This window comes from Streptomyces sp. NPDC047971, from assembly GCF_040653355.1.
Lineage (GTDB): Bacteria > Actinomycetota > Actinomycetes > Streptomycetales > Streptomycetaceae > Streptomyces.
Window position 1 is genome coordinate 172,248 of record NZ_JBEZNW010000005.1, and the last position, 53,211, is coordinate 225,458.

At 73.1% G+C, this 53,211-nt stretch carries 59 protein-coding genes (2 of these 59 running past the window's edge); 29 read left to right on the plus strand and 30 right to left on the minus strand.

The window, feature by feature from the left end; translation table 11 throughout:
- The 4 genes in view from AB0D99_RS07505 to AB0D99_RS07520 are tightly spaced (at most 11 nt apart) and all read left to right on the plus strand, a layout consistent with a single transcriptional unit that may run on beyond the window.
- A protein-coding gene (locus AB0D99_RS07505; RefSeq protein WP_362357988.1) for a nitrate- and nitrite sensing domain-containing protein crosses the window boundary here: on the plus strand, window positions 1-858 show its final stretch. Its footprint begins 2,019 nt before the window's first position; only the last 858 of its 2,877 coding nucleotides appear in the window; its start codon lies beyond the left edge, outside the window; it ends in the stop codon at window positions 856-858.
- Window positions 855-1,289: a roadblock/LC7 domain-containing protein gene (locus AB0D99_RS07510; protein WP_362357990.1), complete on the plus strand. Its 435-nt coding sequence runs from the start codon at window positions 855-857 to the stop codon at window positions 1,287-1,289. The genes AB0D99_RS07505 and AB0D99_RS07510 overlap by 4 nt, the downstream gene beginning before the upstream one ends.
- 11 nt (window positions 1,290-1,300) lie before the next feature.
- Window positions 1,301-1,717: a DUF742 domain-containing protein gene (locus tag AB0D99_RS07515; RefSeq protein WP_362357992.1), complete on the plus strand. Its 417-nt coding sequence runs from the start codon at window positions 1,301-1,303 to the stop codon at window positions 1,715-1,717.
- Window positions 1,698-2,306: an ATP/GTP-binding protein gene (locus AB0D99_RS07520; RefSeq protein WP_362357994.1), complete on the plus strand. Its 609-nt coding sequence runs from the start codon at window positions 1,698-1,700 to the stop codon at window positions 2,304-2,306. Before AB0D99_RS07515 ends, AB0D99_RS07520 begins: the two co-directional genes overlap by 20 nt.
- A gap of 43 nt (window positions 2,307-2,349) precedes the next feature.
- On the opposite strand, the gene AB0D99_RS07525 is transcribed toward AB0D99_RS07520, so the two are convergent.
- Window positions 2,350-2,775 carry a PPOX class F420-dependent oxidoreductase gene (locus AB0D99_RS07525; protein ID WP_362357996.1) on the minus strand — a complete coding sequence of 142 codons (426 nt, stop codon included), beginning with the start codon at window positions 2,773-2,775 and terminating at the stop codon, window positions 2,350-2,352.
- Between the two features lie 136 nt (window positions 2,776-2,911).
- Here AB0D99_RS07525 and AB0D99_RS07530 point away from each other — a divergent pair, with 136 nt between their 5' ends.
- The 3 genes from AB0D99_RS07530 to AB0D99_RS07540 all read left to right on the plus strand — a co-directional run bounded on the left by AB0D99_RS07530 (window position 2,912) and on the right by AB0D99_RS07540 (window position 6,510).
- The gene (locus AB0D99_RS07530; RefSeq protein ID WP_362357998.1) at window positions 2,912-3,325 is read left to right on the plus strand and encodes a roadblock/LC7 domain-containing protein; all 414 of its coding nucleotides are present in this window, start codon (window positions 2,912-2,914) and stop codon (window positions 3,323-3,325) included.
- Window positions 3,326-3,464: 139 nt separating this feature from the next.
- Entirely contained in the window at window positions 3,465-4,523 is a 1,059-nt protein-coding gene (locus tag AB0D99_RS07535) for a DUF6397 family protein (RefSeq protein WP_362358000.1), read from the plus strand.
- Between the two features lie 439 nt (window positions 4,524-4,962).
- Complete coding sequence (locus AB0D99_RS07540; RefSeq protein WP_362358002.1) at window positions 4,963-6,510, plus strand: ATP-dependent DNA ligase; 1,548 nt, start codon at window positions 4,963-4,965, stop codon at window positions 6,508-6,510.
- 9 nt (window positions 6,511-6,519) lie between these two features.
- On the opposite strand, the gene AB0D99_RS07545 is transcribed toward AB0D99_RS07540, so the two are convergent.
- On the minus strand, window positions 6,520-7,047 hold the full coding sequence (locus tag AB0D99_RS07545) for a DUF6328 family protein (RefSeq protein WP_362358163.1): 528 nt from the start codon (window positions 7,045-7,047) through the stop codon (window positions 6,520-6,522).
- Between the two features lie 194 nt (window positions 7,048-7,241).
- Between AB0D99_RS07545 and AB0D99_RS07550 the strand changes: the two genes are divergently transcribed.
- The 4 genes from AB0D99_RS07550 (at window position 7,242) to AB0D99_RS07565 (ending at window position 10,182) form a co-directional block, all read left to right on the plus strand.
- Entirely contained in the window at window positions 7,242-7,619 is a 378-nt protein-coding gene (locus AB0D99_RS07550) for a hypothetical protein (protein WP_362358004.1), read from the plus strand.
- Window positions 7,620-7,915: 296 nt separating this feature from the next.
- Window positions 7,916-8,692: a polysaccharide deacetylase family protein gene (locus tag AB0D99_RS07555; protein ID WP_362358006.1), complete on the plus strand. Its 777-nt coding sequence runs from the start codon at window positions 7,916-7,918 to the stop codon at window positions 8,690-8,692.
- 417 nt (window positions 8,693-9,109) lie between these two features.
- The gene (locus AB0D99_RS07560) at window positions 9,110-9,811 is read left to right on the plus strand and encodes a hypothetical protein (RefSeq protein ID WP_362358008.1); all 702 of its coding nucleotides are present in this window, start codon (window positions 9,110-9,112) and stop codon (window positions 9,809-9,811) included.
- Window positions 9,811-10,182, plus strand: coding sequence for a peptidase inhibitor family I36 protein (locus AB0D99_RS07565; protein WP_362358010.1), 372 nt, complete (start codon window positions 9,811-9,813; stop codon window positions 10,180-10,182). Before AB0D99_RS07560 ends, AB0D99_RS07565 begins: the two co-directional genes overlap by 1 nt.
- 87 nt (window positions 10,183-10,269) lie before the next feature.
- On the opposite strand, the gene AB0D99_RS07570 is transcribed toward AB0D99_RS07565, so the two are convergent.
- From AB0D99_RS07570 to AB0D99_RS07605, 8 genes are all read right to left on the minus strand, one after another.
- Window positions 10,270-11,454, minus strand: coding sequence for a globin domain-containing protein (locus AB0D99_RS07570; RefSeq protein WP_362358012.1), 1,185 nt, complete (start codon window positions 11,452-11,454; stop codon window positions 10,270-10,272).
- Between the two features lie 73 nt (window positions 11,455-11,527).
- Window positions 11,528-11,980 (minus strand): Rrf2 family transcriptional regulator, encoded by a 453-nt coding sequence (locus tag AB0D99_RS07575; RefSeq protein WP_362358014.1) that lies wholly within the window; start codon window positions 11,978-11,980, stop codon window positions 11,528-11,530.
- Between the two features lie 36 nt (window positions 11,981-12,016).
- On the minus strand, window positions 12,017-12,823 hold the full coding sequence (locus tag AB0D99_RS07580) for a hypothetical protein (RefSeq protein ID WP_362358016.1): 807 nt from the start codon (window positions 12,821-12,823) through the stop codon (window positions 12,017-12,019).
- Window positions 12,824-12,960: 137 nt separating this feature from the next.
- Window positions 12,961-13,353 (minus strand): SHOCT domain-containing protein, encoded by a 393-nt coding sequence (locus tag AB0D99_RS07585; RefSeq protein WP_362358018.1) that lies wholly within the window; start codon window positions 13,351-13,353, stop codon window positions 12,961-12,963.
- Between the two features lie 118 nt (window positions 13,354-13,471).
- The gene (locus AB0D99_RS07590; RefSeq protein ID WP_362358020.1) at window positions 13,472-13,927 is read right to left on the minus strand and encodes a peroxiredoxin; all 456 of its coding nucleotides are present in this window, start codon (window positions 13,925-13,927) and stop codon (window positions 13,472-13,474) included.
- 74 nt (window positions 13,928-14,001) lie between these two features.
- The gene (locus AB0D99_RS07595) at window positions 14,002-14,940 is read right to left on the minus strand and encodes a LysR family transcriptional regulator (protein WP_362358164.1); all 939 of its coding nucleotides are present in this window, start codon (window positions 14,938-14,940) and stop codon (window positions 14,002-14,004) included.
- Window positions 14,941-15,047: 107 nt separating this feature from the next.
- The gene (locus AB0D99_RS07600; protein ID WP_362358023.1) at window positions 15,048-15,617 is read right to left on the minus strand and encodes a PadR family transcriptional regulator; all 570 of its coding nucleotides are present in this window, start codon (window positions 15,615-15,617) and stop codon (window positions 15,048-15,050) included.
- A gap of 57 nt (window positions 15,618-15,674) precedes the next feature.
- Window positions 15,675-16,880 carry an FAD-dependent monooxygenase gene (locus AB0D99_RS07605; RefSeq protein ID WP_362358025.1) on the minus strand — a complete coding sequence of 402 codons (1,206 nt, stop codon included), beginning with the start codon at window positions 16,878-16,880 and terminating at the stop codon, window positions 15,675-15,677.
- 90 nt (window positions 16,881-16,970) lie between these two features.
- Between AB0D99_RS07605 and AB0D99_RS07610 the strand changes: the two genes are divergently transcribed.
- Both AB0D99_RS07610 and AB0D99_RS07615 read left to right on the plus strand, forming a co-directional pair.
- Window positions 16,971-17,549: a TetR family transcriptional regulator C-terminal domain-containing protein gene (locus AB0D99_RS07610; RefSeq protein ID WP_362358027.1), complete on the plus strand. Its 579-nt coding sequence runs from the start codon at window positions 16,971-16,973 to the stop codon at window positions 17,547-17,549.
- A gap of 62 nt (window positions 17,550-17,611) precedes the next feature.
- Window positions 17,612-18,406 carry a metalloregulator ArsR/SmtB family transcription factor gene (locus tag AB0D99_RS07615; protein ID WP_362358029.1) on the plus strand — a complete coding sequence of 265 codons (795 nt, stop codon included), beginning with the start codon at window positions 17,612-17,614 and terminating at the stop codon, window positions 18,404-18,406.
- A gap of 127 nt (window positions 18,407-18,533) precedes the next feature.
- On the opposite strand, the gene AB0D99_RS07620 is transcribed toward AB0D99_RS07615, so the two are convergent.
- Both AB0D99_RS07620 and AB0D99_RS07625 read right to left on the minus strand, forming a co-directional pair.
- Window positions 18,534-19,196 carry a response regulator transcription factor gene (locus AB0D99_RS07620; RefSeq protein ID WP_362358031.1) on the minus strand — a complete coding sequence of 221 codons (663 nt, stop codon included), beginning with the start codon at window positions 19,194-19,196 and terminating at the stop codon, window positions 18,534-18,536.
- Window positions 19,193-20,320 (minus strand): sensor histidine kinase, encoded by a 1,128-nt coding sequence (locus AB0D99_RS07625; RefSeq protein ID WP_362358033.1) that lies wholly within the window; start codon window positions 20,318-20,320, stop codon window positions 19,193-19,195. The genes AB0D99_RS07620 and AB0D99_RS07625 overlap by 4 nt, the downstream gene beginning before the upstream one ends.
- Window positions 20,321-20,549: 229 nt before the next feature.
- Here AB0D99_RS07625 and AB0D99_RS07630 point away from each other — a divergent pair, with 229 nt between their 5' ends.
- Both AB0D99_RS07630 and AB0D99_RS07635 read left to right on the plus strand, forming a co-directional pair.
- Window positions 20,550-20,924 (plus strand): DUF6223 family protein, encoded by a 375-nt coding sequence (locus AB0D99_RS07630; RefSeq protein WP_362358035.1) that lies wholly within the window; start codon window positions 20,550-20,552, stop codon window positions 20,922-20,924.
- 174 nt (window positions 20,925-21,098) lie between these two features.
- Window positions 21,099-21,404, plus strand: coding sequence for a CU044_2847 family protein (locus AB0D99_RS07635; protein ID WP_362358037.1), 306 nt, complete (start codon window positions 21,099-21,101; stop codon window positions 21,402-21,404).
- Between the two features lie 11 nt (window positions 21,405-21,415).
- On the opposite strand, the gene AB0D99_RS07640 is transcribed toward AB0D99_RS07635, so the two are convergent.
- The gene (locus tag AB0D99_RS07640; RefSeq protein WP_362358039.1) at window positions 21,416-22,090 is read right to left on the minus strand and encodes a response regulator transcription factor; all 675 of its coding nucleotides are present in this window, start codon (window positions 22,088-22,090) and stop codon (window positions 21,416-21,418) included.
- Window positions 22,091-22,128: 38 nt separating this feature from the next.
- Entirely contained in the window at window positions 22,129-22,974 is an 846-nt protein-coding gene (locus tag AB0D99_RS07645; protein WP_362358041.1) for a histidine kinase, read from the minus strand.
- A gap of 138 nt (window positions 22,975-23,112) precedes the next feature.
- On the opposite strand from AB0D99_RS07645, the gene AB0D99_RS07650 reads away from it, so the two are divergent.
- Window positions 23,113-23,835 (plus strand): ABC transporter ATP-binding protein, encoded by a 723-nt coding sequence (locus tag AB0D99_RS07650; RefSeq protein ID WP_362358043.1) that lies wholly within the window; start codon window positions 23,113-23,115, stop codon window positions 23,833-23,835.
- The gene (locus AB0D99_RS07655) at window positions 23,832-26,183 is read left to right on the plus strand and encodes an FtsX-like permease family protein (RefSeq protein ID WP_362358045.1); all 2,352 of its coding nucleotides are present in this window, start codon (window positions 23,832-23,834) and stop codon (window positions 26,181-26,183) included. The genes AB0D99_RS07650 and AB0D99_RS07655 overlap by 4 nt, the downstream gene beginning before the upstream one ends.
- A gap of 217 nt (window positions 26,184-26,400) precedes the next feature.
- Here AB0D99_RS07655 and AB0D99_RS07660 read toward each other — a convergent pair whose 3' ends face one another.
- Window positions 26,401-28,908, minus strand: coding sequence for an ATP-dependent Clp protease ATP-binding subunit (locus AB0D99_RS07660; protein ID WP_362358047.1), 2,508 nt, complete (start codon window positions 28,906-28,908; stop codon window positions 26,401-26,403).
- Between the two features lie 297 nt (window positions 28,909-29,205).
- Window positions 29,206-30,822 (minus strand): PHB depolymerase family esterase, encoded by a 1,617-nt coding sequence (locus AB0D99_RS07665; protein WP_362358049.1) that lies wholly within the window; start codon window positions 30,820-30,822, stop codon window positions 29,206-29,208.
- Between the two features lie 200 nt (window positions 30,823-31,022).
- Here AB0D99_RS07665 and AB0D99_RS07670 point away from each other — a divergent pair, with 200 nt between their 5' ends.
- Window positions 31,023-31,559: a tetratricopeptide repeat protein gene (locus tag AB0D99_RS07670; protein WP_362358165.1), complete on the plus strand. Its 537-nt coding sequence runs from the start codon at window positions 31,023-31,025 to the stop codon at window positions 31,557-31,559.
- Window positions 31,560-31,627: 68 nt separating this feature from the next.
- Window positions 31,628-32,149 (plus strand): nuclear transport factor 2 family protein, encoded by a 522-nt coding sequence (locus AB0D99_RS07675; protein WP_362358051.1) that lies wholly within the window; start codon window positions 31,628-31,630, stop codon window positions 32,147-32,149.
- Window positions 32,150-32,256: 107 nt separating this feature from the next.
- On the opposite strand, the gene AB0D99_RS07680 is transcribed toward AB0D99_RS07675, so the two are convergent.
- The 3 genes from AB0D99_RS07680 to AB0D99_RS07690 form a co-directional block, all read right to left on the minus strand.
- Complete coding sequence (locus AB0D99_RS07680; protein ID WP_362358053.1) at window positions 32,257-32,541, minus strand: hypothetical protein; 285 nt, start codon at window positions 32,539-32,541, stop codon at window positions 32,257-32,259.
- Between the two features lie 191 nt (window positions 32,542-32,732).
- On the minus strand, window positions 32,733-33,050 hold the full coding sequence (locus AB0D99_RS07685; RefSeq protein ID WP_362358055.1) for a cupin: 318 nt from the start codon (window positions 33,048-33,050) through the stop codon (window positions 32,733-32,735).
- A complete protein-coding gene (locus AB0D99_RS07690; RefSeq protein WP_362358057.1) occupies window positions 33,043-34,335 on the minus strand; it encodes an MFS transporter in 1,293 nt (430 codons plus the stop codon). The genes AB0D99_RS07685 and AB0D99_RS07690 overlap by 8 nt, the downstream gene beginning before the upstream one ends.
- A gap of 89 nt (window positions 34,336-34,424) precedes the next feature.
- On the opposite strand from AB0D99_RS07690, the gene AB0D99_RS07695 reads away from it, so the two are divergent.
- The 4 genes from AB0D99_RS07695 to AB0D99_RS07710 all read left to right on the plus strand — a co-directional run bounded on the left by AB0D99_RS07695 (window position 34,425) and on the right by AB0D99_RS07710 (window position 37,823).
- Window positions 34,425-35,309 (plus strand): LysR family transcriptional regulator, encoded by an 885-nt coding sequence (locus tag AB0D99_RS07695; RefSeq protein ID WP_362358059.1) that lies wholly within the window; start codon window positions 34,425-34,427, stop codon window positions 35,307-35,309.
- A 61-nt stretch (window positions 35,310-35,370) separates the two neighbouring features.
- Window positions 35,371-36,261 (plus strand): EamA family transporter, encoded by an 891-nt coding sequence (locus AB0D99_RS07700; protein WP_362358061.1) that lies wholly within the window; start codon window positions 35,371-35,373, stop codon window positions 36,259-36,261.
- Window positions 36,262-36,488: 227 nt separating this feature from the next.
- The gene (locus tag AB0D99_RS07705) at window positions 36,489-36,830 is read left to right on the plus strand and encodes a DUF5713 family protein (protein ID WP_362358063.1); all 342 of its coding nucleotides are present in this window, start codon (window positions 36,489-36,491) and stop codon (window positions 36,828-36,830) included.
- A 198-nt stretch (window positions 36,831-37,028) separates the two neighbouring features.
- Window positions 37,029-37,823, plus strand: a complete 795-nt coding sequence (locus AB0D99_RS07710) for a uridine kinase (RefSeq protein ID WP_362358065.1) — start codon at window positions 37,029-37,031, stop codon at window positions 37,821-37,823.
- Window positions 37,824-37,995: 172 nt separating this feature from the next.
- Here the strand turns inward: AB0D99_RS07710 and AB0D99_RS07715 are convergent, their stop codons facing one another.
- The gene (locus AB0D99_RS07715; RefSeq protein ID WP_362358067.1) at window positions 37,996-38,580 is read right to left on the minus strand and encodes a TMEM165/GDT1 family protein; all 585 of its coding nucleotides are present in this window, start codon (window positions 38,578-38,580) and stop codon (window positions 37,996-37,998) included.
- Window positions 38,581-38,877: 297 nt separating this feature from the next.
- Between AB0D99_RS07715 and AB0D99_RS07720 the strand changes: the two genes are divergently transcribed.
- From AB0D99_RS07720 to AB0D99_RS07730, 3 genes are all read left to right on the plus strand, one after another.
- A complete protein-coding gene (locus tag AB0D99_RS07720; protein ID WP_362358069.1) occupies window positions 38,878-39,486 on the plus strand; it encodes a TetR/AcrR family transcriptional regulator in 609 nt (202 codons plus the stop codon).
- Complete coding sequence (locus AB0D99_RS07725) at window positions 39,483-40,967, plus strand: MFS transporter (protein WP_362358071.1); 1,485 nt, start codon at window positions 39,483-39,485, stop codon at window positions 40,965-40,967. The genes AB0D99_RS07720 and AB0D99_RS07725 overlap by 4 nt, the downstream gene beginning before the upstream one ends.
- A gap of 203 nt (window positions 40,968-41,170) precedes the next feature.
- Complete coding sequence (locus AB0D99_RS07730) at window positions 41,171-42,274, plus strand: PP2C family protein-serine/threonine phosphatase (protein WP_362358073.1); 1,104 nt, start codon at window positions 41,171-41,173, stop codon at window positions 42,272-42,274.
- Window positions 42,275-42,381: 107 nt separating this feature from the next.
- On the opposite strand, the gene AB0D99_RS07735 is transcribed toward AB0D99_RS07730, so the two are convergent.
- The 5 genes from AB0D99_RS07735 to AB0D99_RS07755 all read right to left on the minus strand — a co-directional run bounded on the left by AB0D99_RS07735 (window position 42,382) and on the right by AB0D99_RS07755 (window position 47,106).
- Window positions 42,382-43,188 carry a hypothetical protein gene (locus AB0D99_RS07735; protein WP_362358075.1) on the minus strand — a complete coding sequence of 269 codons (807 nt, stop codon included), beginning with the start codon at window positions 43,186-43,188 and terminating at the stop codon, window positions 42,382-42,384.
- 389 nt (window positions 43,189-43,577) lie between these two features.
- Window positions 43,578-44,963, minus strand: coding sequence for an NtaA/DmoA family FMN-dependent monooxygenase (locus AB0D99_RS07740; protein ID WP_362358077.1), 1,386 nt, complete (start codon window positions 44,961-44,963; stop codon window positions 43,578-43,580).
- A complete protein-coding gene (locus tag AB0D99_RS07745) occupies window positions 44,960-46,063 on the minus strand; it encodes an LLM class flavin-dependent oxidoreductase (protein WP_362358079.1) in 1,104 nt (367 codons plus the stop codon). Before AB0D99_RS07745 ends, AB0D99_RS07740 begins: the two co-directional genes overlap by 4 nt.
- Window positions 46,064-46,131: 68 nt before the next feature.
- Window positions 46,132-46,263: a putative leader peptide gene (locus AB0D99_RS07750; RefSeq protein WP_362358081.1), complete on the minus strand. Its 132-nt coding sequence runs from the start codon at window positions 46,261-46,263 to the stop codon at window positions 46,132-46,134.
- A gap of 426 nt (window positions 46,264-46,689) precedes the next feature.
- Window positions 46,690-47,106 carry a cupin domain-containing protein gene (locus tag AB0D99_RS07755; RefSeq protein WP_362358166.1) on the minus strand — a complete coding sequence of 139 codons (417 nt, stop codon included), beginning with the start codon at window positions 47,104-47,106 and terminating at the stop codon, window positions 46,690-46,692.
- 70 nt (window positions 47,107-47,176) lie between these two features.
- Here AB0D99_RS07755 and AB0D99_RS07760 point away from each other — a divergent pair, with 70 nt between their 5' ends.
- Window positions 47,177-48,160, plus strand: coding sequence for a helix-turn-helix domain-containing protein (locus tag AB0D99_RS07760; protein WP_362358083.1), 984 nt, complete (start codon window positions 47,177-47,179; stop codon window positions 48,158-48,160).
- A 37-nt stretch (window positions 48,161-48,197) separates the two neighbouring features.
- Here AB0D99_RS07760 and AB0D99_RS07765 read toward each other — a convergent pair whose 3' ends face one another.
- Complete coding sequence (locus AB0D99_RS07765) at window positions 48,198-48,782, minus strand: nucleosidase (RefSeq protein WP_362358085.1); 585 nt, start codon at window positions 48,780-48,782, stop codon at window positions 48,198-48,200.
- 78 nt (window positions 48,783-48,860) lie between these two features.
- Here AB0D99_RS07765 and AB0D99_RS07770 point away from each other — a divergent pair, with 78 nt between their 5' ends.
- Window positions 48,861-49,064 (plus strand): cold-shock protein, encoded by a 204-nt coding sequence (locus AB0D99_RS07770; protein WP_362358088.1) that lies wholly within the window; start codon window positions 48,861-48,863, stop codon window positions 49,062-49,064.
- 300 nt (window positions 49,065-49,364) lie between these two features.
- Here the strand turns inward: AB0D99_RS07770 and AB0D99_RS07775 are convergent, their stop codons facing one another.
- From AB0D99_RS07775 to AB0D99_RS07790, 4 genes are all read right to left on the minus strand, one after another.
- Entirely contained in the window at window positions 49,365-49,733 is a 369-nt protein-coding gene (locus tag AB0D99_RS07775) for a hypothetical protein (protein WP_362358090.1), read from the minus strand.
- 79 nt (window positions 49,734-49,812) lie between these two features.
- Window positions 49,813-50,022, minus strand: coding sequence for a DNA-binding protein (locus tag AB0D99_RS07780; RefSeq protein ID WP_362358092.1), 210 nt, complete (start codon window positions 50,020-50,022; stop codon window positions 49,813-49,815).
- Between the two features lie 24 nt (window positions 50,023-50,046).
- The gene (locus AB0D99_RS07785) at window positions 50,047-51,420 is read right to left on the minus strand and encodes a VWA domain-containing protein (RefSeq protein ID WP_362358094.1); all 1,374 of its coding nucleotides are present in this window, start codon (window positions 51,418-51,420) and stop codon (window positions 50,047-50,049) included.
- Complete coding sequence (locus AB0D99_RS07790; RefSeq protein ID WP_362358096.1) at window positions 51,417-52,286, minus strand: MoxR family ATPase; 870 nt, start codon at window positions 52,284-52,286, stop codon at window positions 51,417-51,419. The genes AB0D99_RS07785 and AB0D99_RS07790 overlap by 4 nt, the downstream gene beginning before the upstream one ends.
- A gap of 372 nt (window positions 52,287-52,658) precedes the next feature.
- On the opposite strand from AB0D99_RS07790, the gene AB0D99_RS07795 reads away from it, so the two are divergent.
- Window positions 52,659-53,211, plus strand: the 5' portion of a protein-coding gene (locus AB0D99_RS07795; protein ID WP_362358098.1) for a PP2C family protein-serine/threonine phosphatase. It continues 641 nt past the right edge of the window; only the first 553 of its 1,194 coding nucleotides appear in the window; the start codon lies at window positions 52,659-52,661; its stop codon lies beyond the right edge, outside the window.

Sequence of the window (53,211 nt, forward strand, 5' to 3'; positions counted from 1 at the left end):
ACCTCGCCCTACGGCGGGACGACAGCCGTCGTCCTGCTCCCCAACGACGTCCTGCAGAGCGCGCTGCCGCCGGGCAGGAGCGCACCGGACCCGCGGGCCGCCGAGGGGTCCCGCACGGACGCGGCGCACGGCTACGCACCGCCCCGCGCACCCGGCGAGCGCGGCCGTGACGAGACCGGTCCCGGCACGCCCTTCCCGCGCCCCCGGCACCAGCAGCCCGTCGCGGTGCCCCCCGCACCCTCCCAGGCGCAGCCCCTGTCCCGTCCGCCGCGCATCCCCGCCCTGGCCGGACAGCCGGAAGGACCGGGAGCGGGCTCCTCCGAGCAGCCGCCCGCCGGAGTCACCACCCTGCGTCAGCGGGGCCGTTCGGCGCCGCCGCAGACACCGCCGGACTCCGGCCCGTCGGAGGCCCCCGAGGACGGTGAGCTTCCCCGGCGCGTACGTCAGGCCAACCTCGTCCCGCAGCTGCGTGAGGCGCCACCGGCCGACGTCCCTCCCACCCCGGCCGTCCAGGGCGCGGACGACCGCACCCCGGAGCAGGTCAGGGACCGCATGACGGCCTACCGCGACGGCTGGGCGCGCGGCGGCGGAGCGGCCCCCGGCACCCGGCGCCCGCTCGGCACGGGCTCCGGAGGCGACTCCGGCGACGAGCCCACCGGCCCGGTCGGCGCCGCACAGGGCCGCGACGCCGCAGGCGAGCCCGGCCGTCACCGCGGAGAGGCCGCGGGCGGTGCCGGTGGCAGTGACCCCGCCCGTCACCACGGCACGGCCCCCGGCTCCGGCCCGGGCGGCGACCTCCACCATGACCACGACCGTGACCGCGGCCGCGACTTCGGCAGTGAAGGAGACCACGCATGATCGACCACGAGAGGATGTCCCACCACCGCTCCGGTGAACTCGACTGGCTCCTCGACGACCTCGTCGTCCGGGTCCGCGAAGTCCGGCACACGGTCGTGTTGTCCAACGACGGGCTGGCCGTCGGCTCCTCCAGCGGACTCAGCAGGGAGGACGCCGAGCACCTCGCCGCCATCGCCTCCGGGTTCAACAGCCTCGCCAAGGGCGCGGGCCGCCAGTTCCACACCGGGGGCGTGCGCCAGACGATGGTGGAGATGGACGACGGCTTCCTGTTCGTCGCCGCCGCGGGAGACGGCTCCTGTCTCGCCGTCCTCAGCTCGGTGAGCGCCGACATCGGGCTCATCGCCTACGAGATGGCCCGCCTGGTGAAGCGCGTCGGCGAGCACCTGCACACCCCGCCGCGGCTCGCCGCGACCCCGCCCGCCGCGGGCTGACCGGAGACACCATGAACGAGGACAGCACCGGAGACGGCCAGGCCGTTCCGGGCAGTCAGTGGTACGACGCGGACGCGGGGCCGCTCGTCCGCCCGTACGCCATGACCGGGGGCCGTACGAAGCCGGGTCCCAGCAACGTACGGTTCGACCTCATCGCACTCGTCGTCGTCGACGACGACCCGCCCGGCCGGGCCGAGGAGTCCTTCCTCGGCCCGGAGCACCGGGCCCTGCTCACCCTGTGCCGGGCCGAGACGCAGTCGGTGGCCGAGCTGGCCGCCGACGCCGATCTGCCCGTCGGGGTCGTCCGTGTGCTCCTCGGCGACCTCCTCGAAGCGGGCTTCGTCAAGGTCAGCCGACCCGTACCGCCCGCACAGCTGCCCGACGAACGGATCCTGAGGGAAGTCATCGATGGCCTACGAGCGCTCTGACAGCAGCACCGGTGAGGACGCCACGGCCCTCGCTCTGAAGATCCTGGTCGCCGGCGGCTTCGGCGTCGGCAAGACCACCCTGGTGGGCGCGGTCAGCGAGATCCGTCCCCTGCGCACCGAGGAACAGCTCAGCCGGGCCGGGGAGACCGTCGACGACACCGGGGGCGTCGCCCAGAAGACGACCACGACCGTCGCGATGGACTTCGGACGCATCACCATCCGCGCCGGTCTCTCGCTCTACCTCTTCGGCACACCGGGGCAGGACCGCTTCTGGTTTCTCTGGGACGAACTGTCCCAGGGCGCGCTCGGAGCGGTCGTCCTGGCCGACACGCGACGACTGGAGGACTGCTTCCCGGCGGTGGACTACTTCGAGCACCGCAAGATCCCCTTCGTCGTCGCGGTCAACTGCTTCGCCGGCGCCCGGAACTACGGTGCGCACGAGGTCTCGCGCGCGCTGGACCTGGACCGCGGCACGCCCGTGGTGCTGTGCGACGCGCGGGACCGGGACTCCGGCAAGGAGGTGCTGATCCGGCTCGTCGAGTACGCGGGCCGCATGCACACGGCCCGGCTCCTGGACTCCGTCGGGTGAGGCGGACGGGGGAGACGAGCCCTGCGGGGCGGCCGGCGAGGGGTCAGTCGGCGACGCCGCCCTGGGCGTTCACCTTCTCGATCCGTACACGGACGAGCAGTTCGCCCGGGACCCCGTTGCGCTCACCGAACTCCTCGGCGCGGTCCTCGCCCATGTAGCGGCCGCCGATGCGAGCGGCCCAGCGACGCAGCTCGGCCGGGTCCTCGCTGATGTCGGCACGGCCCCGGAGCGTGACGAAGGCGAAAGGCGGCCGGTCGTCGTCGACGCAGAGCACCACCCGCCCGTCGCGGGCGAGATTGCGCCCCTTCACGGTGTCCTTGCCGGTGTTGAAGACGAAGTCGTCGCCGTCGAGCACGAACCAGATCGGGGCGAGGTGCGGACTGCCGTCCTCGCGCACGGTCGCCAGCTTGCCGGTGCGGGTTCCCTCGGAGACGAAGTTCCGCCACTCTTCCTCGGTCATCTTTGCCATGCACCCATGGTGAGCCACGCGAGCGCCCGAGGGGTGCTTGCTCTGTCCACGACAGTGCGTAAGGCTTGCCGCGACACGCGGACCGCGGGGACTTCGGGTCGACGGGGACGCCACACACAGGGGGAAGGACCGACACATGGCGCTGGACAAGGGACTGGACTGGCTCCTGGACGACTTGACCCAGCGGGTCGAGTACATACGGCACGCGCTGGTGCTCTCGAACGACGGCCTGGTGACGGGCGCGAGCAGTGGTCTGGAGCGGGAGGACGCCGAGCATCTGGCCGCGGTGTCCTCGGGGCTGCACAGCCTGGCCCGAGGCTCGGGCCGGCACTTCCAGGCAGGGCGGGCGCGGCAGACGATGGTCGAGTTCGACGAGGCTCTGCTCTTCGTGACCGCGGCGGGCGAGGGCAGTTGCCTGTGTGTGCTGAGCGCGGCCGAGGCCGATGTGGGCCAGGTCGCGTACGAGATGACGCTGCTGGTGAACCGGGTCGGTGAGCATCTCGGGGTGGCGGCGCGACAGCCGGGCAGGGCGGGAGTCGCCGAACTCTGACGTCGTCCACAGCCGCAGGGCCGGGCGACCGGTCCGCGCGACCACGGTTGTCCACAGGCCGAGCGGGATCGGGAGGCCCGCGGCTACGGTCGTCACCGAGAGTATTCGTCGCTCACGGGGGAGACCGGTGGAAGAAGGCATGCGTGCGTTGGCACCGACACGGGCAGCGCGGGAACTGGAGCTGAGGCGCGACGAGTTCCGGCTCGCCGTCCAGTTGGGGCTGGTGAGGACGGTGCCAGGGGCCGCTTCCGGTGCGAAGGCACCGGGTGCCGCCCGGGCACCGGGCGGGCCTCACCACGTGGAGCGTGCGGAGATCGACCGGCTCAGGGCCGCACCGGACTTCCCCGGCGGGCTGCGCGATCGCGTCCGCACGGTCGGTACGACGGAGGCGGCCGCGTTGCTCTCCGTGACACCGGACCGCTTCACCAAACTGGCCAGAACAGGTCACTTCAGCCCGGTGCGCTTCTATCTGAACCGCTACCGCGCCGTGGTGTGGCTCTATCTCGCCGGTGAGCTGGGCGAGTTCGCCCTGACCCGGCAGAGCCTGCTGACGGGAAGGCTTCCGCGGGAGATCAGGGAGAGGGTCGACGGGGGCGAGGACCGCCGGCCCCGGAACTGGCGCGCCCGGCGGCTGGGGCTCCTGCTCCGCGCGACCGACGACCCCTGGGCACGGGCAGCGGCGATCGCCTCGCTCCTGGACCCGGCCCAACTGGCCGAGGTCGTCGACGACCCCCGGGAACGCGCACTCCTGGACGACCTGCGTCCGGAGCCGCCGTCCGGGCGCCCGGAGTCGGCGGCCTCCCGCGAGATCGTCGACCGACTGGCGCTGGCGGACGACCCCGACGAGATCCTCTGGCACCGCATGAGCCTGGCGATCGCCCTGCACGAGGCCCGCGCCGACCGCCGGGTCCCGCGCGCGGGCGAGGGGGTCGGGGCGGTCGCCGCCCGGCCGCCGGCGCCGCCCCGCTCGCCGACGCTCCCGCGCCGCGCAGCCACCCACCACATCCGCCGCGGCCTGCTCGACCGCCTCCTCCGCCGGAGGACGGAGACGAGGACGGAGACGAGGACGGAGAAGGCGACGGAGAAGGCGACGGAGAAGGCGACGGCCATGGCGGGGAGGGCGGCGGCAGGGAAGCCGACGGCAGCGAAGGTGTCGGCGACGAACGAAGACGGGAGGCGCGGAGCTCGGGCTGGCTAGGCGGCATCCGCTACCCGGCGGCAGCGGCAGCGGCAGGGGCACGGGCAGGAGGAAGGGGCAGGAGGAAGGGACAAGAGCAGGGACGGAGGAGGCGGGGCGGGGGGTGAGGGGGCGGGGCCGGGGCGGTCGGCGGGCGGGGAGCCAGACGTGCGGACCTGGTTGCCGTCGGGCGGGGCGGCTGCGGTGCGGCGAGATCGCGCCGGGGCGGCGCGGTGCGGGCCCCTTTGCCGTCGGGTGGTGGGGCGGCGCGGTGCGGGCCCAGTCGTCGTCGGGCGGGGCATTGCGGTGCGTGCCCGGTCGTGGTCGGTGGGGCTGCGCGGTGCGGGCCCGGTCGTCGTCGGGCGGGGTGCCCTCCGTACGGCGAGTTCGAGCCGGGGCGGGCGGGATCTGGCGCTGTGCCCGATGGCGGGTTGCCATCGGCGCGGGGGAGGATGGGCCCATGCTTCTGGCCCGTGTCGCGGACGCTTCCCACCAGGTCGCCGCCACCTCCGCCCGCTCGCGGAAGATCGCCGTGCTGGCCGAGCTGTTCGCGGAGGCCGCGCCCGAGGAGAGCCCGCTGGTGATCGCGTACCTCTCCGGGCGGCTGCCCCAGGGGCGCATCGGCGTCGGCTGGAGCGTGCTCAAGAAGGCGGTCCCGCCGGCCGTGCCGCCCGCCGCGCAGCCGACCCTCACGCTCGCGGGCGCCGACGCCGCCATGAGCGAGCTCGCGGGAGTGTCCGGCGCCGGTTCGCAGGCGGAGCGGGCCCGGCTCGTGCACGAGCTGATGGCGGGGGCCACCCGGCCGGAGCAGGAGTTCCTCCTCCGGCTGCTCTCGGGCGAGGTGCGCCAGGGCGCTCTGGACGCCATCGCGCTGGAGGGCGTCGCGCGCGCCGCGACCGTCCCCTCCGCGGAGCTCCGCCGTGCGGTGATGCTCGAAGGGTCCCTGCCCCGTGTGGCCCAGGCCGTCCTCGCCGAAGGGGCCGCAGCGCTGGACACCTTCGCCCTGCGGGTCGGCACCCCCGTGCTGCCCATGCTCGCCCACACCGCGGGCTCGGTCACCGAGGCCGTCGCCGGCCTGGGGCCGTGCGTGGTCGAGGAGAAGCTCGACGGCATCCGGATCCAGGTCCACCGCGACGGCGAACGGATCAGGGTGTTCACCCGGTCCCTGGACGACATCACCGGGCGATTGCCCGAAGTGGTCGCCCGCGCCCGGGAGATGACGGCCGACGCGTTCATCCTCGACGGCGAGGTCATCGCCCTGGACCCGGCCACCCGGCGGCCGGTGGCCTTCCAGGACATCGCCTCGCGGGTCGGGTCACGCGTCGACGTCGAGACGGCCAGCGCCACGCTGCCGCTCTCACCCGTCTACTTCGACGTCCTCGCCGCAGGAGGAGAGCCGCTCATCGATCACCCCGGCCAGGAACGCCACCAGGTCCTGGCCCGGCTGCTCCCCGAAGCCCTGCGGGTGCGGCGGTTCGTCGTCGACGACCCCGGCTCCGCCGCCCAGGTCGAGGCGGCGGAGCGGTTCTTCACCGACACCCTGGCCCGCGGCCACGAAGGCGTCCTCGTCAAGGCGCTGGACGCGCCCTACGTGGCGGGTCGGCGCGGTCGCACCTGGCTCAAGGTCAAACCCGTGCACACCCTCGACCTCGTCGTCCTCGCCGCGGAGTGGGGGCACGGCCGCCGGACCGGGCTGCTCTCCAACCTCCACCTCGGCGCCCGCGCAGCCGACGGGACGTTCGTGATGCTCGGGAAGACGTTCAAGGGCCTCACCGACGAGATGCTGCGCTGGCAGACCGAGAGGCTGGGAGAACTGGCCGTGGACGACGACGGATTCACCGTTCGCGTACGCCCGGAGCTCGTGGTCGAGATCGCCTACGACGGACTGCAGCGCTCCACCCGCTACCCGGCGGGGGTCACGCTGCGCTTCGCCCGGGTCGTACGCCACCGTCCCGACAAGTCAGCCGCCGAGGCCGACACCGTGGAGCGGGTCACCGGTCAGACGTGACCCGGCCGGTCAGTCCCCGTCCCCGTCGTCGACGTTCGTGTACCGGCCCCGGACCCAGAGCGGCAACACGTACCAGCAGACCAGGTACCAGGCGACCAGTCCGCCGACCAGCCAGGGAACGTACGTGGCCTCCGTCGCGACCCGCAGGACCAGCAGCAGGGCCGACGCCAGCGTCGCGAGCAGCAGCACGAGCCCGATGAACGTCAGCCGTGACGCCCAGACCACCGCATGGGGTTTGATGCGCCGCCCGGCCACCAGCCGGTGGAAGGAGACCGGTCCGATCAGGGCCCCCGTCGCCGCCGCGCCCAGTGACACGGTGATGATGTAGATCGTCCGGTCCGTCGCCGACAGTTCGGGGAAGCGCGTGGTGAACACGACCGTGAGCAGGAAGCCGAACAGGATCTGCACGCCTGTCTGGGCGACCCTGATCTCCTGCATCAGCTCGCCCCACCTCCGGTCGGCCCGCTCGTCCTTCGTCTCGTGGCGGCCCCGGGAGAGTTCGTCGCCCTCCGTCCGCTGTTCGCCGCCCGGCTGCATGGTCACGGAACCTCCCCGTGTAGCTCCCTCGAGGCGGGTAACCGCTCAGGGCCGACTCAATCCCGATGTTCCGGGAACGGCGGCACCGGCGCGCGTCGCCGAGGCCCCGGGCACCCCGGTCCGGACCTCGCGGGACGCCCGCCCGAGAGGGATGCTGGAAGCGTGGAATCGACCGGCCGCCTGGCCGCGAGGAGATGAGCGACGTGTACGACACGCACATCGACACCGACGTCACGGTGCAGCTGAGCGACTGCAACCGGGAGGACGCGCAGGCCGTCTTCGACGCCCTCGACCACTACTACGAGCTCGAGGACATGACGGCGCCGGGACCGCGGGCCGCCACGGCCCCCGCGGCCAACGTCTGGACGGCCACCTTCGACACGGCCGCCGGCCGCCGTGAGGAGCCGCGACCCGTTCATCTGGACGGCATGGTCGGCGCGCTGCTGACCGGTGGCTACCACGCGGTCGACGAGATGGAGAAGACGCTCGCCGCCGCCTTCGACATCCAGTCGCTGCAGTCCGTCTCCGGAGACCAGGAGACCGAGGCCCGGCTGCTGCTCGCCTCCCGCTGACGGGCGGCGAGGACCAGAACCCCTGACACCTCCCGCCGGAGGACCGGTCGCGCCGGCACACAGGACGCCCCGGGCGGAGCGGACGGGCGCCGCCCGGGGCACCGCTGTGCCCGAGCCGCCGCCGGGTGCACCGCTGTGCCCGACGACCGCAGCCCGCCGGGGATCACTGCCCCACCCCCCCTATGCATGGCATGTATACACCATGTGTAGAGTGCTCGGCATCGCCACTCGCAGTCGCCCTGACCAGGCGCGAGTGGCCTTTCTGAGTCGTCTACGGGGAAGTGGGTTGCAGCAGCATGTTCCGAAACGAACCGGGGAAGCGCCGGGGATCGGCCGTCGCCCTTCTGGCGGCGGCCTCTCTGATGCTGGGGCTCAGCGGCTGTGGGGTCGACCCGATCACCCCGAGCGACGCCAGGGGCGAGGTCGCCGGCTCGGACGACAAGCCGGGCGCGGGCGTGGCGGTCGACTGTGGCAGGACGAAATGCATCGCGCTGACCTTTGACGCCGGCCCCGGCAAGGACACGCCGCACCTGCTCGACGTCCTCAAGGAGAAGCAGGTCCCTGCCACCTTCTTCCTGCTCGGCAAGAAGCACGTGGACCGCTATCCCGAGGTGGTCAAGCGCATCTCCGACGAGGGCCACGAGGTCGCCAACCACACCTGGACGCATCGCGTCCTGACCGACCTGGAGGCCGACGAGGTCCGCGAGGAGCTCTCCCTCACCCAGGACGCGATCGAGAAGATCACCGGGCGCAAGCCCACGCTGATGCGGCCGCCGCAGGGGCGCACCGACGACACGGTGTCCGAGGTCAGCCGCGAGCTGGGTCTGGCGCAGATCCTGTGGAGCGCCACGGCCAAGGACTACTCCACGACCGATTCCGCGCTGATACGCCAGCGCATACTCGACGCCGCCGACAAGGACGGGATCATCCTGCTGCACGACATCTACGACGGGACCGTTCCCGCCGTCCCCGGCATCATCGACGAGCTGAAGAAGCGCGGCTTCACCTTCGTGACCGTGCCGCAGCTGCTGGCGCCGGGCAGGGCCGAGCCCGGTGAGGTCTACCGTCCGTAGGGCGAGACGAGAGAGCGGCGAAAACGGGGTGAGGTGTCTCACAGCGGTCACCTCGGACATCCAGGAACACCGCATGAAGGTTTATCGTTCATGCATATGTGACGGCGAAGGGGCCCGGTCCCCTGAGTCCCCCCTTTGAGGCGACCGCTCTTCACGTCACGGCGAACGGCCCCGGTTGGAATCCCCCGTCCAACCGGGGCCGTGTCGTTCCCGGAGCCGCCGCGCGCCGGGCCGCCGTTCCCGGATCAGGACACCTCGGCGGGCGCGGGCGGCGCCCGAGCGGCGCACACTCCGGCGCTTTGGACCCCTTCGGGTGACCTCCCGCATGGCCCGCCCGCCCCCGGGCAGTGATCGTTCCGGGCCGGGATGATCACCATGACTCCCCGCTGACCAGGCACATCGCGAGGGGGACCGCCCATGCTCCGCAGGACCGCGCACCTCCGCCGTACCCTCGGGACGGCCGCGGGCGCCGCGCTGATCCTCACGGGCTGCGGCACCGCCGCGACCGGACCGACCGTCCCACCGACGCCCCGCGCACAGGACGAGCTCCTCAGGACGGTCGAGCGCACCCTCGTCGACCGCTGCCTCGACGCGGAGGGGCTCACCCTCGCCACCAAGCCGCGTACACCCGAAGCCGACCGCCGCCTCCAGGCCGCCCTCTTCGGCACCGGCCCGCGCGAACTGTCCCTCACGCTCGCCACCGGCCACACCGTCACCGCCCACACCGACGGCTGCCTCGCCGGTGCCCGGCAGACCCTCTACGGCGACCAGAGGCGCTGGTTCCGTGCCCAGGTGACCGTCGACAACCTGCGCGCTGAGGCGCAGGCGCGGATCAAGGGCGACCCCGCCCACCGGGCCGCGCTGGAGCGCTGGAACCGGTGCGCCGTGCCGCCCGGCACCACACGTCCCGAGCGCTGGGGCCCCGCCGTCGTCGCCCGTTGCGAGCGGGAGAGCGGACTCGCCGACGTACGCGCACGGCTGGAAACCGTCGAGCTGGCGGAGGTGCGCCTCCTGCGCGCCGATCAGCTCACCACCTACCGGCAGTTGCGCGACCGCGCGCTGCGGCGGGCAGCCGAACTGTCCGCGGGCTCCACCACAGGGAAAGGCACCGACACCTGATGAAGCGCATTCTGACCACCGCCGCCGCGGCACTGCTCGCCCTCGCCGGCGGACTCGCCGCGACCGCGCCGGTCCAGGCGGCCGAATGTCCGAGCGGCGAGTTCTGCACCTGGCAGGAGGCCAACTTCGGCGGCCAGCGCGCCAACTGGAGCGGCGACGACGGCTGGTGGGAGAGCTGGATCGCCGACACGGACTCCTCTTGGGCCAACCACGGCATCTCCGGACCCGGAATCAAGGACCACGTGAAGGTGTACGAGAGCGCCCACCAGGGCGGCTCCATGACGATCTGCCTGGCGCCCGGCCAGGAGGTCGGCTACAACGGCGCCGCGAACGACCGCGGGGACTCCCACACCTGGGCGATGGGCTGCTGAACCCGAGCCGGCTCGCCCGGTCGGCCCCCGCACCGCCGACGGCGCGGGGCCGGCCGGGCCGGGGAGGCTCCGGCCCCCGGGGGCGCCCTAGACGCCCCACCACAGGTCCGGGCCGAAGACCTCGTAGTGCACGGCCGCCGCGGCGACTCCGGCGGCCAGCAGGTCTCCGCGCACCTGCCGCATGAACGGCAGCGGGCCGCAGAGGTACGCCGTCACGTCGGCGGAGACGTCGATGGCGCCGACGTCCGCGCGACCCGTGCGGGCGTCGGCGCTGTCGCCCCGCTCCTCGTACCAGAGGTGCAGGGTGCCCTGCGGCAGTGCGTCCACCAGCCCCCGCAGCTCCTCGTGGTGCGCGTGGTCGGCGGGGGAGCGGTCGGCGTGGACGACGATCACCGGGCGGTCCGAGCCCGTCGCGGCGAGGTGGCCGAGCATGGCCAGCATCGGCGTGCCGCCGATCCCGGCGGAGGCGAGGAGCAGCGGCCCGTCCCCGTCGGGCAGGACGAGGTCGCCGAAGGGCGCGGACACCTCGACCGTGTCGCCCACGCGCGCGTCCGCGTGGAGCCGGCTCGACACCTCGCCCGCCGGGTCGCCCGCGACCCGCTTCACCGTGATCCGCCAGTGTGGGAGGCCGGGCGCGGCGGAGAGGCTGTACTGGCGGATCTGCCGGGCGCCGTCGGGCAGTTCGACCCGCACGCTCACGTACTGGCCGGGCCGGAACGGCGCGAGAGGCCGCCCGTCGGCGGGCCGCAGGAGGAACGAGACCGCGTCGGCCGTCTCCTGGCGTCGCTCGACGATCTCCATCGGCCGGCGGACCGCTCCTTCCGCGACACCCGTCTCCTCGTAGAGCCGCGCCTCCAGAGCGATGAGGGCATTCGCCATCAGCCAGTAGACCTCGTCCCACGCGCGTGCGACCTCGGGCGTCACGGCATCGCCGAGCACATCGGCGATCGCCGCGAAGAGGTGCTCGTGGACGACCTTGTACTGCTCGGACGTGACGCCCAGCGAGGCGTGCTTGTGCGCGATCCGGGAGAGCATGACGTCCGGCCGGGTGTCCGGGCTGTCCAGAAGCGCCCCCGCGAACGCGGCGATGGAACCGGCCAGCGCGCGGCGCTGGTCGCCGGTGGCCTGGTTGCCGCGGTTGAACAGATCCCGCAGTAGTTCGGGACGGGCCGCGAACAGTCCCGCGTAGAAGCGGTCGGTGATGTCGCCGAGCGCCGCGCCGACGGCGGGGAGGGTGGCTCGGACGATCGGGACGGCCTGCTCGGACAGCATGGAGACTCCTAAGTGGTAAATGATCTACGTATTTAAAACCGTGACAGGTTGCGGATGGGGTGGTTCGGGGGTGTCAGCCGGCGGGGTGCGCGCCCAGTGAGACGAGCACCGGGCCGGTCGGCGACTCGACGAGGTCCGCGACCGTCAGTGGATCGAGGGTGCGGTAGAACGCCTCCTGTGCCTCGCGCAGGGCCCCTCGCAGGCGGCAGGCCGCGCGCAGGGGGCAGGGGGTGTCGCCCTCGCAGGTGACGACCTCCTCCTCGCCCTCCAGCATCCGCACCAGCCAGCCGACCGAGGCTCCTCGGCCGGTCTCGGTCAGGACCAGGCCGCCGCCGCGGCCGCGCCGGGCCTCCACGACCCCGAGGTGCTGGAGTCGTGTGACCACCTTCGCCATGTGGGCGTAGGGCACCGCCATCACCTCCGCGACCTCGCGGGTGGTGACGGACGGGTCCTGCCCGGGCGCTCCGGGGACCGCCAGGCGCATCACGGCGCGCAGCGCCAGGTCGGTGAATTTCGTCAGCCGCACGTCATGAAGCTATCAAACAAACATCTCAGATACTTATTAAGGGTCCTCGTGTGTGGTCGAGGAGCGACGCCGCCACAGCCAGAGGCCGCCCACCACCACCGGGCAGACGATCAGGAGCAGCGCGATCAGAGGCCACCGCGCGCCCCCGAGCTTCAGGTCCGTCACGAGGACCAGGGCCACACCCACCACGGGAACCAGGACCGACGCCAGCGCGCGCAGGCCGGCGGCCACCATCTCCGGCCGGAGGCGGCCGGAGCGGGGCGCACGGGTGTCGCGGCTGCCGACGTAGAAGAGCACCACCCGGTCCATCATCCGGGTGGTGCCCCGGTAGTACGAGATCCCCATGTACGGCATCCACACCAGGGGCGCGACGAGACCGACCAGGAAGACCACGCCGAGGAGCACCCACTGGCCGACGCGGACGAGGCGGCTGCGGCCGTCGTCGTCATCGGGCACCAGGATGCCGAGGAGGCGCGCCATGCGGACGACCAGGTACCGCAGCGCGGCGATCCGGCCCGGGCGAGGCCGCTCGCGGTCGGCGGGTGCCCGGGGCGCCCGCAGACCGGCGAGCGCCGCGTCGGTGTCCTCGTACACCCCCTGCAGGACCAGCAGTTCGGCGGCGCGCTCGGGATCGGTGGTGTTCCGGCCTTCGAGGCCCGCCAGTTCGAGCACCGTCCGCGCCTGGAGCAGGAGCGCGCCGCAGAAGGCGAAGGGCACGAGCAGGATGAACGGCCCGCCCACGAACGAGCCCTGGGCCGTGACCGCGCGCCGCCCCCGCTCCGCCGTCATGGCCCGGAGCTCGGCGGGGGTGGCCCGCGGATGCTGCCGGCGCAGTCGCTCCACGCGCCGACCGGCCCGCGGGCCCATGTGTCGCAGGGCGTACCCCGCCAGCAGCTCCGGGAGGCGTCCGGGATCGGCGAGCGCCTCCCGCAGCAGCGAGCGGGAGAGCGCGTCGGTGGAGGACCCCTTGGCGTCGCCCGTCAGGACAGGACCTTGGCCTTCGCCTTCTCGAACTCCTCGTTCGTGATGGCGCCCTTCTCCTTCAGTTCGGCGAGCCGCGCCAGTTCGTCGGCGTGGCCGCCGGAGCCCGTGCCGGCCGTCTTGCGGATGTACGACTGGAACGCGGCTTCGCTCTCCTTGGCCTGCTTGACGTCCCGTTGGGTCATGCTCTTGCCGCGGGCGATCACGTAGATCAGCACGCCGAGGTAGGGGAGCAGGATGCACAGGATCAGCCAGCCCGCCTTGGCCCAGCCGTTCAGGTCGTGGTCCCGGAAGATGTCGGTGATGACCTTGAACAGCAGGAACAGCCACATGATCCAGATGAAGAACCAGAACATGGTCCAGAAGAGGTTGAGGAGGGGGTAGTCGTCCATGGCTGCACTCCGTTCCCGCACCGGCCGTTTTCGACCCGCGTACGAGTGAGTGTTCTCCAACCCCCGCCGGTCCGCATGTCGGCGGCGAAGCCCGGACAGCCGTGCCGGACCCCTCCTGTCAGGCCGTGCGGGTCTTCAGTGCCGCCAGCGCGCGATCGGCGTGGACGCTCATCCGCAGCTCGCTGCGGACCACCTCCAGGATCCGGCGGTCCTCGTCTATCACGAACGTGACCCGCTTCGTCGGCGCCAGCGAGAAGCCGCGCGCCACCCCGAACCGGCCACGGATCGTGCCCTCCGGGTCGGAAAGCAGCGGATAGCCGAGCGAGTGCCGCTCGGCGAACTCCTGCTGTCGCTCCACGACGTCGGAGCTGATGCCGACCGGGCGCGCGCCCGCCGCCCGGAACTCTCCGGCCAGGTCGCGGAAGTGGCAGGCCTCGGCGGTGCACCCGGCGGTGAGGGCCGCCGGGTAGAAGAACAGCACCACCGGACCGTCCGCGAGGAGTTCGACCAGCGAGCGCGGCGTGCCCGTCTCGTCCGGGAGAGTGAAGTCCTCGACGATGTCACCGACGTTCATCCGGTCCGCCCCTTGTCCGCGACCGGCGTCTCCGGTCGACAACCGGTGACGTTACCCCAGGGTAAGGAGGGGCGTCACCAGTCCCGGGCGGCGGTCAGCAGGCGGTCGCGCACGAGCGCCACATGCGGGTTCTCGGGGGTGGGCCGCTGAACCACATAGGAGGTGTTGATCGGCGGGTCCTCCGGTTCCAGCAGTGCCACGAGCCGCCCCGCGTCGAGCTCCGCACGGCACAGGTAGTGCGGCAGCACGCTGAAACCGGCCCCCGCCGCGACGGCGGCCACGACGCCTCGGAGATCCGGCACGGTGACGGCGGCCTCGCCGGTCAGGCGCCGGCCGAAGACATGCCGCCAGTAGCGGCGGGCGATCGGCAGATCCTCCGCGTACATCACCATCGGCACGCCGTGCAGCGCGGCGGGCCCCTCCTCGGCCACGGCGTCCGGGCCGATCCGCCGTGCCCACGCGGGGGACGCGACCAGCACGAACTCCTCGTCGTTCAGGGGTACGGAGGTCAGGGTCCGCCCGCGCGGGCGGACCGTCGAGATCACCAGATCGTGGTGCCCCGCCCGCAGCCCGTCGAGGAGTTCGTCCGTGAGGCCGGGCGTCACCCTGAGCCGCACCCCCTCCCCGACCAGCGGTGCGAGGGCGGGCAGAGCGGTCTCGCAGAGGAATTCCGCGGGCCCGGCCAGATGAACCGGCTGGGGCGTCGGCGCGCCCCCTCGCCCGTGGTCCGCCACGGCGGCCAAGGCGTCGATCGGCCCCGCCACCTGCGCGGCCAGCTCGTCGGCGTACGGCGTCGGCGCCACCCCACGCGGCTGCCGCTCGAACAGCTCCCGGTCGATACGGCGTTCGAGCGAGCGGATCTGCGTGGTGACGGTCGGCTGGGACAGGCCCAGCAGCCGGGCGGCCGCCGTGAAGGAGCCGGTGCGGTGGACGGCGAGGAAGGTGCGCAGGAGCGACAGGTCGAGCGGCCCGCGCGGCGCCGTCCCCGCCCCGCGTGGCGCCGCCTCCGCCAGGCTCGGACCTGCACCCTGCCCCGCGGGGCCGCCGCCATCGATCCCTCTATCCGTCACGCCGTCAAGCATAGGCATGTCGATGGGTACGGATGGGGGCCGTCCTGGCCTCAGACCTGCTCGCGAACGGCTCGGCGCCGGTCGAGGATCGTGAGCACCTGCTCGCCCCAGCGCAGGTTCTCCTCCTCCAGGGAACGCCCGCGCATCAGTGTGAGGTAGGGGCCGATCCGCTCCGCCTCACGGAGGTACGTGGCCTCGTCCCGGCCGTTGAGCATCCACTCCCGCAGCCTCTCCCACCGCGCGAGCTTGCCCCGGGCCCACTCCATCCGTTCCTCGACGAAACCGCGTACGGCGTCGGTGTCCCCCTCGTCGCAGGCCTGGACCTGGACCATCAGCTCGTCACGGATGGCGGTCGGCCGCGGCGGCTGAGCCGTGAACGCCATCAGGTCCTGGCGGCCCGCGTCGGTGAGCGAGAACATCCGCTTGTTCGGTCGCCGTTCCTGCTGGACGACACGGGCGGCGATCAGGCCCGCGTCGGAGAGCCGGTCCAGCTCCCGGTACAGCTGCTGCGGCGTGGCCGCCCAGAAGTTGGCCACGGACACGTCGAAGATCTTGGCCAGGTCGTATCCGGATGCCTCGCCCTCCAGGAGGGCTGCCAGGACCGCGTGCTTGAGAGACATCCGGACAAAGTAGCAGCCTCGTTGAGTAGTTTTGTCCGCACCTGATTTCGTCCGCACCTATTCAACGAGGGAGGTGACCGACCCCGGCGAGGGCAGTCGGGGCGGGGTCCAGTCGGCATGCCGAAGGATCATGCGCACGGCCAGGCCCGACGGCGCGAGCCGCAGGGCCGCGTTGCGCAGGGCGACCGCGGGGCCGGACAGCTGCTGCCCTATGCGACCGGCCTTGCGGGCGGCCGTGGCGACCGACTGGGCCCGTGGGCGACGCTCGGCGTCGTACGCGGCCAGCGCCGTGTCGGTGTCGGCGCCGCGCGCCAGGGCCGCGGCGAGGACGACAGCGTCCTCCACGGCCTGGCAGGCGCCCTGTCCGAGGTTCGGGGTCATCGCGTGGGCCGCGTCGCCGAGCAGGGCGACGCGGCCCGACACGAAGGAGGGGAGCGGGGTGGCGAGTTCGTGGATGTCGTGGTGGAGGACGGCCTCGGGCCGGGTCGCGTCGAGGAGCCGTCCGATGGGCTGGTGCCATCCGGCGAAACGCCCGCGGAGCGCGCCGAGCGGATCGGCGTGACGGACGCCGGCCGGGCCGTTGAGGACGGCATGCCACTCCGCGCGCCCGTCCGGGAGCGCGATGTGCCCGAACTCGGCGCCGTGCCCCCAGGTGATCTCGAAGTCCGTGTCGAGGTCCAGCGGTTCCGTGAGCGCCCGGAGCACGGTCGAGCCGCTGTACGCCGGACCGGGATGCCCGGGGAAGAGGGCGGCGCGGGTGCGGCTGTTGACGCCGTCGGCCGCGACGACGAGGTCGGCGTCGAGCTCGTCGCCGGGGACGGCGGAGGAGGCGGACGGCCGGGTCCGTACGCGGACGCGGCCCGGGTCCGAGTGATCGACCCCGGTCACCTCCACCCCGGTGTGCAGGCTCCCCGGCGGCAGCGCGTCCCGCAGTAGTCGGTGCAGTGTGGCGCGTGGGATGCCGACGATCGGTGCGCCCAGGGCGCGTTCGAGCGCGGCGCCGTCCATCCGGGCGAGCCAGGAACCGCCGGGAGTGCGGGTGCCGCCGGTGTACTGACCGCGCGCCGCCTTGCGTACGGAGGCGCCGACGCCGAGCTCGTCCAGGGCGCGGATGCCGTTGGCGGCCAGCGAGATCCCGGCGCCCGCGTCGTCGAGGACGGGTGCGCGTTCCACGACCCGCACCTTCCAGCCGGCCCGTCGGAGCCCGATCCCGGCGGCGAGCCCTCCGATGCCCGCGCCGACGACGACAGCGATGTTCCCCATGACGACCAGCCCCCTGTCCGATCCGACCCACCCGGTTTCTACATCTGTAGAAAGTCTATCGCCCTGTCTCTACAGGTGTAGAAAGTGGGGGTGACCTCCGATCGACGTACCCTCCTCGCCGACGCCGCGCTCGGCGTCCTCGCCGGCTCCGGGATGCGCGGGTTGACCCATCGCGCGGTCGATGCCGCCGCGCGCCTGCCGGCCGGCACCACCTCGGCGTACTACCGCACCCGCTCGGCGCTCCTGACCGGCCTCGTCCGCCGCCTGGTCGAACTCGACCAGGCCGAACTGCGGGCCGCCGCGCTGAAGGGCCCCGCACCGCGCTCCGCGGCCGAACTCGCCGATGGCATCGGCCTGCTCGTCGCGGCGCGCCTCGCCGGGGAGGGGCGCCGTCGCTCCCTGGCCCGCTATGCCTGCGTGGTCGAGAGCGTGCGCGACCCCGAACTCCGCGAAATCCTGGTCCCGCGCGAGAACCCGGGGCGCGACTCGGTCCGCGACTTCCTCGCCGCCGAGGGGGTCGAGGACCCCGAGGGTCGGACGCTGACGCTGCTCGCCTGCGTGGACGGTCTGGTGCTGGACCGGGTCGTCGCAGGGGGGAGTGTCGCCATGGAGGAGATCGAGGGGCTCGTGGCGGCGGCTCTTCGGCCGGCCGGGACGGAGGTTCGTTGACATGCAGTCGAGTGGCTGCCTATCGTAGAGGCAGCTAAAAGGCTGCATGTTGAGGTGGGGCGATGGACGAGGTGTTCAAGGCACTGGCCGATGCCAGTCGGCGACGGCTGCTCGACAGCCTGAACGCCCGCAACGGCCAGACCCTGCGCGAACTCTGCGCGGGTCTGGACATGGCACGGCAGTCCGTCAGCAAGCATCTGGCGCTTCTCGAGGCGGCGGGGCTGGTGGTCACGGTGCGGCGAGGACGCGAGAAGCTGCACTACCTGAACGCCGCTCCGATCCACGCCATCGCGGACCGCTGGATCAGCCAGTACGCCCGCGAGCGCGTCCGCGCGCTCGCCGACCTGAAGTCAGCATTGGAGCAGAGCCCGATGGACAGCAACGCGTTCGTCTACACCACCTACATCCGCACCACCCCCGAAGAGCTGTGGCAGGCCCTCACCGACCCGGCCTTCACCCGGCGCTACTGGGGCGTGGCCTTCGAGACCACGTGGACCGCCGGATCGCCGATGGTCTGGGACGAGGGCGGCCGCAGGACCAGCGACCCCGAGCAGGTGGTCCTCGCGGCCGAGCCCGGCCGACGGCTCTCGTACACCTGGCACACCTTCACACCGGAGTGGGCCGAGGCGGTCGGCATCGGGGACGACGTGTACGCGAAGCTCGCCAAGGAGCGCCGCTCGAAGGTGACCTTCGAGATCGAGCCGGCCGGGGACACGGTCAAACTCACCGTCGTGCACGACGACCTGGAGCCGGACGGCACGATGCGCGGCATGATCGGCGAGGGCTGGCCGTCGCTGCTGTCCAGCCTCAAGTCCCTCCTGGAGACGGGCGAGGAGCTGCCCGAGCCGCCCCGCTGACCTCGAAAGGAGAGCCGCCGACGAGCCGGGGGTGAGACCGTCCGCCGGGAGCGAGCCGCGTCCTGGGCGACGCGGCGCCGAGGGTCCACCGCCGACCGCTCCGCGTCCTGCTCGTCCGCGGCCCGGGTCAGCCGCCGCGTGGGGCGACCAGGCCGGATTCGTAGGCGAGGACCACGAGTTGGGCACGGTCGCGCGCGTGGACCTTGGCCATGGCCCGGTTGACATGGGTCTTGGCGGTCGACGGGCTGATCACCAGGCGCTGGGCGATCTCCTCGTTGGACATGCCCTGGGCCACCAGGGTGACCGCTTCGCGTTCGCGGCCGGTCAGCTCCGGCAGCCCGGTGCCGGCGCGCGTGAGCGGGGACCGGGCGACGTACCGGTCGATGAGCCTACGGGTGAGGGCGGGCGCGAGCAGCGCGTCGCCGCGGGCGGCGACGCGTACGGCATGAAGGAAGTCCTCCGGCACGACGTCCTTGACGAGGAAGCCGGCCGCGCCGGCGCGCAGCGCCTCGAAGACGTACTCGTCCATGCCGTAGTTGGTCAGCATGACCACATGGACATCGGCCAGGGCGGGGTCGGCGGCGATGTGACGGGTCGCTTCGATGCCGTCCATGACGGGCATCTGGATGTCGACGAGTGCGACGTCGGGCCGCTGCTCCCGGGCGAGTGCCAGCCCCTCTCGGCCGTCGGCGGCCTCGGCGACCACCTCGATGTCGTCCTCGAGGTCGAGCAGCGCGCGGAACCCACTGCGGATGAGGGGCTGGTCGTCGACCAACAGGACGCGGATCACTGCGCTCCGTTCGTGGGGAGTTCGGCCCGGACGGTGAAGCCTCCGTCGGCGCGGGGCTGCGTGTGCAGTCGGCCGCCCAGTGCCGTGACCCGTTCGCGCATGCCGAGCAGCCCGAGGCCGGGGGTCGGGGCGGAATCCGAAGGGGCCCTTCCGTCGTCGTCGACGCGGACGGTGAGGCCCTCCCGCCCGTAGACGATGCGCACGGAGGCGGTCGTCGCGGCGGCATGCCGGACGACATTGGTGAGCGACTCCTGGACGATCCGGAAGGCGGTACGGCCCACCGCCGCCGGCACCGGGTGAGGATGCCCTTCGATCGCCACTGTCGTCCGAAGTCCGGGTGCGTGGAAGCGTTCCACGAAGGCGGGGATGTGCTCGACGCCGCGCGGCGGGCTGGTGTCGTCGTCGCGGAGTGCCTCCAGCGTCGCACGCAGCTCCCGGCCGGCCTCCCGGCCCGCTTCCTGGATCGCCAGCAGCGCCTCGGGCACCTGCTCGCCCCGGCGCCGGGCCACGTGGACCGCGACCTCGGACTGCACCGTGATGACCGAGATCTGGTGGGTGAGAGAGTCGTGCAACTCCCGTGCGATGCGCAGCCGCTCCTCGTCCGCCCGGCGCAGCGCGGTCTCCTCGCGGGTCCGCTCCGCCTCGTCCGCCCGCCGTTCGGCCTGCCGTACCGCTTCACCGGTGGCGAAGGCGGCGATCAGCCAGGCGATCTCGAGAGTGCCGCGGGCCTGCGCCACGACCTCACGCACGGACCCGTCATGGAACACCAGGGCCGTCAGGTGGAGTACGGCCGGCAGCCCCACGGAGGCGGCCAGAGCGGCGACCCTGTACCCGGCGCGTACCGCGGTGTGGACGGCGACCAGGTACGCGACCGCGAGCACCTCGAACCCCGCCGCGAGCTGGCCCACCGCGCACAGCCCGGTGACGGCCAGCACCACGAGGGGCGCTCGGCGGCGCGCGGCCAGCGCCAGCCCGCCGGCCGTCAGCAGCGCGGCACCGAGCAGCTCACGGCCCCCCGAGGGGTGGTCCTCGGACAGCCCGGTGGCCAGCAGCAGCGCCGCCACGCCCACAGCGATCGTCCCGTCGGTGACCGCGACCGGGACAGCGAACCGTCCTTTGCCCATGGGGGAACCGTAGCCGGACGGAGGCACCGGACGAGTCCGGCCCAGGGCCGAGAACCGGCTACCGCGGACGCGGTATCCGCCATCCGTCTACCGCGTCCGCGGTAGACGGATGGCGCGGCGGCGGCAGCGCAAAGTGCCCGCGTCCGCTGGACGACCGGGAGGAGGTCCGGACCGCATGCTCACGACACGTCGAACGTCGAAGTCGACGACGGAGAACGAGGAGAGCGACATGAGTGCTTCAGCGGCCGTGATGGCAGCCGTCGAGGGCGGGATCATCGGCGACGGGCGCACGGGGGCCAACCTGGCTCTGGGGGTGGGGCTGATCGGCGTGGCCGTCGGCCTGGCGGCCCTGGGCCGGGCCCGCGGCCGGATCGGTTTCGGCGACGCGCGCAGCGGTGCGATGTGGGCCGTCGTGGCGGGGATCGCGGGCACGGTCCTCGGAGTGCTGCACGCCGCCACCACGAGCGGCGGCCCCGGCACCGGCAACGGGCTCGTCGGCGCGATCGCGGCCGTCCCGCTGGGCATCGGCGCCGTGCTCCTGGGCCGCCGGACGCTGGCGCGCAGCCGTCGCGCCGACCCGACTACCGCCCGGCCCCAGGTCTGACCGTGGGCGTCTCCCCGGGGCGGACACCGCGTCGCCGCCACGCCTTGGGAGGCCGCTTGCCCGGGGGCGGACACCGCGTCGCCGCCACGCCTCGGGAGGCCGCTTGCCCGGGCTCCGGGGACCCCTCGGTGATACTGGCGCTCTGCTCGCCACCCACCCCCGGAGGGATCCGTGATGCGGGACGTCACCAAGGTCGAGGTCGAAGGCGCCGTGCTGTACGTGGAGGCGGAGCGACTCGGTCCCGACTCGGAGCTGGAGGGCCTGGGCGACCGCGTCCCGGACCTCTCCGGCGTCACCCGCGCCCTGTCCTCCTTCGCCGGACAGCTCAGCCACGCACTCCACCAGGCGGCGCCCGACCGGGCGACGGTGGAGTTCGGCTGCGAACTCGGCCTGGACGCGGGCGGCCTGACCGCCCTCATCGTCAAGGGCAGCAGCAGCGCGAACCTCCGCGTGACCCTCGAATGGACCAAGTCCTCCTGACCCCGGGCCCGTCAGCCGTCCACCGCACCGCCCGGGGTGACCAGGCCCGTCTCGTACGCCAGGACCACCGCCTGCGCCCGGTCGCGCAGCTCCAGCTTCGCGAAGATCCGTGCCACGTGGGTCTTCACGGTCGCCTCGCTCAACGTCAGGTTCCCGGCCAGCTCCGCATTGGACAACCCGCGCCCCATCAGCGTGAGCACCTCCCGCTCCCGGGGCGTCAGCGCCACCAGGTCACGGTGGACCGCCGGCGCGTCGCCGCCCGCACCCGGCGCACGGTCGCCGCTCGCGAAGCGCTCCACCAGACGGCGGGTGATCGACGGCGCCAGCAGCGCGTCGCCGGTGTCCACCAGCCGCACGGACGCGGCCAGATGCTCCGGTGTCACGTCCTTCAGCAGGAACCCGCTCGCACCCAGGGCCAGCGCCGCGTACACGTACCGGTCCAGGTCGAACGTCGTCAGCATCAGCACCTTGCAGCGCGGCGACCCGGCCAGAATCCTCCGCGTGGCCTCCAGCCCGTCCATCCCCGGCATCCGGATGTCCATCAGCACCACGTCCGGTCGCAGCCGCCGGGCCTCCGCCACCGCCTCGGCCCCGTCGGCCGCCTCCCCGACGACCTCGATGCCGCGCGTCGTGAGGATCAGCCGGAAGCCGGTCCGGATCAGAGCCTGGTCGTCGGCGATGAGCACCCGGGGCGCCTGGGGAGCAGGCGCCCCGCCCGCGCCCGTCACGCGCCGTCCAGCGGGATCCGGGCCCTGACCCGGTAACCACCGCCGAGGCGCCGACGGGCGTCCAGCTCCCCGCCGTACACCGCGACCCTCTCCCGCAGCCCGATCAACCCCCGGCCCGCGCCCGCGTGGTCACGGAGCGACAGCTTGGGCGTGGCGTCGCCGGACAGCACGCTCGGCCCGCTGTTGAGCACCTCCACCCGCAGGTACCGTTCCCCGTACCGCACCGACACCTCCGCCTTCACGCCGTCGCCGTGCCTGAGCGCGTTCGTCAGTGCCTCCTGCACGATCCGGTACGCCGTCACGTCCACCCCGGTCGGCAGCGACCGCGGCTCGCCCGAGATCCGTACCTCCACCGGCAGCCCGGCGAAGGCGATCCGGTCGACCAGCGGACCGAGCCGGGCCAGACCCGGCTGCGGAGCGAGCGGGGACAGCTCCGCCGCGTACGGCTCGTCCTCACCGCTCGGCGAGGGTGCGAGCAGTCCCAACAGGTGACGCAGCTCGGTCATGGTGTCCCGGCCCGCCGACTCGACGGCCTCCATGGCCGTGGCCGCCTCCTCCGGCAGCGAGGCCAGCACCTCGCGGGCCGCACTCGCCTGCACCACCATCAGCGCCACGTTGTGGCTGACGATGTCGTGCAACTCGCGGGCGATCCGGGCGCGTTCCTCCTCCACCGCGATCCGCGCCGCGCTCTCCCGCTCCCGTTCCAGCAGCCGCCGCCGGTCCTCCAGCGTTCTCTGCCGCAGCCGCCGTGCCCGCGCCAGCGACCACGCCAGCCAGCCCACCACGGCCCCGAGTACGGCGAACGCCCCGCCCGGCCACCACCCCACCCATGATCCACCCACGGGGTTCACCCTCGCAGAACGACAGGTCATCCGCATCAACACGGGGATGCAGCCGCCTACATCCCCAGGATGACCCGCCTCCGCGGATACCTCGGGGGAGTGATGCACCGCCCGGGACCCGGACCGTAGCTTCCTGGCATGACTACGGACATGGAGACCGGCACCGGCCGGAGCGACCGGATCGTCGTACGACTCGACGGCGTGCGCAAGGAGTTCGGTGAGACCACCGCCCTGGGGGGAGTCTCCCTGGAGATCCGCAGTGGCGAGGCCGTCGCCGTCATGGGGCCGTCGGGCTGCGGCAAGTCCACCCTGCTGAACATGGTCGCCGGCCTCGACCGGCCCACCTCCGGGAGCGTGCTCGTCCACGGCGACGAACTCACCGGGATGAGCGAGAAGCAGCTGGCCCTCTACCGACGGCGCCGCATCGGCATGGTCTTCCAGTTCTTCAACCTGCTCGACGACCTGCCGGCCCTCGACAACGTGGCGCTCGCCGCGCAGCTCACCGGCACGCCGGCCACGCAGGCCCGCCGCCGGGCCCTGGAACTCCTCGACGAACTCGGCATCGCCGACCGCCGGGGCGCCTACCCGGCCGTCCTCAGCGGCGGCGAACGCCAGCGTGTCGCCGTCGCCCGCGCCCTGATGAACCGGCCCGCTCTGCTCCTCGCGGACGAGCCCACCGGCGCCGTCGACACCCGGGCAGGCGAACAGATCATGGACCTGCTCCTCGACCTCAACCAGATCGGGCAGACCCTGCTCATGGTCACCCACGACGCGCGGATGGCGGCGCGGTGCGCCGGCCGGATCGTCGACATGGTCGACGGCCGGGTGGCCGGCGAGCGCAGCGTGGAGCGCACGGCATGAGCGCGGTGTGGCGCGCCTCGCGCGCGGCCGTGCGGCGCCGCCGGCTCCAGACCTTCGTCATCGGCCTCGTCGTCCTCTTCTCCACCGCCACCATCGTGGTGGCCCTCGGCCTCCTGGAGGCGGCCTCGGGCCCCTTCGACAAGGGCTTCGCCCAGCAGCGCGGGGCACACGCCGTCGCCGCGTACGACGCGGCCAAGGTCTCGCACGCCCGGCTGACCGAGGCGTCCGGGGCGGACGGCGTCGAGGCGGTCGCGGGCCCGTACCCGATGGCCGTGCTCCAGGTGCCCGCGGGAAACCCGCCCCGCTACGTCGGCCCCTTCCACGTCGTGGGACGCTCCGGTCCCGGCGGGGACGTGGACCGCGTCGACCTGTGGCAGGGCCGTTGGGCGACCGCCCCCGGAGAGATCGTCGTCAACGACGCGCGGCCCGCGCCGGCGCTGCTGCCCTTCCAGGCGGAGCACGCGGGCTTCCCGCTCGGCGACACGATCAAGGTGCCCGGCCTGCCGGACCTCACCGTCGTCGGCTACGCGCACAGCCTGAGCGACACCGCCGACGGCTGGGTCTCACCCGACCACATCGCCGCGCTCGGCCCGACCATGACCGAGATGCTCTACCGCTTCACCGACCACACGACGGACGCCGACGTGGCGGCCGGGCTCGCCGCCGTCGACTCCACCCTCCCCGCGGACTCCCCGCTCGCCTCCCACTCGTACCTCACCATCCAGCGCGACGTCGCGTCCGGACCCGGCTCGTACGTGCCCTTCCTCGTGGTCTTCGGACTCCTCGGCCTCGCGGTCGCCGTGCTGATCGTGGCGAACGTCGTCAGCGGCGCCGTGGTCTCCGGCTTCCGGCACATCGGTGTGCTCAAGGCGCTGGGCTTCACACCCGGTCAGGTCACGGCCGTCTACCTCCTGATGGTCTCCGTGCCGGCCGTCATCGGCTGCGTGCTGGGCACCGCCATCGGTGACCTCGCCGCCCGCCCGCTGCTGTCCGGCGCCTTCCAGGGAACCGGACTGCGCATCGAGGGCGTCAGTCCGCGGGTGGACGTCGCCGTGCTGATCGGAATGCCGCTCGTGGTGCTCCTCGCCGCGCTCGTCCCGGCGCTGAGGGCCCGTCGGCTCTCCGCGACCGAGGCGATCAGCGCCGGCAGCGCACCGCCCCGGACCGGTCGTGGCCACCGGATCCAGCGCCGGCTGAGCGGGACGAGGCTGCCACGAGCGGTCAGCCTGGGCCTTGGCCTCCCGCTGGCCCGGCCCGGCCGAACGGCGTTGACGCTCTCCGCGATCGTGCTCGGCGTCCTGACCGTGACCTTCGCGAGCGGTCTCGCCGACACCGTCGTGAAGGTGACCGAGGCATCGCGGCAGGACGTCGATCTCACCATGCGCCCGGCGAACCCGTTCTTCGGCGAAACCACGGCGAAGGACAGGAGCGACCGCGAGATGGAGGAGCTGCTGCGCTCCGTGCCCGGCGCGGCCGAGGTGACGCCCGATCTGATCGTCCCGCTGGCCCTGGCGGGCCGAGCGGACGCCGTCGACGGATTCTTCCTGCGCGGAGACCACGCGGCGCTCGGATACGAGAAGCAGCTCGTGGACGGGCGGTGGCTGAAGGGCGCCGGGGAGGCGGTCGTCGCCTCCGAGTTCCTGAACCAGACCGGCGGGAAGGTGGGGGACCGGCTCGACCTGGTCCTGCGAGGGAAGAGGACCGAGGTGACCGTCGTCGGCTCGCTGATGAACCACGAGCCGGACCGCCTGCTGCTCGACCGGGGGACGCTGACCCGGCTCGACGCCGACCACCAGCCGGAGACCCACCAGTACCGCTACCACGTCAAGCTCGACCCCGGTACCACGCCGCAGGAGTACGCGGCCGCTGTGGACCGGGCGGCGGGCCCCGGTCTCCACCCCATCTTCGACGAACCCGCTTCCTTCACGGTCGCCGTCATCGGCCTCTCCACGGCTCTGTCCCTCATGCTCGGCACGGTCGCGGCGCTCGGCGTCTTCAACACCGTCGTCCTCAACACCAGGGAACGCCGCAGGGACATGGGGATGCTCAAATCGATCGGGATGACCCCGCGGCAGGTGATCGCCATGGTGGTGACGTCGATGGCGGCGCTCGGGGCGATCGGCGGCCTGATCGGCGTACCGCTCGGGATGGCCGCCCACCGAGTGGTCGTACCGCTGATGGCCGAGGCGGCGCTGGTGACGCTCCCGAACTCGGTCCTCGACGTCTGGGCAGCCCCGGCCCTCGTCCTGCTCGGCCTGGCCGGAGTCACGCTCGCCGTCCTCGGCGCCCTGATCCCGGCCCGCCGCGCCGCCCGCCTGACGATCTCGGAGGCGCTGCGCGGCGAGTGAGACATGGCGACGACGGCGTGGGGCGCGCGGCGCGCACCGGACGACGACGGTCGGCGCCGCTGGCCCCGAAGGGCCGCTCGACGAACTCTGCGGCAACGTCGTCGACGAACTGGCGGGGGGTGGACATGGGGCACGGCGGCGCCGGAAGGCGACCGGCATGGGGCCGCGGGGCCGGAAGGGGAGTCGTCACTTCCGTGCCCCGCGGGCTCAGGGGGTGTTACGCCGCCGCGGCCGAGGCGGCCTCCTGCTTGCGCACCCGGCACACCAGCGCGTCGTTCACGACGTCCGCCACGATCGTGTCGCCCGGGTCGGCCTCGCCGCCCAGGAGCAGGTCCGCGATCCTGTTGTCCAGCTCGGCCTGGATCGTGCGGCGCAGCGGCCGGGCGCCGAACTCCGGCTGGTGCCCGTGGGAGACGAGCAGCTTCTTCGCCGCCTCCGTCACCTCCAGCTCCAGGCCCTGCGCCCGGACCCGGCGTTCGCTCTGCCGCAACAGCATGTCGAGGATCCGGGTGAGATCGTCACCGGCGAGACCGTGGAAGATGATCGTCTCGTCGATGCGGTTGAGGAACTCGGGCGCGAAGTAGGCCCGCAGATCCTTCTTCAGGTCGTCCCGGATCTCGGACACGTCGCCGTGATGGGCCAGGATCCGCTGCGCGCCGATGTTCGACGTCATGATGACGACGCAGTGGCGGAAGTCGACGGTCCGTCCCTGGGAGTCCGTGAGCCGCCCGTCGTCGAGCACCTGGAGCAGGGTGTGGAAGACCTCGGGGTGCGCCTTCTCCACCTCGTCGAAGAGCAGGACGCTGTACGGCTGCCGACGCACCTTTTCGGTGAGCTGACCGGCCTCCTCGTGGCCGACGTATCCGGGCGGAGCGCCGACCAGCCGGGACACCGTGTGCTTCTCCTGGAACTCGCTCATGTCGAAGCGGACCATGCGGCCCTCGTCGCCGAACAGCAACTCCGCCAGGGCCTTGGCCAGTTCGGTCTTGCCGACACCGGTCGGGCCGAGGAAGAGGAAGGAGCCCACCGGACGGTTCGGGTCGCCCATGCCCGCCCGGTTGCGCCGTACGGCCTGGGCGATCGCGGTCACCGCCTCGTCCTGGCCCACCACCCGGCTGTGCAGGGCGTCCTCCAGCTTGAGGAGCTTCTCCTTCTCGCTCTGCGTCATCTGCGCCACCGGGATGCCGGTGCGCCGTGACAGCACCTCCGCGATGTCGTCGGCGGTCACCTCCATGACCCCTTCGCGGCGCTCCGCCACCCCCGCCAGCTCCCCCTCCAGGCGGGCGATCTCCTGCTTGAGCTCGTTCGCCTTCTCGAAGTCCTCGGCCCCGACGGCCTCGTCCTTCTCCCGGCGCAGCTTCGCCAGCCGGTCCTCCCGGCCCACGACCTCGGTCGACTTGCCCAGCGAACGCAGCCGCACCCGGGCGCCCGTCTGGTCCAGCAGGTCGATGGCCTTGTCCGGCAGGAACCGGTCGGAGACGTAGCGGTCGGACAGCTCGGCGGCCGCCGTGAGCGCGGCGTCGCTGTAGCGGATCTGGTGGTGGGCCTCGTAGGAGTCCCGCAGCCCTTCCAGGATGAGGATCGTCTCCTCCACCGAGGGCTCCGGGATCATCACGGGCTGGAAGCGCCGCTCCAGCGCGGCGTCCTTCTCGACGTACCGCCGGTACTCGTCGATCGTCGTCGCGCCCACCACATGCAGCTCGCCGCGGGCCAGCGCCGGCTTGAGCATGTTGCCCGCGTCCATCGAACCCTCGCCGGTCGCGCCGGCGCCCACCACCGTGTGCAGCTCGTCGATGAAGAGCACCGTCGAGTCCGCGTCCGCCTTCACCTCGTCGATGACGTTCTTCAACCGCTCCTCGAACTGGCCGCGGTACTGAGCGCCCGCGACGAGTCCGGACAGGTCCAGGGCGATGACCCGCTTGTCCTCCAGGGTCTTCGGCACCTCGCCCGCCACGATCCGCTGGGCGAGCCCCTCCACGATCGCGGTCTTGCCGACGCCGGGCTCCCCGATGAGGACCGGGTTGTTCTTCGAACGCCGGGAGAGGATCTCGACGGTCTGCTCGATCTCCTCGGCCCGCCCCACCACCGGGTCGAGCTTCCCCGCCCGCGCCTCCTCGGTCAGGTCCCGGCCGTACTCGTCGAGCGTGGGCGTCCTGCTCTCCGGTTTGGCCGCCGGTGCGCCCTCCGGCCGCACCGTCCGGTCGGCCGTGGTGCGCAGACCGTCGACATCCGTCCCGTACCCGCTCAGCACCCTCGCGGCCGCTCCGTTCGGGTCGTCGAGGAGCGCGCCGAGGATGTGCTCGGGCCCGATGTACGAGACTCCCGAAGCCTGCGAGCGCTCGTACGCCCGCAACAGGACCCGCTTGGCGGCCGGGGTGAGGCCCGGCTCGGCGGACGGGACGGCGCTCTCGCCCGGCAGGACCTCCGCGATCGCGTCGCCCAACGCGTCCGGGTCGGCGCCCGCCTGGGCGAGCAGACCACGGGCGGGGTCGATCTGGGTGCAGGCCCAGAGCAGGTGCTCGGTGTCCAGGTCGGCGCTGCCGTCCTCGGCGGCGCGCGTGGTGGCGCGGTCGAGGAGCTGGCGCGCGGAGTCCGTGAGCAGCCTGCCGATCGGAACCCGCTGCACGGCAGGGGGAGATGCCGAGGGCGACATGCCGAAGAAGCGGTTCAGGAGCTCGTTGAACGGGTCCGGTCCACCGAAGGAACCGAGGGGAGACATCGTCATCGGGTGCCGTCCAGGTACGTCGACGTCCGGGCAGTTCTCCCTTCACTGGAACAGCAACCGGCGCTCCCCACCCGGCGCCGTCGGTGACGGACCGTGGCGGGGAAGGACGCCGCCCGCGTGGACCTGCGGCGTCGGGCCGTCCGCCGGGCGGGCGAGTGCGCGCCGGTCCGTCCGCCGGACGGGTGATGCCCCGCGTGGGGGCGCCCGTCCGGCGGGCGGGTGCTGCCAGCGCCGGGGCGCCCGTCCGGCGGGTCGGGGTGCTGCCCGCGGAGGAGCGCTCGTCCGGCGGGTCGGGGATCAGCGGTACTCGACCGTCAGCGTCACCGGAGCCGCCTGGTTGACGAAGAGGTACGCCGTCGTGGCCTGGGCCGATGCGAAGCGGAGCCGGACCTGTGTCGTACCGGTGCGGTCGAGGGCCGAGAGCGCCGCCGGGGACAGGTCCGTGGAGGAGGCCGTGCCCGAGGAGAACGGGGCGATCTGCGCCCCGCCCGCCACCGTGGCAGCGGCCGACCAGTCCGACGCCTCGACCGCGCAGGCGCCGAAGCAGCCCCTGGTGACGTCCACGAGCAGGTTGTTGCCCGCGGGGGAGGCCCAGGGATCGCCGGAGCCGCTGCTGCGGGTCACGGTCAGATAGGCGCGGGTGATCTCCTTGCCCGCGGGGATCCGGGAGGTGTCGAAGGAGAGCAGCGCACGGTTCAGCTTGCCGTCGGTGCCCCGGCCGAGTGCCAGCCCGGAGGAGTCCTCCAGCGTGCCCACCGCCGGCGCCGATCCGTCGGCGGCCGCCTTCACATAGCCGTCCTGCGCGTCCACGCTCGACAGCGTCACCCGGTCCGCCGCGGGCGGGGGAGTGGTGCCGCGCAGCGCACGCACCATGCCCATGATCGCCTCGATCTGCTTGCCGCCGTGCCGTGCGTACGACGAGTCGCCGAGGTAACCCCACCAGTTCCAGCACCCGTTGGGATTGTCCAGGGTTCCCGTCGGAACGGCCTGCGGATAGAGCACGATCATGTCGTTGGTGTCGGCGTACTCGTTGAGGTACGCGTTGTCGATGAAGCGGGTGCCGAAGCCCTGGTACCCGTACCCCTGCTTGCAGCCGTGCAGCGCGACCATCAGGGAGCAGGTCGCGCCCCCGGCGCAGGACGTCGGGACGTAGACGAAGCCCTTGTCGTCCAGGGACAGCGGCGCCGCCGCGCCGCCGGGGGCGTAGGCGTTCTGGTCGAACTGGATCAGGCTCCCGCCGGGGGAGGAGCTGGGCGCGGCGACGGTGCCGAGGAGATGGCCGAGCAGCTCCCGCTCGGCGTCGACGCCGCAGTCGTTGATCCACGGATTCTGCGTGACCGTGCAGGAGTTGGGGCCGAGCGGGCTGATCCAGGCGTGTCCTGCCGCCGTGCTCCGGTTGTACTGCACGCGGGCGCCGAACCGCCCGTAGTAGTCGGCCAGCGCGTCCGCCACCGGCCGCTTGACCGTGGTGTCGTTCGAGCCGCTGAAGACGTAGACCGGGTCGCCCGCCAGGTTCGCCACCGGGTCGACCAGCCCCTGCGCCGACCAGTCCCGGGTGGTCTGCTCCAGCTTCGCGAGCTGAAGGTCCTGCATGGTGTCCATGCAGGCGTAGAGGGCGAGGTTCAGCGTGTTCTGCGCGCAGTCGTACGGACCCGAGGCGAAGGCCGCCGACCCGGTGAACGTACCCGAGTACGCCACATGGAGCTGGGTGGCCATGTAGCCGCCCGAGGACACCCCGGTGCTGTGGACGGCGTCGATCGTGTACGGCTGGAGTGCCCCGGGCACGGGGACGGGCGCCGCGGCGGGGGTGGCGGCCGCCGGAGTGGCGACGGGGAGGAGCGCCGCGGCGGCGAACAGCAGGAGCGCTGTCAGCCGGCGCGGCCCGCGGGCGCGGAGCGGGCGGAATGGACGCATGGGGTCTCCCGGGCGGCTCGTTCGGGTCGGGTCGATGGCCGGGAGGTTAGGGGCGGGCCGTGCGGCCCTCCTATGGGCCCGGCCGCCACAACCGCGGGGGTCGGGTATGGCGCGCCGTCATCTGGCAGCCCCCGTACGGCGGTTGCGAGCGGCCTGCGAGGATTGTCTCCATGAACGATGCCTCGATGAACGATGCCTCGATGAACGACGCCTCGACGAACGGCGCCTCGACGAACGACGACGAGCGGGACGGCCGGCTGGCCGAGGCCGTCGGGCTGCGCGAGCAGGGCCGGCAGGAGGAGGCGCGGGAACGGCTGGTGGAGCTCGCCGCTCGGTACCCCGACGACGCCGAGGTCGCGTACCAGACCGCCTGGGCCCACGATGTCCTCGGTCTGGAGGCCGAGGCCGTCCCCTTCTACGAGCGCGCGCTGAAGTCTCCCGGCGGCGGGCTCTCGCCTGGCGACCGCAGGGGCGCGCTCCTCGGTCTCGGCAGCACCTTCCGCGTCCTCGGCCGCTACGAGGAGTCCGTCGCGACCCTGCGCGGCGGGGTCGAGGAGTTCCCCGAGGACGGCGCGCTGCGCACCTTCCTCGCGATGGCACTGTTCAACACGGGCGAACACCACGAGTCCGCACAGCTGCTGCTGAATCTCCTCGCGACCACGAGCGACGATCCGGGCGTCCGCAGGTACCGGCGGGCGATCGAGTACTACGCGCGGGACCTGCACGAGACGGTGTGAGCCACCGAGGCGGAACCGGCCTGGGCGCCCCTTGACCTCAAGCGCGCTTGAGGTCGAATGATCGTGTCATGAACGAAGCGACCAGCACGACGAATCACCGCGACCACTTCGAGATCAGTGCCCTCGTCAGCGGCTTCTTCCGCGCCATGGACGAGCGGCGGTTCGACGAGGGTTGGGCCGACGCCTACTTCACCGACGACCTGCGGACGACGACGCCGATCGGTGCGGCGGAGGGCGCCGAGGCCATCCGGCAGGTGGAGGAGGCCGTCGGGCGCTTCGCCGCCACCCAGCACACCTCCTCCGACCTGCTCGTCTCGGTCGAACCGGACGGACGGACGGCCCGCGTCCGCTGGAACGCCCACATGACCCACGTCCATCTGGGCTCCACCCTGCACGCCCGAGGCGAGGGAGCCGATCCCCTCTTCACGGTCGGCGGTGTCTACGAGGGGGAGTGCCGGCGCACGGACGAGGGTTGGCGCGTCAGCCGGATGTCCGTGCGGGCCGTCTGGACCACGGGCGAACCGCCCGTACTACCCGTGGACATCGCCACCCGAGTCGCGGAGCGGACCGGCGCTCGGACGGCCGGCTGAGCCCAGTGCGCCCTTGGCCGTCCTCGCGAGGGCCCGGCGCCGCGTGTCCCCGGCGCTGCCCGGCCGGGGGCTCGCCCTGCCGGGCCGGGGGCTCGCCCCGAGCCCGGCTACGCGCCTTCGAGCAGCGACAGGAAGAGGGCCAGCGGCACGGTGGCGACGGCGAGCGCGAGGCCCGCCGCGGCAAGCCCGCCGCGGATCTCGCGCTTGCCACGAATCCCCAGGTAGGCGGCGATCACCGGGAGGATGCAGCAGAGAAGCAGACTGAAGCGCCAGCCTTCCTCGCTGAGGAAGAAGATCATCACGGCCACACAGGCCGGGACCGAAGCGACGGTGAACGCCCGGCTGCGGGAAAGGAAGAGTTCGAGGTCCTCGACTCCGTTGAAGAAACTCACGCCCGGTCCCTGCCCCGTCCTCGCCGCCGCCCGCCGTCGCATGATCGTAGCGGCCGGTCGCGGTACCCGACGCTCCGGCCACCCGGCACCGGCGGGCCCTTGGGCGCAGACGCGTACGCGGACCATGGCGCGATCGACGCGCCTACGGCGTGTATCGAAACTCCCACCTGCCCCGCGACGCCCGGCACGGCCTAGTCGTTGACGGCGGTCAGCAGGACGACCGCGTCCTCCAGAGCGGTGAGTCCGTGGCGCTCCTTCGGGATCATCTGGAGCTCCCCCGCCGACAACTCCTCGGACCACTCCGCAGCCGTCAGCCTCACCCGCCCCCGCAGCACCTGCAGACTCGCCGCCGGCGGCGCGTTGTGCTCGTCCAGCGCGGTGCCGGACAGCAGCGCGATCACGCTCTGCCGGAGCACCCCGTCGTGCACCACCACGTGGGCGCTCCGGCCGTGCGCGGCGGTGCGCGCGTTGGCCAGGTGTTCGTCGGCGAGGGCCGCGAGATCATGCATCGTCTCTCCCTGCGAGGGTGCGCGGGTCGTGAGTCCCAGCCTCGCGTGTGTCGCGCGGTGCGCAACTCGGGGCGGCGCCGCGTGTCACGGCGACCGAGAGGGCGGCCAGTGCCGTGAACCCGGCCGCCGCGGTGATCGTCACCGCCCAGCCGTACGCCCCGTACAGCCACACCGCCGTGAGCGAACCGAGCGCACCGCCGGCGAAGGTGCACAGCATGAAGACCGTGTTCACCCGGGCCGCGATCCGGCTGCCGAGGCCGAAGATCCTCGCCTGGTTGGCCACCTGGCAGGCGCTGGTCCCCAGGACCAGCAGATTCGCCCCGACGACCAGAGCCGCGAGCGAGAGTCCCCCGAGCCCGACGAGGCCGAAGGCGACCGCCACGCAGAGCAGCGACCAGCCGTTCACCGTCCTCGCTCCGTACCGGTCGGTGAGCCGCCCCGCGTACGCCGAGAGGAGCGCCCCGGGCAGGCTCAGGAGCCCGAACAGCCCCGCCGCCCCCGGGCCGAGACCCAGCGGCGGGGCGGCCAGGTGGAAGGCCAGCGTCGCCCAGAAGACGCTGAACGCGGCGAAGACCGCGGCGCCGGTCAGCGCCGACGCCCGTACCTCCGGGTGCTCGACGAAGAGCCGGGGGAGGCTCGCGAGGAGGCGCGGGTACGGCAGTCGGTCCGTCGCGGGCCGGCCGCGTACGGGGAGGGAGCGCGGCACGAAGAACAGCAGCGCGGCCGTCGCCGCGGCGGCCAGCAGATAGGCCGTGCGCCAGCTTCCGCCGGCGTCCGCGGCCGCGCCCGCGACGGTACGGGAGAGGGCCGAGCCGAGCGTGAGCCCCAGGCCGATCAGGCCCACCACCCGACCACGGTCGCCCGGCGCGCTGAGCGAGGCCGCGACCGGGGTGAGGACCTGCGGCAGGACGGTCGTGGTGGACACGGCGAGCGTGGCGACCGTCAGGGTCAGGACGTTGGGCGCCGCGGCGGCCACGAGCAGCCCACCGCTCGTCAGCCCGAGCAGCACGCCGGTGAGACGGCGGAGCCGGGCGGTGTCGGCGAGCGGCACGATGAGCAGCAGGCCGAGCGCGTAGCCGAGCTGGGCGGCGGAGGAGACGAGCCCCGCGGTGTGCGGGGAGACGCCCAGGCCCCGGGCGATGGCGTCGAGCAGCGGCTGCGGGAAGTAGATGTTGGCGACGGTGACCGCCCCGGCCACGGCCATCACCAGGACGTCCGGCCGGGTGACGGGTCGGACGTCGGGGCGGGCTGCGGCCCGGGGAGCCGCGTCGGTCGGGAGTTTCATGCCACCAGGCTGCTGGCGGCCGACCGGGCCGATCAAGGTGGAACAATGCAAGCGGCGTTTAGCGGAACTCAACGATGAGGGGCGGTGCGATGCTGGAACGGCACGAACTGGAGGCGTTCCTCACCCTCGCCGAGGAACTGCACTTCGGCCGCACGGCCGAGCGCCTCGGCGTCTCCACCGGTCGGATCAGCCAGACCGTCAAGAAGCTCGAACGCCGCATCGGAACCCCGCTCTTCGAGCGCACCAGCCGCAGCGTCCGCCTCACCCCGGTCGGCCGCCGCCTCGACGACGACCTGCGCCCCGCCCACGGCCGGATCCTCGCCGCCCTGGAGCGGGCCACCGCCGCCGGCAGAGGCGTTCACGGCACGCTCCGGGCCGGTTTCGGCGCCCCCTGGAACGGCGAACTGCTCGCCACGGCCGCCGGTTCCTTCCTCGCGCGCCACCCCGGTTGCGAGATCCACATCAGGGAAGTGCCGCTCGACGGCGGGACCCGGCCGCTCCTGGACGCCGAACTCGACCTCCTCCTCACCTCCTTCCCGGTCCGCGAACCCGGCCTCACGACCGGTCCCGTCCTCGGCTCCGACCCCCGGGTCCTCCTCGTCCCGGCCGCCCACCCGCTGGCCCGCCGGGAGTCCGTCACGCTCGACGACCTCGCCGACGTCCCGATGATCACCGCGGCGGGCACCAACTCCCGCTCCTGGCAGGACGTCCACTACCCCGCCCGAACCCCTTCCGGCGCGGCGATTCCCCGTGGGCCGGTGGCCGCCACCTGGCAGGAGGTGCTCTCCCATGTGAGCGCCGGCCGCGGAGTCTCCCCGGGCTCCGCCCGTGGCGCCCGCTACCATCCCCGCCCGGGCATCAGCTACGTGCCCCTGCGTGACGCGCCGCCCGTCGAGTACGGCCTCGTCTGGCCGACGGCCTCCGAGAACGCGCTGATCAGAGCGTTTGCCGAGGAGGTCGGCGCTCAGCCCTGAGGGAACCCGGGCCCGGTGTGTCCCGCACGGGGCGGCGGCGCGCCACGGCTACGGTGGCCCGGTGCAGCGTGCCCCAGACCGCGTGACGCTCGCCGTGTTCCTGACCGTGGCGGTCCTCGCGGGCGGAAACGCGGTCGGCGTCCGGTTCAGCAACCGTGAACTGGATCCGCTGTGGGGCGCGGCCGTGCGGTTCGGCGCCGCGTCGCTGCTCCTGCTGGCCGTGATGGCCGTCCGGCGACTGGAGTTCCCGCGCGGCCGCGCGCTCGCCGGGGCGATCCTCTTCGGCGTCCTCAACTTCGGTGTGACCTTCGCGCTGGCGTACTACGCGCTGGTCCACATCCATGCCGGACTCGGCCAGACCATCCTGTCCCTCGTCCCGCTCGCGACCCTGCTGCTCGCGGTGGCGCAGGGGCTCGAACGCTTCCGTCTCATGGCGGCGGTCGGCACCGTCTTCGCCACCGCCGGCGTCGCGGTCATCTCGCACGCGCCCCTGGAGGGCGGTGTGCCCGTGCTTTCCCTCCTCGCGATCCTGGGCAGCGTGCTGGCGTTCGCGGAGGCCACCGTGCTCGTACGCCTCCTGCCGAAGGTCCACGCCGTCACGATGAACGCGGTGGGCATGACCGCCGCTTCCGTCCTGCTGTTCGGCGGCTCGCTCGTCGCCGGCGACACCTGGCGCCTCCCGGACCGCGCCGCGACCTGGTGGGCGCTGGCCTATCTGGTGGTGGCCGGCTCCGTGCTGACCTTCGTCCTCTTCCTGTTCGTGGTTCACCGCTGGGACGCGTCACGGGCGGCGTACGTCTTCGTCGTCATCCCCGTCGTCACCATCCTGGTCTCGGCCTGGCTGGACGACGAACCCCTCACCGCCTCACTGCTCATCGGCACGCCGCTCATCCTGACCGGGGTGTACCTGGGAGCCCTGCGCAAGCCGCCCGCGCGGGAGCGCGCCGCATAGAGCGCGCGCGACGCGCAGTCGTGTGCCGTTCGTGCCGCGCTCGTCGGGACTTGGGTCGTCAACCACCCCACCGAGTGGTGGCACTGGGCGTCCGGCGACTGCCACAGGGGCCTCTCGATCGGCGCTCCCGCGGCTCCCCGGGGACAGGAGAACCCCGAGCGGAGGCCGTTGTCAGTGGTGTGGGGAACGATGGACACGATCGGTGATCGAGAGGTGAAGGGGACCGCATGTCCATCACGAACCAGCAGGTGACGGAGTACGCCTTTCTGCGCGCGCTGTACGAGGACGGGTACTACCCGGACAGCGTCGTCGACAAGGGGAAGGCGATCCTGCAGCGGCTCTGCGAGCGCATCGAGGCCGAGCAGCCGGCCGATCTGACGGCGCTGTACGCGCTCACGGAGGCGGCCACCGAGGAGTTCAACGCCCTGGAGGCGGACTTCCTGGAGGCGGGGAGCGAGATCGAGACCGTCGCCCGGGAGGAGATCGCCGAGAACTTCTGGTTCGTCGCCCACGCCTATGGATTCGCGGACGCCGACATGGAGGAGCTGGTGGCCGCCAGGGAGTGGTGACGGCCCGGCGTGGTGCCGTCCGCCGGCGCGGTCGGTCTCGTGGGCCGGGGTGACGCCCTCGCGGGCCGGGTGACGCCCCGGCCCGTCGGTGACCTCGCGGTCGGCGCGTGACCGTGAGGCCGTGCTCCACCGAGGAGTTGGGGCGGTGGGACCCCACCCGGCTGTCCGCCATGTGGACGGCCTGGGTAGGTTCGGCCCATGACTGCGCAGCGAGCTGACATACACCTTTCACCCTCGACCTGGCAGCAACCGGTCCCGGCGCCGGCGTCCGCCGAACGGGCCGCTCTGGTCGAGGAGACGGCACGGGCGATCCTGGCCCGCGGGTCCGGCCGCCTGCTCGTCGGGATCGACGGACTCACCGCGGCCGGCAAGACCAGCTTCGGCCACGAGCTGGCCGAATGGATGGCGGATGCGGGACGGCCGGTCCTGCGGGCGACGCTCGACGACTTCAAGAACCCCTGGAAGGACAGGCACCTCTACGACCGGGAAACCGGTGAGGGCTACTACCGCAACGCGTACGACTACGCGCGGCTGAGGAGTCTGCTGCTGGATCCCTTCCGGTCGCCCGAGGCGAACTCCTGCGCCCTGTGCGGAATCGATCCGCTCACCCAGGTCGACCACTCCGAGGAGCGTGCCCCGCTCGCGCCGGACGCCGTGCTCGTCGTCGACGGGATCTTCGCCTTCCGGCCCGAGATCGACGACTACTGGGACTACCGCGTCTGGCTCGACGTGGACCCGGAACTCTCCGTGCGCCGAGGCACGGAGCGGGACCAGAACTGGGCGGGATCGGAGGCGGAGGCGATTCACCGGGACCGCTATCTGGTGGCCGAGCGCATCTACCTCGCCGAGGTCGACCCGCTGCCGAGGATGGATGTCCTCATCGACAACACGGACTTCGCCCGCCCTCGTGTGCTCGCCCCTCGGCGCCCCACCGCGGAGTTCGCCGCCGAGGCGCGGCGTGACCGGGACGGGGGCGTCTCGCACGTCGAGTAGGTACGGGACGCCCGGCCGGTGGGAGTGCACCGACCGGGCACCTCGTTCGGTTGGCCGACGGAGAATCTCGGTCGGCCGACGGGATCTCGGTCTGCCGATGGCGAATCTCGGTCGGCCGACGGGGATCCCGTCCGGCGACGGGGATTCCCGGCCGGCCGACGGAAATCCTCGGTCAGCCGACGAAGATCTCGGTGAGGGACCAGATCGCCAGCGCCGCCATGCAGAGGCCGCCGATGCGCTGGACCGTCTTCAGCGGGACGCGCTTGGCGATGAAACGGCCCGCCACCAGCGCCAGGGCGGAGACGCTCATCAGGGCCGCGGCCGAGCCGATCGCCGTCGACCAGGTGCCGTTGGTGGCGGCGAGGTTCGCCGTGGTGATCTGGGTCAGGTCGCCCCACTCACTGATGAAGACGGCCATGAAGGCCGTCGAGTAGACGGGCCAGAACCCGGTCACCGTCCTGCCGCCCGTGTCGTCCTCCTCGTCGTCGCCCCCGCTGCGCAGCAGCATGAACGCGCCGAAGGCGAACAGCAGGGCCGAGATGAGTTTGACGATCCAGTCGGGCAACAGGCCGATAAGGCTGCCCGCGCCCACGGCGATGGCGACATGCGCGACGAACGCGGTCGAGGTGCCGAACCAGACGTACAGCGGACGCATCCGCGTGCCCATCGCGAGGGACGCGAACATCGTCTTGTCGGGAAGCTCGGCGAGGAAGATCAGCCCGAAGGCGGTGAGGATCGCCAAGGGGTCGAGGTGCATACCGTGGGCTCTCTGCTCGGTCCGGGCCCGGGATCCGCACGGCACCACGGTGGGCGACGGGAAGAACCACTCGGCCCGGCATGACGGACCACACCCACGGAACGCGGGCATGGCGAATGCCTGGCCGAAGGTCTCGCCCGTCCGCGCTTCCGCAAGGACCCGGTCACCGGGAACCCGAGGGCTCCAGTGTGTCGACGACCGGTTCGCAGGGCTACTCCCCTTCGCTGTCGAACAGTGTAGCGGAGTCCTCCGTCGATCTTGGTAGACACTGTCTACGCAGCCTGGTAGACAGTGTCTATGAGTGAAGAGACCGAGGCCGGCGTGCGCGGCCGACTGATCGACGCCGGCGTCGAGCTGGTGCACACCCAAGGGGCTCAGGCGCTGTCCCTCCGGGAGATCGCCCGGCGCGCCGGGGTCTCCCACGGGGCGCCCCGCCGCTACTTCCCGACCCACCTCGACCTGCTGTCGGCCATCGCCCACGAGGGCTTCGTCGAGCTCACGGACCGCGTCACCGCCGCGCTCGCGGCGGAGCCCGGGGCCCCCGAGGGGCCTCGCGCCGCCCTCGCCGCCCTCGCCCGCGTCTACCTCGACTTCGCGCTGGACCGTCGTGGCATGTACGAGCTGATGTTCCGTCACGACCTGCTCGAGAGCGGGCGGCTCGGGCTGCGTGAGACCAGCCTGCCCCTCTTCGATCTGGTCGCCCGGCTCGTCGCCCGCGCCCGCCCGGCGGCGGGCCCGGGCCCCGAACCGGCCACGGTGGCGGCCGCGCTCTGGGCCAACCTGCACGGCATCGCCCAGCTCTGGGGCTGGGGCAGCCTGCAGCTGGCCGCCCGTACGGACGACGTGGAGCCACTGCTCCGCGCCGCCCTCGACGCCCATCTCGGTCCCGAGGCAGGTGCGCGGTGATACGGCAACGGCGGCTGACCCTCGCCTGCAGCGTCGTCGGCGCCGCCGTCGTCGCCCTCGACGGCACGGTGCTGACCCTCGCGCAGCCGGCCCTCCAGCGCGACCTCGGGGCGGGCTTCGCCGAGGTGCAGTGGACCAGCACCGGATACCTCGTCGCCGTCGCGAGCCTGCTCGTCTTCGCGGGCAGGCTCGGCGACCGCTACGGTCACCGGCGGCTCTTCGCCCTCGGCACGCTCGGCTTCGCCGCCGCTTCGGCGGGCATCGCGCTCGCCCCCGGGATCGGCTGGGTGATCGGCCTGCGCGTGCTCCAGGGCGTGTGCGGGGCGCTCCTGCAACCGGCCACGCTGGGAATGCTGCGTGCCGCGTTCCCGTCCGACCGGCTGGCCATGCCGATCGCCCTGCGCACCAGCGCGATCGGACTCGCCGCCGCGGCGGGGCCGCTCATCGGCGGTGCGTCGGTCGACGGCTACGGCTGGCGGTCCGTGTTCGTGCTCACCGCGATACCGGCGGTCGTGATCGGCCTCCTGGCCCTCGCGGTCCCGGCGGCCCCGGCCGCCGTCCCCGCCCCGGCCGCAGGTTCCCCGGCGGGCCCGCGTTCGGCCGCACATCCCGCGTCCGCCGACCCTTCGTCCGCCGCGCCGCGTCCGTGCGGCGCCTCCCCGGCCTCGCTCGACCTGCCGGGCGCGGTGCTCCTCGCCGCCACGCTGGGCGGTCTCGTCCAGGTGCTCGTGGCCGTGCCGGAGAGCGGCTGGACCATGGTGACCGTGCTCGCCCTCGGTGTCGCCCTGGCCGCCGGAGCCGCCTTCGCCCGACACGAACGGCGCACCGCCCGTCCTCTCGTGCCACCGGCCCTTCTGCGGTCCCGGCCCGTCGTCGCCGGCCTCGCCACCCTCCTGGCCGCCTCGGCCGCGCTCTTCGGCTCGCTCTTCGTGGCGACGTACTTCCTCCAGGACGTACGCGGACTCGACCCGCTGTCGACCGGTCTGTGGGTGTTGCCCCTCGCCGTCATGATGGTGGTCGGCGCACCCGTCGCTGCGCTGCTGCAACGCCGCTTCGGCCCACGCCGCACGACGGTCGGCGGGGGAGCGATTCTCGCCCTCGGTGTGCTGCTGCTCTCCCGGCTCGACGCGTCGGCGACGGCGCTCCCGACGGGTGCCTGCTTCGCCCTGCTGGGCGCCGGTTTCGGCACCGTCATGGCCACCGCCACGGCCGTCGTCGTCCACCGCGCGCCGGTGGCGGAGGCCGGAGTCGCCGGCGGGCTGCAGCAGACCGCCATGAACGTCGGTCCGGCGCTGGGCGTCGCGACAGCGACGCTGATGATGACCCTCGACGCGGCGGGCGGTTTCGTACCGGCGATGGAGACCGCGTTCCTGGTACTGGCCTGCGTCGCGACGCTCGGCGCGGCGGCCTCGCTCGGCCTGCCCGGACGCACCGCCCCCGTGGAGGAGCCTGCGGCGCCCCGGCCCGTGCCCCGCCCCTGACCGGTCACGTCCCCGGCCCGGCACGAACGGGCCCGAGCCGCCCGACCCTTCCGCGAACACGTCCCGCGCGCGCCGGGCCCCTCTGCGGACGCGCCCCGCGCGCCGGGTCCTGCTGTGGACATGCCCCGCGCGCCGGGTGCTTCCGCGGACACGCCCGGTCCCGGCGTCCGGCTCGCGCCGCCCTCACTGCGTACGATCACGAAATGCCCTCAGGTGATCACCGCGGCCGCTCCCTTTCCCGGTCGCGCACGCAGATCAACATCGGCCGGGCGCTCCCGATCCTGGTCATGATCCTGACGGTCCTGGCCGACTCCCTCACCGCCGACGCCGAGCGCTACGACCGGCTCCTGGCCGCCGCGCCCGCACTCGCCGCCGTCACCTGGAGCGTCCGGGGCACCGCCCTCATCGGTCTGATCGCCATGGTGGTGGGCTGGGCGCTGGCGGCGGACAGCGGCGAGCCCTTCTATCCCGTCATCCTCGCCAACGAACTGTCTCTGGCGGCGGTGACCGTGGTCGCCGTCTGGGTGAGCCGGGCACGGCTGCGCTACGAACGGAACCTGCGCGAGGTCACCGCCATCGCCGACGTCGTGCAACGCGTCGTGCTCCGCCCGCTCCCACCCGCGCTCAGCACGGTCGACCTGCACCTGCTGTACGTCGCCGCGGCCGCCAAGGCCCGGATCGGCGGGGACTTCTACGAGGCCGTCCCTGTGCCCGGGGCCGTACGCGTGATGCTCGGCGACGTCCAGGGCAAGGGGCTCGGCGCGGTCGAGACCGCCTCGGTGCTGCTCGGCTCCTTCCGCGCCGCCGTCTACGACGCCCCCGACCTCTCCGCACTGGCCGACCGGCTGGAGGAGGGCCTCAGCCGTTACGGCGCCTGGGACCCGGACTCCGACGCGGCCGAACGCTTCGCCACCGTCGTTCTCGTCGAGATCCCCGACGAGGGCAACGTCGCCCGCCTCCTCAGCTGCGGTCACCCCGCACCGCTGCTGCAGCACGGCAACTTCGTGCGGCCCGTGGACTTCACCGACCCGTCGCTGCCCATCAACCTGGCCGGCCTGCTCCCCTCCCACCATCGAGTGGAAGAGGTCCCCTTCGGCCCGGGGGACCGGCTGCTGCTCTTCACCGACGGGGTCAGCGAGACCCGCGACCGCGCGGGCACCTTCTACCCCCTCCAGGAGCGGATGTCCCGGTGGGTGACGGAGCCGGGCGAACGGCTGCCCGCCCTCCTCCACGAGGACCTGACCGAGTACGGCTCGGGCGGCCTCGACGACGACGTGGCCGCGCTCCTCGTCGTCCGGCACCCCTAGATCGTCTCCGGGAAGCCTCGCCTCGCTCGCGGCGTCAGCGCCCGGGACCCCGCCCTCGGCCGCGGAGGGGGCGGCCGGCACCCCTGGCGGCCGGGACCCCGCCCCGGTCACCCGAGGGGTTCCGGCACCGACTCGTACAGCACCGTGTGGAACCTGCCCGCCGACTCGCGCCCCGTCGGATCCGCCCCCAGCGCGCGGACCGCCTCGACGGCGAAGCGCTGCTCCTCCACGTCCGTGAACAGCCGCTGCGGGTACGTCCGCGAGGGATCGGAGACGGTCCGCAGCCCGTAGGCAGCCAGACAGTCCGCGATCGGCCGGTACGAGACCGTGCGCAGGACGAAGGCGCTCACCCGGACCGGGCGACCGGCCCATGCGAGGAGCGCGGCGAAGGTGCGCCTGGTGAGGTAGCTGCCGCCGCCGGTCAGCGTGATGAGACCGACGTCGGTCATCGCGGCCCTCAGCCGGGGACTCGGTGGCGCGTCCTCCAGGTTCTCCGCGAAGGCGTCGTCGAGGAGCCCGACCTCGCGCGCGTACCGCAGCGCATGCCCCGCCACGTCGAGCCCGATCACGGGCGCGGCGTCCGAGCGGCGCCGGGCGGCGTAGAACTCCTTGTCCCGGAAGGCCAGTTCGGTGGAGGTCAGACCGCCGACCGCCGGATCGGTATAGCGCGCGTACAGCTCGGTCAGGGTGACGTCGTGGTTCAGCAGCGCGGCGTTGATCCCGTACGAACAGCACAGGTCGAGCACGGTCCCGCCGCCACGCTCGGCCGCCGCGCGCCGGAAGGCGCCCTGGGCGCGCTGCGGTATCTCGTACTCCAGCGGCGCGAGGCGCCGGAAGTACGCCCGCGGGTCGGGCTGGTCGTAGATGTCGTCGAACCGCGCCTTGCCGCCCGTACCCGACCCGGATCCGTTCATCCGTCCCGCCTTCCTCGCGCCGGCGGCACCCGCGCCGTACGCGCCTCGCGCCGCAGGAACCGCGACCGGTGGGCATCCTGCTCGGAAGGCGGCCCGGCGCTCGCGTCCGCATCGGGGACGCACGACGACTCCACCCGGACCGAGCGGCGGCTCCCGGGCGGGGCCCACACCTCCAGGATGGTCTCGCCGCCGGCCGACCGCACGGGGGCGAACCCCGGGAGCGGGCGGGTGCTCCGGGCCGCACGCGCCCCACACGCGAGGTTCCGGGCGTTCGGTGTCGCGGACGCTCGGATTCCCTGTCTCGCGCGCCGTCCATGCGCTCTCCCGTGGTGTTCTCCCCGGTGGCGGGCAACCCGGCCCGCCACCGGGGAGCCCCCGCGCCGTGGTCGCTAGAACTCCCCGGCGCGCGGTCGACGGGGCTCGCGCAGGCCGAGATGGTCCCTGAGCGTCGTGCCGGTGTACGCGCTGCGGTACGCCCCGCGCTCCTGGAGCTCCGGCACGAGCAGGTCCACGATGTCGTCGAGCCCGTCCGGGATCAGATACGGAGAGATGTTGAAGCCGTCGACCGCGCCGTGCCGCGCGAAGCGGACGAACTTCTCGGCGAGACCGGCGGGCGTGCCCACATGCCCGCGCTGCGGCCCCAGCTCGATGACCGTCTCCCGCAGGGACCAGCCGTTGGCCTCCGCCTTCGCACGCCACTCGGCGACCACGGCCCGCGGGTCGGCGACCCTGCGCGCGCCGAACGCTCCCGTGTTCTCCACGACCACAGGCTCCTCGGCCGGCAGGGGGCCGTCGGCGTCCCGCTCCGACAGATCGAGGCCCCACAGCAGCCCGGCGATGCCCAGCGCGGTCGCGGGAGTGACCTGTTCGAGCCGCACCCAGCGCGCCTTCTCCTCCGCCTCCTTCTCGGTGGCCCCGATGATGATCTCCGTGCCGGGCAGGATCCGCAGATCGTCCTCCGGTCGGCCCGCCGCACGCAGTCGGCGCCGGATGTCCTCGGCGAAGCCGAGCGCGTCGTCGAACTCGGTACCGTGGGCGGAGAAGACGACGTCCGCGTGCCGGGCCGCGAAGTCGCGGCCGTCCGGGGAGTCGCCCGCCTGGAAGATCACCGGATGGCCCTGCGTGCTGCGCGGCAGCGTGGGCGCCAGGTCGAGATCGAACTGCGCCCCTCGGTGCCGCACGCGGCTCACGCCGCCGGGCACCGACCAGGACCGCGCGTCGGCGGTGTCGGCGATCGCGCCGTCCGCCCAGCCGTCCCAGATCGCCCGGGCGGCGGTCAGGAACTCCTCGGCGCGCCGATAGCGGTCGGCGTGGTCGAGGAACCCGCCGCGGCGGAAGTTGGCACCGGTCCACGCGTTGTCCGTGGTGACGATGTTCCAGCCGGCCCGTCCCTCGGAGAGGAGATCGAGTCCCGACAGCCGCCGGGCGAGATCGCCCGGCTCGTTGAACGTGGTGTTCGAGGTGCTGACGAGGCCGATCCGCTCCGTCACCGCAGCGAGCGCGGAGAGCTGGGTGATCGAGTCGGGGCGTCCGGCGACGTCCAGGTCGTGGATGCGGCCCTCCACCTCGCGCAGGCGCAGCCCGTCACCGAGGAAGAACGCGTCGAACAGGCCGCGTTCGGCCGTCCGCGCCACCCGGCGGAACGAGGCCGGGTCGATCTGCGACCCGCTCGCGGGATCGGACCAGATCGTCCAGTGGTTGACCCCCTGGAAGAACACGCCGAAGTGCAACCGCGCGTCGGGGCGCGGCACGTCGGTGAGGTCGGCGCGGGTCACCGTACGGCCCCCTCGGTGAAGCGGCTCGCCGGGCGGGGCAGCCCCAGCACGGCGCGGAGCGTGGCGCCGGGCAGCGGACGGGCGACGATCCGCCGGGCGAAGAGCTCCGGCAGGACCAGCCGGGACAGCACGGCCAGGTCCTCGTCGAGGACGAGCGGGTGCAGCCGTACCCCGTCGACGTGACGACCCAGTTCGTCGAGGAGCGCGACCAGTCCGGAGGCGGAACCGGTGTAGCGGAGGCGGGGACCTTCGTCCGGCGAGGGCGGATCCCAGGGCGTATGGCGTTCCAGATCCGCGACGCGCTCCCGGGCAGCCTCCCGCGGGGTGTCCAGGGCCACTTCGACCTCGGCGAACGCGAGCGGTGTGCCGGCGCCGGCGGCGGCCTCGCCCACCTCCGCCGGGGTGGCGCCGCCCACCAGGGAGATGTCGATCAGTTCGGAGGGTACGAGACCGGTGCGGGCGATCACCACGGGCCGGCCCTGGGGCGGTCGCGGCACGATCGCGGGGCCCTTGACGGAGTACGTCTCGCCCGTGAAGTCGATGAAGTGCAGCCGGTCCCGGTCGAGATAGCGGCTCGTGGCCACGGACCGGATGACGGCGTCGTCCTCCCAGGAGTCCCACAGGTCGCGCACCACGCGGAGGGCGTCACGGGCCTCCCGCCCCAGGGCCTCGGCGCCCTCCACCCGGGGCCGCCCCCAGGCACGCGCGGCCGCGGCGCCCTCCTCGGTGGTCACCAGCCATGCCGCGCGCCCGACGGAGACGTGATCGAGGGAGGCGAGCCGGGAGGAGACGTGGAACGGTTCGGCGTAGGTGGTGGCGACGGCCGGGGCGACGCCCAGGACCCCGGTCGACGCGGCGACGAACGCGGCGCGCTCCACCGCGCCGAGGCGCCCCACCGGGTCGGCGCCGGAGCCAGGCGGCAGGAGGGCGTCCCGCAGGGTGACGAAGGTGAGGCCGGCGTTCTCCGCGACGGCCGCGACCCGCGCGAGCCGACGCGGGCTCAACAACTCGCCGGGTGTGTGGGCGGCCCGCCGCCAGGCGGCCGGGTGGGCACCGTCGCCGTCGATCTCCAGGGCGAGGTGCAGGGCTGGACGGGGCATGAAGGTCCTTCCGAAGGCACACGTGAAACCGCCGGGCGCGTCGAGGCGCGACCGGGGTGAGGAGGTGATCAGACGTGCGCGGAAGGACAGATGGCGGAGGACGTACGGCAGAGGTCGACATGCCGTCGGCAGCACAGTCGCGCACCGGCCCGCACGCCACCACGGGGCGTCGCAGTCGGTGTCCGCACGGGTGCCTCCACACATCCGGAAAGGATCGCTTCAGCTTAGGCAGGCGACCTTCCGGACTGTCAAGAACGTGTGTCCGCGGGTGCGATGGGAAGCGACGGAGGCGGCTCGCCGGGCCGAACCGATGCCCTCCTCCGACGCCGCGCCACGCGTCCCGGCCGATCCGCCCCTCCCTGCGGGGCGGATCGGCGACGACGCGCATCGGCGACCGGGCCTTCCGTGGCGCGTTCCCGGTGCGAGGCGGTCGGGCTCCCTTTGGCCGGTGGGAACAGCCCGGCCCCCGGTAGCTGGTGCGAAGCAGCCCGGCCCCCGGCGGCTGGTGGAAAGCGGTCAGGCCCCGGCGGTTGGTGGATAGCAGTTCGGCCCCCGGGGCCGGTGGGAAGCGGCCCGGCTCCCGGTGGCCGGTCCACATCGGCCCCGTTCCCTTTGACCGGTGTGTGTCAGTCCTGCGGTGCGGTCGCGACGGCGCCGAGCGCGTGGCCCGTCGTCGCGTCGACGTGGTCCGGGATCTCGTCGTGGCGGTCTCCGACCGACAGCGTGCCCGTGGGCTCGAAGAGCAGGATCGACGCGCCCGACGGGGCGTACGGGCGGTGCTCCACGCCCCTGGGGACCGTGAAGACCGAACCGCGCGGCAGCGACACCGTGCGCTCCACGCCCTCCTGCCGCAGCGAGATGTGCAGCTCGCCCTCGATCACGAGGAAGAACTCGTCGGTGTCGTCGTGCGCATGCCACACGTGCTCGCCCGCCACCTTCGCCACGCGCACGTCGTAGTCGTTGACCTGCGTCACGATGCGCGGACTCCACAGGTCCTCGAACGAGGCGAGCGCCGCCGACAGGGCCACGGGGTCACTGTTCAGAGAGGTCTTCTGGCTCATACGGCCATCCTGTGCCCTGATCGCGACCCGGCGCGAGTGCTAGAAAGAGCACATGCCGCAAGGATCCTCTCACGCGTCGCCGCATCGCGTCGTCGTGATCGTCGACGCCAACTCCAACCCCTTCGAACTGGGCTGCGCCACCGAGGTCTTCGGTCTGCGCCGCCCCGAACTGGGCCGCGAGCTGTACGATTTCCGGCTCTGCTCGCCCGAGCCGCGCACGTCGATGCGGGACGGCTTCTTCACCCTCTCGGACGTCGCGGGGCTCGACGCGGCCGACACCGCGGACACGCTGATCGTCCCCAACCGCCCGGACGTCGAGGTCCCGCGCCGGCCCGCCGTGCTCGACGCGATCCGGCGCGCCCACGCCCGCGGAGCCCGCCTCATCGGCTTCTGCAGCGGCGCCTTCACCCTCGCGGAGGCCGGCGTCCTCGACGGCCGGCGCGCCACCGCCCACTGGCAGTGGGCGGACTCCTTCCGCGCCCGATTCCCCTCCGTGCACCTCGAACCGGACGTCCTCTTCGTCGACGACGGCGACATCCTCACCGCCGCCGGCAGCGCAGCAGCGCTCGACCTCGGACTCCACGTCGTCCGCCGCGACCACGGCGCCGAGGTCGCCAACTCGGTCAGCCGCCGGCTCGTCTTCGCCGCCCACCGTGACGGCGGGCAGCGGCAGTTCGTGCGGCGCCCGGTCCCCGACACCCCCGACGAGTCCCTGGCCCCGCTGCTCGCCTGGGCCCAGGAGCGCCTCGGCTCACCCCTGACCGTCGCCGGCCTCGCCGCCCGCGCGGCGGTCAGCCCGGCCACGCTGCACCGCCGGTTCCGCGCCCAGCTCGGTACGACCCCGCTGGCCTGGCTCACCGGTGAGCGGGTGGCCCTGGCCTGCCGTCTGATCGAGCGCGGCGAGTCCCGGCTCGATGTCGTCGCCCGCAGCAGCGGCCTGGGCACGTCGGCCAACCTGCGGGCCCTGATGAACCGCGAGACGGGACTCTCCCCGTCGGCGTACCGCCGCCGCTTCGGTCCGGCGGCGGCGGGCTGACCCCGGGCCCTGAGGCGGCGGCCCGAGGCACGGACCTTCAGGAGCGGTACGGAGTGTGGGCCTCGGCCCACTCCGCGAGCGCCCGCGCACAGTCCGCGACCGACTCGCGCCAGGTCCTGGCCGCGCCGTCGCCGGCCTCGTCGCTCACGTGCTTGACGATCCGGATCGGTACCCCGGCCAGACCCGCGGCGACCGCCAGGGCGTAGCCCTCCATGTCGACCAGCGGGGCCCGCGCGGCCAGCCTGGCCCGGGCCGCCTCGTCGGAGATGAAGGCGTCGCCGGTCGCCAGGATCACGTCACCGCCGTCCGGGAGCGCGAGCGGCTCCCCGTACGTCTCACCGGTCAGCGTCGCCAGCAGCTCGCCGTCGAGATCGTGCTGGATCACCGTGCCGACGACGTGCGTGCCCGTCCACCCCGGGCGCAGCGCCCCGGCGGTCCCCAGATTGACGACACCGGAGGGGCGGGTGCCGCGGCCCAGCACGGCCGCCAGCGAGGTCGCCGCGTTCACCTTGCCCATACCGGTCAGCAGGATCGGCAGATCCGTGTCCAGGAACTGCGCCTCCTCCTTGACGGCCAGGACGAGCAGGGGGCGGCCGGGGGTGATCTCTCCGATGAGTTCCATGCGCCCACGCTACCTGCTGGGATTTCCCACCCGTACGGAGAGACGATGGAGGTGTCCCCGTTCGCCGAGGAGATCGCCATGGCAACCGGAACAGTGAAATGGTTCAACGCGGAGAAGGGCTTCGGCTTCATAGCCCAGGACGATGGTGGCCCGGACGTCTTCGTCCACTACTCGGCCATCACCGGCACCGGATACCGCGAACTCCAGGAGGGACAGAAGGTCGAGTTCGACGTCGTCCAAGGCCCGAAGGGACCCCAGGCGGAACGCGTAGCCGCGGCCTGAGGACCCCCGCGCACCGGCCGTGACGTGCGGGTTTCCGTAGACCCGCCCGACGCGTCGCCGTGGGGCCGGGGACTCGCCGTCGCACGCGCATACCCCAGCGGAGTAACCGCCCGGCGGAGCACCGCCACGAGGCCGAACTGCAACCGCTCCGGCTGCCCGCCGGGCCGCTCGGGCGCCCGTTCGCGGCACCGCGTCGCCCGCCCGCGCGACCGTCCCGCTCGTGCCCGCCCGCGCCCGCGCCTGCTCGTGCCGGTGCCCCGGCCCGGCCCTGACGGCGAGCCGCGCGCTCGGGGCCGTCCCTCAGGGAAGCCGGTCCGTGGGGACGTGCGGCCGGAGTTCTCGTACGGCTCGGTCCGGATCCGGGTCGGAGACGGCGAGGCGGCCGTAGGGGGCATCGCGGCGCAGCTCGACGCAGACCACCGGTGTGCCCGGCTCGACCACGGCGAAGTCCTCCCCGTCGGGCAGGAGACGCGTGCCCACGCACAGGCGGTCGGGGATCCAGAGCCCCCGGCCGCGCGACCCCCGGAGGGCGCGCCACCAGTCGGGCTCGACCCGCACCTCGCGCAGCGCGGTCAGCGGCACACGGACCTGTCCACGGCGCGCGGCCAGCCTCTCGCGCAGGGAGAGGCGTACGACGATGTCGTCGCCCTCGACCGTCACCCGAGCCATCACGCCTCACCGCCGCCCGTCACGACACGTCTCCTTCCATGATCGGGCCGTCGGTGGGTGGCTGCGAGGCGGCTGAGCGTCAGCCGAGCGACAGTCCGCGTTCCTCCAGGCTCTCCTGGATCACCCGCAGCGCCTTCGGGCCCACGCCGTGCAGCGCCAGCAGTTCGGTCCTGGGCACTCCGGCGAACTGTTCGAGCGTGGTGTAGCCGGCGGCGGTGAACGCCCGTGTGGCAGGGGCTCCGATGCCGCGCGGAAGGTCCGTGCCCGGTGACTCGTTCGGCTTCGTCATGCCGCGATGGTGCCACGCCGGGCGTCAGACCGGCAGGAGCCGCCCGATCAGTTCGCCCAGCTGCCGCGCGTTGCGGCACGGGTGCATCTCCACCAGCTCGGCGTAGGTGAGCGCGACCGAGTCCCCGGTCGACCAGAGCGAGGGCTGCTCCGGGTTGAGCCAGTGGACCCGGCGGGCCCGGTCCGCGATCAGCTTCAGCGCCGGCAGGTTGGGGTCGCTCATGTTCGTCCGGGCGTCGCCGAGGACGAACACGGCGGTGCGCGGGCCGACGGCGTCGGCGTACCGCTCGGCGAACTCGCCCAGTGCCGTCCCGTAGTCGCTCTGCCCGTGCCAGCCGGTCAGTTCGGCCTTTTCGAGGATGCGGGCGCCCAGGCCGGCCGGATCGGCCGCGCCCCGCGCGATCAGATCCGTCACCTCGTCGACCCTGTTGACGAAGGCGAACACCCGGACCCTGCTGAACTGGTCGTGCAGGGCCTGGACCAGCAGCATCGTGAAGTTCGCGAACCCCGCGACGGATCCCGAGACGTCGCAGAGCAGGACGAGCTCGGGCCGGCCGGGACGGCGGCGCCGCAGCACGGGCCGCATCGGGACGCCGCCGGTCGACAGCGAGCCGCGCAACGTCCGCCGCAGATCGATCCGGCCCCGCGCGGCGCGCCGTCGCCGGGCCGCGAGACGGGTGGCCAGCTTCCGGGCCAGCGGCCGCACCGTCGTGCGCAGTTCCTCCAGCTGGGCGCGGCCCGCGAGCAGGAAGTCGACGCTGTCCGCGGTGCCGGCGACGGCTCGCCGCGCGACCCGGTCCCGGCCCTGGCGCTCGGCGACCCGCCGACGGGACTCGGTCCGGACCCGCTCGCGGAACGCCTCGATGCGCCGCCGGATCTCGTCGTCCGTCAGCCGGTCGGTGAAGTCGGGGCCGTCCGCCGCGGCCTCCCGGAGCATGGCCCGTACGCGCGCGAGCAGGGTCTCGGGACGGAGCCGGGCGAGGGTCTGGTACGAGGACCAGCCGTCGGAGCCCGGCGTCGAACCGTAGCCGCCGAGGCCGCCCACGGCCTCGCCCGCGAGCCGGGTCAGGGCCGGGCGGTCGTCGGCGGCGAGCGCGGCTGCCAGCCGCTCCCTCAGTGCGGCCGTGTCGAACTCCTCGGCCGCGGCCCGCTCCTCGGGGCCGGCGGTGAGCGGGAAGTACAGGTCGAAGACGCGGTCGAACAGAGCGCGGTGCGCCTCCTTGTGGAGCAGGGTGGCCGCGAGCGCCTCCCGCATCCGCTCCCGGTCGGTGAAGCCGACCGCCTCCAGGGCCCGGCCCGCGTCCACGCTCTCGCCCGTACCGATGGACAGGCCGTGGTCGCGCAGGGCGTGCACCAGACCGGTGAGCCGGTCCGGCACGCCCGCCGGCGGGGTGCTCACACCGCGTCCAGGTCGAGCTTGGCCGCCGCCTTCTGGATGTCGTCCCGATGCTTGAGGATCACGCCCAGGCTGTCGCGCACCACGGTCTCGTCGAGCGTGTCGGCGCCCAGGGCGAGCAGGGTACGGGCCCAGTCGATCGTCTCCGCCACCGACGGCGCCTTCCGCAGGTCCATCGCGCGCAGCGCGCCGACCACCCGCACCACGGAGGTCGCGAGGGTCTGGTCGAGCCCCGGCACCTTCGTGGTCACGATCCGTCGTTCCAACTCCTCCTCGGGGAAGCCGATGTGCAGGAAGAGACAGCGGCGGCGCAGCGCCTCGGAGAGCTCGCGGCCCGCGTTGGAGGTCAGGACGACGAAGGGCCGGCGGGTGGCGGTGATCGTGCCGAGTTCGGGGACGGTGATCTGGAAGTCGCTGAGCACCTCCAGGAGCAGCCCCTCGATCTCGATGTCGGCCTTGTCGGTCTCGTCGATGAGGAGGACCGTCGGGTCGGCCGAGCGGATCGCGGTGAGGAGCGGGCGGGGGAGCAGGAACTCCTCGCTGAAGATGTCCGTGCGCGTCTCGTCCCAGGACTCGTCGCGGCCCGCGGTGATGCGCAGCAGCTGCTTCGCGTGGTTCCACTCGTAGAGGGCGCGGGACTCGTCGACCCCTTCGTAGCACTGGAGCCGGACGAGGCGGGCGTCCGCGACCTGGGCGACGGCCTTGGCCAGCTCGGTCTTGCCGACCCCCGCGGGACCCTCGACGAGGAGCGGCTTGCCGAGCCGGTCGGCGAGGAAGACGGTGGTGGCGACGGCGGGCGAGGCCAGGTAGCCGGTGGCGGCGAGCCGCTCGGCGACGTCGTCGACGGAGGTGAAGTACCCGGTGGTCATCGGTGGTTCTCCCCGGAGCCGCGGAATCTCGTACTGGCCAGTAGCCAGAAACGTACTCGATCAGCTCGCGGCGCTGTCCACAACCGCCCGGACCGCAAGTGCGGCCAAGGTCACCGGAGTCGGGGGCGATACGGGGGTTACGGGCGATACGGACAGGGCGCCGTGCGCGAAGCCGAGGGGCCCACCGGGGGGAATCCCGCGATGGTCGGACAAGATCGCCGACGCGGCGTAGCGTGGCGGCGGAAGTTCTGGTGATGGGGTCACGGAATGTGATGGACTCCCGGTCCGGCCGGTGTGACGCGCGGGCGCGTCGCAGCGCTGGTCCAATGGAATGTGTGCGCTGCTCGGGGCCGTGGCGGCGGTGGAGGTGTCTTGTCGGAGCGAGCGGGGGAACTGGCCTCCCTGGTCGAGGAGCACGCGGCTGTCCTGGCCCGGTTGAAGGCCACGACGGACGCGATCGGGGAGATCGGCTCGCACCACGACGAACAGGGCATCTGCGCGGACCTGGCCGCCTTCCTCTGCCGTCACGGGTACGAGGCGGCCGCCGTGGACGTACGGTCCGAGGAAGGGCCCGGCTGGGCGCGTGCCGCCGTCGCCGGGGACCCTGAGCTGGTCCACCGCGTGGAGCCGCGCCACGATCCGGAGCCCCGGACGTACACGGACGTCGCTCCCGGCGGTGGCGCCGTACGGGTCGTGTCGGCGCCGCTGGAGTGGCACGGCCGGGTCATCGGGTCCGTGGGCGCCGTCAGCGTGCGGGCCACCGCCCCGACGGAGCACGAGAGGGCCACCGTCCACGACGCCGCCCGCCTCGCCGCGGTCCATCTCGGCCACGCCCGCAGGCTCGACGCCACCGAGCGGACCGCCTTCCACCTCCAGCAGGCCCTCGTCGCGGAACCCGGCCGGCCGCACCCCAACCTGGAGGTCT

Coding starts and splice junctions, on each gene's coding strand:
- AB0D99_RS07510 (WP_362357990.1), top strand. CDS start 855: ATGATCGACCACGAGAGGATGTCCCACCACCGCTCCGGTGAACTCGAC.
- AB0D99_RS07515 (WP_362357992.1), top strand. CDS start 1,301: ATGAACGAGGACAGCACCGGAGACGGCCAGGCCGTTCCGGGCAGTCAG.
- AB0D99_RS07520 (WP_362357994.1), top strand. CDS start 1,698: ATGGCCTACGAGCGCTCTGACAGCAGCACCGGTGAGGACGCCACGGCC.
- AB0D99_RS07525 (WP_362357996.1), bottom strand. CDS start 2,775: ATGGCAAAGATGACCGAGGAAGAGTGGCGGAACTTCGTCTCCGAGGGA.
- AB0D99_RS07530 (WP_362357998.1), top strand. CDS start 2,912: ATGGCGCTGGACAAGGGACTGGACTGGCTCCTGGACGACTTGACCCAG.
- AB0D99_RS07535 (WP_362358000.1), top strand. CDS start 3,465: ATGCGTGCGTTGGCACCGACACGGGCAGCGCGGGAACTGGAGCTGAGG.
- AB0D99_RS07540 (WP_362358002.1), top strand. CDS start 4,963: ATGCTTCTGGCCCGTGTCGCGGACGCTTCCCACCAGGTCGCCGCCACC.
- AB0D99_RS07545 (WP_362358163.1), bottom strand. CDS start 7,047: ATGCAGCCGGGCGGCGAACAGCGGACGGAGGGCGACGAACTCTCCCGG.
- AB0D99_RS07550 (WP_362358004.1), top strand. CDS start 7,242: ATGAGCGACGTGTACGACACGCACATCGACACCGACGTCACGGTGCAG.
- AB0D99_RS07555 (WP_362358006.1), top strand. CDS start 7,916: ATGTTCCGAAACGAACCGGGGAAGCGCCGGGGATCGGCCGTCGCCCTT.
- AB0D99_RS07560 (WP_362358008.1), top strand. CDS start 9,110: ATGCTCCGCAGGACCGCGCACCTCCGCCGTACCCTCGGGACGGCCGCG.
- AB0D99_RS07565 (WP_362358010.1), top strand. CDS start 9,811: ATGAAGCGCATTCTGACCACCGCCGCCGCGGCACTGCTCGCCCTCGCC.
- AB0D99_RS07570 (WP_362358012.1), bottom strand. CDS start 11,454: ATGCTGTCCGAGCAGGCCGTCCCGATCGTCCGAGCCACCCTCCCCGCC.
- AB0D99_RS07585 (WP_362358018.1), bottom strand. CDS start 13,353: ATGGACGACTACCCCCTCCTCAACCTCTTCTGGACCATGTTCTGGTTC.
- AB0D99_RS07590 (WP_362358020.1), bottom strand. CDS start 13,927: ATGAACGTCGGTGACATCGTCGAGGACTTCACTCTCCCGGACGAGACG.
- AB0D99_RS07600 (WP_362358023.1), bottom strand. CDS start 15,617: ATGTCTCTCAAGCACGCGGTCCTGGCAGCCCTCCTGGAGGGCGAGGCA.
- AB0D99_RS07605 (WP_362358025.1), bottom strand. CDS start 16,880: ATGGGGAACATCGCTGTCGTCGTCGGCGCGGGCATCGGAGGGCTCGCC.
- AB0D99_RS07615 (WP_362358029.1), top strand. CDS start 17,612: ATGGACGAGGTGTTCAAGGCACTGGCCGATGCCAGTCGGCGACGGCTG.
- AB0D99_RS07625 (WP_362358033.1), bottom strand. CDS start 20,320: ATGGGCAAAGGACGGTTCGCTGTCCCGGTCGCGGTCACCGACGGGACG.
- AB0D99_RS07630 (WP_362358035.1), top strand. CDS start 20,550: ATGAGTGCTTCAGCGGCCGTGATGGCAGCCGTCGAGGGCGGGATCATC.
- AB0D99_RS07635 (WP_362358037.1), top strand. CDS start 21,099: ATGCGGGACGTCACCAAGGTCGAGGTCGAAGGCGCCGTGCTGTACGTG.
- AB0D99_RS07650 (WP_362358043.1), top strand. CDS start 23,113: ATGACTACGGACATGGAGACCGGCACCGGCCGGAGCGACCGGATCGTC.
- AB0D99_RS07655 (WP_362358045.1), top strand. CDS start 23,832: ATGAGCGCGGTGTGGCGCGCCTCGCGCGCGGCCGTGCGGCGCCGCCGG.
- AB0D99_RS07660 (WP_362358047.1), bottom strand. CDS start 28,908: ATGACGATGTCTCCCCTCGGTTCCTTCGGTGGACCGGACCCGTTCAAC.
- AB0D99_RS07665 (WP_362358049.1), bottom strand. CDS start 30,822: ATGCGTCCATTCCGCCCGCTCCGCGCCCGCGGGCCGCGCCGGCTGACA.
- AB0D99_RS07670 (WP_362358165.1), top strand. CDS start 31,023: ATGAACGACGCCTCGACGAACGGCGCCTCGACGAACGACGACGAGCGG.
- AB0D99_RS07675 (WP_362358051.1), top strand. CDS start 31,628: ATGAACGAAGCGACCAGCACGACGAATCACCGCGACCACTTCGAGATC.
- AB0D99_RS07685 (WP_362358055.1), bottom strand. CDS start 33,050: ATGCATGATCTCGCGGCCCTCGCCGACGAACACCTGGCCAACGCGCGC.
- AB0D99_RS07690 (WP_362358057.1), bottom strand. CDS start 34,335: ATGAAACTCCCGACCGACGCGGCTCCCCGGGCCGCAGCCCGCCCCGAC.
- AB0D99_RS07695 (WP_362358059.1), top strand. CDS start 34,425: ATGCTGGAACGGCACGAACTGGAGGCGTTCCTCACCCTCGCCGAGGAA.
- AB0D99_RS07705 (WP_362358063.1), top strand. CDS start 36,489: ATGTCCATCACGAACCAGCAGGTGACGGAGTACGCCTTTCTGCGCGCG.
- AB0D99_RS07710 (WP_362358065.1), top strand. CDS start 37,029: ATGACTGCGCAGCGAGCTGACATACACCTTTCACCCTCGACCTGGCAG.
- AB0D99_RS07715 (WP_362358067.1), bottom strand. CDS start 38,580: ATGCACCTCGACCCCTTGGCGATCCTCACCGCCTTCGGGCTGATCTTC.
- AB0D99_RS07720 (WP_362358069.1), top strand. CDS start 38,878: ATGAGTGAAGAGACCGAGGCCGGCGTGCGCGGCCGACTGATCGACGCC.
- AB0D99_RS07730 (WP_362358073.1), top strand. CDS start 41,171: ATGCCCTCAGGTGATCACCGCGGCCGCTCCCTTTCCCGGTCGCGCACG.
- AB0D99_RS07735 (WP_362358075.1), bottom strand. CDS start 43,188: ATGAACGGATCCGGGTCGGGTACGGGCGGCAAGGCGCGGTTCGACGAC.
- AB0D99_RS07745 (WP_362358079.1), bottom strand. CDS start 46,063: ATGCCCCGTCCAGCCCTGCACCTCGCCCTGGAGATCGACGGCGACGGT.
- AB0D99_RS07760 (WP_362358083.1), top strand. CDS start 47,177: ATGCCGCAAGGATCCTCTCACGCGTCGCCGCATCGCGTCGTCGTGATC.
- AB0D99_RS07765 (WP_362358085.1), bottom strand. CDS start 48,782: ATGGAACTCATCGGAGAGATCACCCCCGGCCGCCCCCTGCTCGTCCTG.
- AB0D99_RS07770 (WP_362358088.1), top strand. CDS start 48,861: ATGGCAACCGGAACAGTGAAATGGTTCAACGCGGAGAAGGGCTTCGGC.
- AB0D99_RS07775 (WP_362358090.1), bottom strand. CDS start 49,733: ATGGCTCGGGTGACGGTCGAGGGCGACGACATCGTCGTACGCCTCTCC.
- AB0D99_RS07780 (WP_362358092.1), bottom strand. CDS start 50,022: ATGACGAAGCCGAACGAGTCACCGGGCACGGACCTTCCGCGCGGCATC.
- AB0D99_RS07790 (WP_362358096.1), bottom strand. CDS start 52,286: ATGACCACCGGGTACTTCACCTCCGTCGACGACGTCGCCGAGCGGCTC.